Origin of the sequence: Streptomyces sp. NPDC006197, assembly GCF_040613865.1 — a bacterium.
GTDB lineage: Bacteria > Actinomycetota > Actinomycetes > Streptomycetales > Streptomycetaceae > Streptomyces.
On record NZ_JBEXSZ010000020.1, the window covers coordinates 1 to 57399 of the forward strand.

44 protein-coding genes, 1 tRNA gene and 2 pseudogenes (1 of these 47 only partly in view) are annotated in these 57399 nt (G+C 72.0%); 22 read left to right on the forward strand and 25 right to left on the reverse strand.

What is annotated here, in order from left to right; genetic code table 11:
* A pseudogene (locus ABZ318_RS08975) lies at window positions 1-93 on the reverse strand (cyclase); the annotation flags it as partial.
* Between the two features lie 388 nt (window positions 94-481).
* Here ABZ318_RS08975 and ABZ318_RS08980 point away from each other — a divergent pair.
* From ABZ318_RS08980 to ABZ318_RS08995, 4 genes are all read left to right on the forward strand, one after another.
* Window positions 482-1270, forward strand: coding sequence for an SDR family oxidoreductase (locus tag ABZ318_RS08980; RefSeq protein WP_356901798.1), 789 nt, complete (start codon window positions 482-484; stop codon window positions 1268-1270).
* A gap of 26 nt (window positions 1271-1296) precedes the next feature.
* Window positions 1297-2373, forward strand: coding sequence for a P1 family peptidase (locus tag ABZ318_RS08985; RefSeq protein WP_356901799.1), 1077 nt, complete (start codon window positions 1297-1299; stop codon window positions 2371-2373).
* A gap of 73 nt (window positions 2374-2446) precedes the next feature.
* Complete coding sequence (locus tag ABZ318_RS08990; RefSeq protein WP_356901800.1) at window positions 2447-3289, forward strand: DUF6227 family protein; 843 nt, start codon at window positions 2447-2449, stop codon at window positions 3287-3289.
* A 356-nt stretch (window positions 3290-3645) separates the two neighbouring features.
* The gene (locus tag ABZ318_RS08995; protein ID WP_356901801.1) at window positions 3646-4683 is read left to right on the forward strand and encodes a hypothetical protein; all 1038 of its coding nucleotides are present in this window, start codon (window positions 3646-3648) and stop codon (window positions 4681-4683) included.
* A gap of 65 nt (window positions 4684-4748) precedes the next feature.
* Here ABZ318_RS08995 and ABZ318_RS09000 read toward each other — a convergent pair whose 3' ends face one another.
* On the reverse strand, window positions 4749-6281 hold the full coding sequence (locus tag ABZ318_RS09000) for an MFS transporter (RefSeq protein WP_356901802.1): 1533 nt from the start codon (window positions 6279-6281) through the stop codon (window positions 4749-4751).
* A 62-nt stretch (window positions 6282-6343) separates the two neighbouring features.
* Here ABZ318_RS09000 and ABZ318_RS09005 point away from each other — a divergent pair, with 62 nt between their 5' ends.
* Window positions 6344-7303, forward strand: a complete 960-nt coding sequence (locus ABZ318_RS09005) for a YafY family protein (RefSeq protein WP_356901803.1) — start codon at window positions 6344-6346, stop codon at window positions 7301-7303.
* Window positions 7304-7370: 67 nt separating this feature from the next.
* Here ABZ318_RS09005 and ABZ318_RS09010 read toward each other — a convergent pair whose 3' ends face one another.
* Together ABZ318_RS09010 and ABZ318_RS09015 are read right to left on the reverse strand one after the other, a co-directional pair.
* The gene (locus ABZ318_RS09010; protein ID WP_356901804.1) at window positions 7371-8372 is read right to left on the reverse strand and encodes a sigma-70 family RNA polymerase sigma factor; all 1002 of its coding nucleotides are present in this window, start codon (window positions 8370-8372) and stop codon (window positions 7371-7373) included.
* 393 nt (window positions 8373-8765) lie between these two features.
* Window positions 8766-9554, reverse strand: a complete 789-nt coding sequence (locus tag ABZ318_RS09015; protein ID WP_356901805.1) for a class III extradiol ring-cleavage dioxygenase — start codon at window positions 9552-9554, stop codon at window positions 8766-8768.
* Window positions 9555-9646: 92 nt separating this feature from the next.
* On the opposite strand from ABZ318_RS09015, the gene ABZ318_RS09020 reads away from it, so the two are divergent.
* Window positions 9647-10153 (forward strand): MarR family transcriptional regulator, encoded by a 507-nt coding sequence (locus ABZ318_RS09020; RefSeq protein WP_356901806.1) that lies wholly within the window; start codon window positions 9647-9649, stop codon window positions 10151-10153.
* Between the two features lie 83 nt (window positions 10154-10236).
* On the opposite strand, the gene ABZ318_RS09025 is transcribed toward ABZ318_RS09020, so the two are convergent.
* Entirely contained in the window at window positions 10237-11772 is a 1536-nt protein-coding gene (locus ABZ318_RS09025) for an MFS transporter (RefSeq protein WP_356901807.1), read from the reverse strand.
* 90 nt (window positions 11773-11862) lie between these two features.
* Window positions 11863-12525 carry a TetR/AcrR family transcriptional regulator gene (locus ABZ318_RS09030; RefSeq protein ID WP_356901808.1) on the reverse strand — a complete coding sequence of 221 codons (663 nt, stop codon included), beginning with the start codon at window positions 12523-12525 and terminating at the stop codon, window positions 11863-11865.
* A 265-nt stretch (window positions 12526-12790) separates the two neighbouring features.
* Between ABZ318_RS09030 and ABZ318_RS09035 the strand changes: the two genes are divergently transcribed.
* On the forward strand, window positions 12791-14074 hold the full coding sequence (locus ABZ318_RS09035) for a M6 family metalloprotease domain-containing protein (protein WP_356901809.1): 1284 nt from the start codon (window positions 12791-12793) through the stop codon (window positions 14072-14074).
* Here ABZ318_RS09035 and ABZ318_RS09040 read toward each other — a convergent pair.
* The 4 genes and pseudogenes from ABZ318_RS09040 to ABZ318_RS09055 all read right to left on the reverse strand — a co-directional run.
* The gene (locus tag ABZ318_RS09040; RefSeq protein WP_356901810.1) at window positions 14061-15785 is read right to left on the reverse strand and encodes a class I adenylate-forming enzyme family protein; all 1725 of its coding nucleotides are present in this window, start codon (window positions 15783-15785) and stop codon (window positions 14061-14063) included. The genes ABZ318_RS09035 and ABZ318_RS09040 overlap by 14 nt on opposite strands.
* A gap of 65 nt (window positions 15786-15850) precedes the next feature.
* Complete coding sequence (locus tag ABZ318_RS09045; protein WP_356901811.1) at window positions 15851-17317, reverse strand: MFS transporter; 1467 nt, start codon at window positions 17315-17317, stop codon at window positions 15851-15853.
* 340 nt (window positions 17318-17657) lie between these two features.
* On the reverse strand, window positions 17658-18863 hold the full coding sequence (locus ABZ318_RS09050; RefSeq protein WP_356901812.1) for a transposase: 1206 nt from the start codon (window positions 18861-18863) through the stop codon (window positions 17658-17660).
* A gap of 175 nt (window positions 18864-19038) precedes the next feature.
* Window positions 19039-19203: pseudogene (locus tag ABZ318_RS09055) on the reverse strand (sigma-70 region 4 domain-containing protein); the annotation flags it as partial.
* A gap of 97 nt (window positions 19204-19300) precedes the next feature.
* Here ABZ318_RS09055 and ABZ318_RS09060 point away from each other — a divergent pair.
* Window positions 19301-19927 carry a ScbR family autoregulator-binding transcription factor gene (locus ABZ318_RS09060; protein ID WP_356901813.1) on the forward strand — a complete coding sequence of 209 codons (627 nt, stop codon included), beginning with the start codon at window positions 19301-19303 and terminating at the stop codon, window positions 19925-19927.
* An 88-nt stretch (window positions 19928-20015) separates the two neighbouring features.
* Here ABZ318_RS09060 and ABZ318_RS09065 read toward each other — a convergent pair whose 3' ends face one another.
* Together ABZ318_RS09065 and ABZ318_RS09070 are read right to left on the reverse strand one after the other, a co-directional pair.
* Window positions 20016-20402, reverse strand: coding sequence for a hypothetical protein (locus ABZ318_RS09065; protein WP_356901814.1), 387 nt, complete (start codon window positions 20400-20402; stop codon window positions 20016-20018).
* Window positions 20399-22831, reverse strand: a complete 2433-nt coding sequence (locus ABZ318_RS09070; RefSeq protein ID WP_356901815.1) for an AAA family ATPase — start codon at window positions 22829-22831, stop codon at window positions 20399-20401. Before ABZ318_RS09070 ends, ABZ318_RS09065 begins: the two co-directional genes overlap by 4 nt.
* Window positions 22832-23185: 354 nt before the next feature.
* Between ABZ318_RS09070 and ABZ318_RS09075 the strand changes: the two genes are divergently transcribed.
* From ABZ318_RS09075 to ABZ318_RS09095, 5 genes are all read left to right on the forward strand, one after another.
* Window positions 23186-25321: a hypothetical protein gene (locus ABZ318_RS09075; RefSeq protein ID WP_356901816.1), complete on the forward strand. Its 2136-nt coding sequence runs from the start codon at window positions 23186-23188 to the stop codon at window positions 25319-25321.
* A gap of 17 nt (window positions 25322-25338) precedes the next feature.
* Window positions 25339-26964 carry a class I SAM-dependent DNA methyltransferase gene (locus tag ABZ318_RS09080; RefSeq protein WP_356901817.1) on the forward strand — a complete coding sequence of 542 codons (1626 nt, stop codon included), beginning with the start codon at window positions 25339-25341 and terminating at the stop codon, window positions 26962-26964.
* Entirely contained in the window at window positions 26957-28009 is a 1053-nt protein-coding gene (locus tag ABZ318_RS09085; RefSeq protein WP_356901818.1) for a restriction endonuclease subunit S, read from the forward strand. Before ABZ318_RS09080 ends, ABZ318_RS09085 begins: the two co-directional genes overlap by 8 nt.
* Window positions 28006-31266 carry a type I restriction endonuclease subunit R gene (locus ABZ318_RS09090; protein ID WP_356901819.1) on the forward strand — a complete coding sequence of 1087 codons (3261 nt, stop codon included), beginning with the start codon at window positions 28006-28008 and terminating at the stop codon, window positions 31264-31266. The genes ABZ318_RS09085 and ABZ318_RS09090 overlap by 4 nt, the downstream gene beginning before the upstream one ends.
* Before the next feature lie 379 nt (window positions 31267-31645).
* Window positions 31646-31718, forward strand: a tRNA-Arg gene (locus ABZ318_RS09095).
* Between the two features lie 79 nt (window positions 31719-31797).
* Here the strand turns inward: ABZ318_RS09095 and ABZ318_RS09100 are convergent.
* The 3 genes from ABZ318_RS09100 to ABZ318_RS09110 all read right to left on the reverse strand — a co-directional run bounded on the left by ABZ318_RS09100 (window position 31798) and on the right by ABZ318_RS09110 (window position 36539).
* On the reverse strand, window positions 31798-32091 hold the full coding sequence (locus ABZ318_RS09100; RefSeq protein WP_356901820.1) for a hypothetical protein: 294 nt from the start codon (window positions 32089-32091) through the stop codon (window positions 31798-31800).
* Window positions 32092-32193: 102 nt separating this feature from the next.
* The gene (locus ABZ318_RS09105; protein WP_356901855.1) at window positions 32194-33879 is read right to left on the reverse strand and encodes an MFS transporter; all 1686 of its coding nucleotides are present in this window, start codon (window positions 33877-33879) and stop codon (window positions 32194-32196) included.
* A 374-nt stretch (window positions 33880-34253) separates the two neighbouring features.
* Entirely contained in the window at window positions 34254-36539 is a 2286-nt protein-coding gene (locus ABZ318_RS09110) for a serine hydrolase (protein ID WP_356901821.1), read from the reverse strand.
* Between the two features lie 183 nt (window positions 36540-36722).
* On the opposite strand from ABZ318_RS09110, the gene ABZ318_RS09115 reads away from it, so the two are divergent.
* The 3 genes from ABZ318_RS09115 (at window position 36723) to ABZ318_RS09125 (ending at window position 38926) form a co-directional block, all read left to right on the forward strand.
* A complete protein-coding gene (locus tag ABZ318_RS09115; protein WP_329853152.1) occupies window positions 36723-37421 on the forward strand; it encodes a GPP34 family phosphoprotein in 699 nt (232 codons plus the stop codon).
* A gap of 264 nt (window positions 37422-37685) precedes the next feature.
* Entirely contained in the window at window positions 37686-38546 is an 861-nt protein-coding gene (locus ABZ318_RS09120) for a helix-turn-helix transcriptional regulator (RefSeq protein WP_356901822.1), read from the forward strand.
* 179 nt (window positions 38547-38725) lie between these two features.
* On the forward strand, window positions 38726-38926 hold the full coding sequence (locus ABZ318_RS09125) for a DUF397 domain-containing protein (RefSeq protein WP_190158955.1): 201 nt from the start codon (window positions 38726-38728) through the stop codon (window positions 38924-38926).
* Between the two features lie 97 nt (window positions 38927-39023).
* Here the strand turns inward: ABZ318_RS09125 and ABZ318_RS09130 are convergent, their stop codons facing one another.
* A complete protein-coding gene (locus ABZ318_RS09130) occupies window positions 39024-39857 on the reverse strand; it encodes a hypothetical protein (RefSeq protein WP_356901823.1) in 834 nt (277 codons plus the stop codon).
* Window positions 39858-39939: 82 nt separating this feature from the next.
* On the opposite strand from ABZ318_RS09130, the gene ABZ318_RS09135 reads away from it, so the two are divergent.
* The gene (locus ABZ318_RS09135) at window positions 39940-40722 is read left to right on the forward strand and encodes an SDR family oxidoreductase (RefSeq protein ID WP_356901824.1); all 783 of its coding nucleotides are present in this window, start codon (window positions 39940-39942) and stop codon (window positions 40720-40722) included.
* A gap of 173 nt (window positions 40723-40895) precedes the next feature.
* Window positions 40896-42425 carry a sodium:solute symporter family protein gene (locus ABZ318_RS09140; protein ID WP_356901825.1) on the forward strand — a complete coding sequence of 510 codons (1530 nt, stop codon included), beginning with the start codon at window positions 40896-40898 and terminating at the stop codon, window positions 42423-42425.
* Here the strand turns inward: ABZ318_RS09140 and ABZ318_RS09145 are convergent.
* The 4 genes from ABZ318_RS09145 to ABZ318_RS09160 all read right to left on the reverse strand — a co-directional run bounded on the left by ABZ318_RS09145 (window position 42410) and on the right by ABZ318_RS09160 (window position 48016).
* A complete protein-coding gene (locus ABZ318_RS09145) occupies window positions 42410-43528 on the reverse strand; it encodes an ADP-ribosylglycohydrolase family protein (protein WP_356901826.1) in 1119 nt (372 codons plus the stop codon). The two genes, ABZ318_RS09140 and ABZ318_RS09145, sit on opposite strands and share 16 nt — an antisense overlap.
* Before the next feature lie 144 nt (window positions 43529-43672).
* Window positions 43673-46258 carry a bifunctional FO biosynthesis protein CofGH gene (locus ABZ318_RS09150; RefSeq protein WP_356901827.1) on the reverse strand — a complete coding sequence of 862 codons (2586 nt, stop codon included), beginning with the start codon at window positions 46256-46258 and terminating at the stop codon, window positions 43673-43675.
* 70 nt (window positions 46259-46328) lie between these two features.
* Window positions 46329-47159, reverse strand: coding sequence for an LLM class F420-dependent oxidoreductase (locus tag ABZ318_RS09155; RefSeq protein ID WP_356901828.1), 831 nt, complete (start codon window positions 47157-47159; stop codon window positions 46329-46331).
* Between the two features lie 149 nt (window positions 47160-47308).
* Window positions 47309-48016 carry a hypothetical protein gene (locus tag ABZ318_RS09160; RefSeq protein ID WP_356901829.1) on the reverse strand — a complete coding sequence of 236 codons (708 nt, stop codon included), beginning with the start codon at window positions 48014-48016 and terminating at the stop codon, window positions 47309-47311.
* 116 nt (window positions 48017-48132) lie between these two features.
* On the opposite strand from ABZ318_RS09160, the gene ABZ318_RS09165 reads away from it, so the two are divergent.
* The 4 genes from ABZ318_RS09165 to ABZ318_RS09180 all read left to right on the forward strand — a co-directional run bounded on the left by ABZ318_RS09165 (window position 48133) and on the right by ABZ318_RS09180 (window position 50376).
* A complete protein-coding gene (locus ABZ318_RS09165) occupies window positions 48133-48873 on the forward strand; it encodes a GNAT family N-acetyltransferase (protein WP_356901830.1) in 741 nt (246 codons plus the stop codon).
* A gap of 167 nt (window positions 48874-49040) precedes the next feature.
* Window positions 49041-49508: a carboxymuconolactone decarboxylase family protein gene (locus tag ABZ318_RS09170; protein WP_356901831.1), complete on the forward strand. Its 468-nt coding sequence runs from the start codon at window positions 49041-49043 to the stop codon at window positions 49506-49508.
* A gap of 84 nt (window positions 49509-49592) precedes the next feature.
* A complete protein-coding gene (locus ABZ318_RS09175) occupies window positions 49593-50051 on the forward strand; it encodes a carboxymuconolactone decarboxylase family protein (RefSeq protein ID WP_356901832.1) in 459 nt (152 codons plus the stop codon).
* A gap of 106 nt (window positions 50052-50157) precedes the next feature.
* Window positions 50158-50376, forward strand: a complete 219-nt coding sequence (locus ABZ318_RS09180; protein WP_356901833.1) for a hypothetical protein — start codon at window positions 50158-50160, stop codon at window positions 50374-50376.
* An 82-nt stretch (window positions 50377-50458) separates the two neighbouring features.
* Here the strand turns inward: ABZ318_RS09180 and ABZ318_RS09185 are convergent, their stop codons facing one another.
* From ABZ318_RS09185 to ABZ318_RS09205, 5 genes are all read right to left on the reverse strand, one after another.
* Window positions 50459-52030 carry an APC family permease gene (locus ABZ318_RS09185; RefSeq protein ID WP_356901834.1) on the reverse strand — a complete coding sequence of 524 codons (1572 nt, stop codon included), beginning with the start codon at window positions 52028-52030 and terminating at the stop codon, window positions 50459-50461.
* 283 nt (window positions 52031-52313) lie between these two features.
* Window positions 52314-53771 (reverse strand): aldehyde dehydrogenase family protein, encoded by a 1458-nt coding sequence (locus ABZ318_RS09190; RefSeq protein ID WP_356901835.1) that lies wholly within the window; start codon window positions 53769-53771, stop codon window positions 52314-52316.
* On the reverse strand, window positions 53768-55495 hold the full coding sequence (locus ABZ318_RS09195) for a D-aminoacylase (protein ID WP_356901836.1): 1728 nt from the start codon (window positions 55493-55495) through the stop codon (window positions 53768-53770). Before ABZ318_RS09195 ends, ABZ318_RS09190 begins: the two co-directional genes overlap by 4 nt.
* A gap of 453 nt (window positions 55496-55948) precedes the next feature.
* Window positions 55949-57073 (reverse strand): LLM class flavin-dependent oxidoreductase, encoded by a 1125-nt coding sequence (locus tag ABZ318_RS09200; protein ID WP_356901837.1) that lies wholly within the window; start codon window positions 57071-57073, stop codon window positions 55949-55951.
* A gap of 99 nt (window positions 57074-57172) precedes the next feature.
* Window positions 57173-57399, reverse strand: partial view of a glucose 1-dehydrogenase gene (locus tag ABZ318_RS09205; protein WP_356901838.1) — the 3' portion only. 535 nt of this gene lie beyond the right edge of the window; the window shows 227 of its 762 coding nt (coding positions 536-762); its start codon lies beyond the right edge, outside the window; it ends in the stop codon at window positions 57173-57175.

Genomic DNA, 57399 nt, shown 5'->3' on the forward strand with positions numbered 1-57399 from the left:
GTGGAACGTGACCACGCCGGCCTGTCGCACCTCGCCCTCGACCGTCGTCCAGGCGACGCGTTCGTCCGGGATCTGCTCGGTGATGACGGCGTCGACGCCTGAACCCGCACCCCAGCGGCGGCGCACACGAGGTGCGGGTCAGGGCGCGGGAGCCTAGGCCCGGCAAGGGGCGCCGTCCGTTGTGCCCACCCGTTCCGCCCCAGCGGAACAGTTGCCCACAACGGAGGGCGCGAGGGTGGGCGCCGCCCCGGCGGAACGGGCGCCCACAACGGGATGGGCGGGGTGGGTGGGCGCCACCCCGGCGGAACGATTGCCCACAACGGGGTGGGCGGGGGCACCGCACCGGCGGAGCTACTGCCCACAACGGGGCCGTCAGGGGGCGTCAGGGGGCTGTCAGTGGTTTGTCAGCGGGCCCCGCGAGTGTTCTTCCCGTGCCCCGGGGAAACGCCCCGGGCCGCAGGGGAAACCCGAGGAGATCGCCTTGAAGCAGCACATCGCCACCACCCGCACCGCCCTCGTCACCGGTTCCTCCCGGGGGATCGGGCGGGCGATCGCCCGGCGGCTCGCCGCCGACGGGATGCTCGTCGCCGTGCACTACGGGCAGGACGCCGCCGCCGCGCAGGAGACCGTGGACCTGATCGTCCGGGACGGCGGGCGGGCCTTCTCCGTCGGGGCCGATCTGGCCGCGCACGACGGGGTGCCCGCCCTGGTCGAGGGCGTCCGGGCCGGGCTCGCCGCCCACACCGGGGAGGCCGTCCTCGACGTCCTGGTCAACAACGCCGCCGCGGCCACCTCGGGCGGCCACCTCGCGGACGAGACGCCCGAGCAGTTCGACCGCGTCTTCGCGGTCAACGTCCGGGCGCCGTACTTCCTCGTGCAGGGGCTGCTGCCGATGCTGCGCGACGGCGGGCGGATCATCAACATCGGTTCGGCCGTCACCCGGATCGCACTCGCCGACGAGCTGGCGTACGCGATGACGAAGGGGGCGATGGAGACCTTCACGCGCACGCTCGCCAACGTGGTCGGGGAGCGCCGGATCACCGTCAACACGGTCGCCCCCGGCCCGACGCAGACCGCCGGCCTCACCGCCGCCATGGCGGCGATGCCCCAGCTGGAGAGCATGCTGATCGGCGGTCAGGCGCTCCCGTGGGTCGGGCAGCCGGAGGACATCGCCGACCCGGTGGCCTTCCTGGCCTCGGAGGACGGCCGCTGGATCACCGGCACCGTGCTCGACGCCTCGGGCGGCACCTACCTCGGCCCCAAGCGCTGAGCCAAGCCTCGTGGTAGGCAGGGCACATGACACTTCCCGAACGGGTGAACGGTCAGGACTCGATCACCGACGTCAGCGGGCTGCGCGTGGGGCACGCGCGCGTGGCCGGTCCCGGGGCGCTGAGCGGCACCACGGTGGTCCTGGCCCCGGAGGGCGGGGTCGTGGCCGCCGTGGACGTCCGGGGCGGCGGGCCGGGCACGCGGGAGACGGACGCCCTGGACCCGCGGAACGTGGTCCGGCGGATCGACGCGGTCGTCCTGACGGGCGGCAGCGCGTACGGCCTGGACGCGGCCGCCGGGGTGATGGCCTGGCTGGCGGAGCGGAACCGGGGCGTGCGGGTGGGCCCCGATCCGTCCCACGTGGTGCCGGTGGTGCCCGCCGCGTGCGTCTTCGACCTGGGCCGGGGCGGGGACTTCACGGTCCGCCCGGACGCGGCGACGGGTCGGGCGGCGGCGGAGGCGGCCGCCGCGAGCGGGGACCACGCGCGCGTGGAGACGGGCGCGGTCGGGGCGGGCACCGGGGCCGTGGTCGGCGGTCTGCGGGGCGGTGTGGGGACGGCGAGCACCGTCCTGGGGTCGGGGATCACGGTCGGCGCGTTGGTCGTGGTGAACGCGGTGGGCTCGGCCGTCGACCCGACGAGCGGCGTCCCGTACGGCAGCTACTTCGAGGCCGGCCGGCCCGCCTTCCCGGACCCGGCGGTCCACGAGGCGGCCCGGCGGCGGCTGGCGGAGGCCCGGAAGGCGTCCGTTCCTCCCCCGCTGAACACCACGCTCGCCGTCGTCGCGACGGACGCGGCGCTGACCCGGGCCCAGGCGCAGAAGCTCGCGGGCACCGCCCACGACGGCATCGCGCGCGCGGTGCGTCCGGTGCACCTGATGAACGACGGGGACACGGTCTTCGCGCTCGCCACCGGGGTGCGGGAACTGCCGGAGGGGGCGGGTCCGCTCGCCCTGAACGAGATCCTGGCGGCGGGCGCGGACCTGGTGACCCGGGCGATCGTCCGCGCGGTCCTCGCGGCCCCGGGCGGCCTGCGCGGCCCTGGCGGCGACTTCCCCTCGTACGGCGAGCTGTACGGACCGGAGGCGGACGCGTACTCGCGGTGAGGCGAGGGGAGTTGGGGAGAATCCGCGGGAACTTCCCGAGAGGACCCTTCGTTTTGCCGGAACCCCGGACACGATGTCAGACCCAGGGACTACGTTAAGCAAGCACCAAGTGACATGCGGCGACGGCCTGGAGACCCTCTTGAACGATCCGCAGGATCCTCACGATCCGTACGAGACGACCGAGACGCACCTTGAGCGGCTCCTCGGCCGGGCGCTCAACTCCTTCGACCTGCCCGACTCGACCGTCGAGCGCCTCGGCACGGCGCTCGCCCACTCCAGCGCGCTGCACTCCTCGCACCACAGCGCGTCGCTGCACCGCACGACCCACCGCCACACCTATCTGCTCGCCGACGGCAGCGCGCTCAGCCTCTGGGAGCTCGTGCACAACGCCGGCCGGGACGGCACCGAGCAGCGCGAGCTGTACACGGAGGAGTCGGAGGCGCGGCTCGCCGCCTCCCGTCTCCCGACCGGGCCGCTGCAGGGCTGGACGGCGGAGCGCTCCGACGGCCACGTCCTCGACGAGGACGACGACCTGGGGCTGCTGAGCGCCCTGCTCGCCCGCCCGATACCCGCCCAGCCCCGGATGTACGTGCCGGACAACTCCGCCGACCACGCGCGCCGCGTCCTGCGCCGCGCGGAGAACGCGGACCGGCCGGGCGAGCGGACGGCCCGCCGTCTCCGACTGGCCTTCGCGCACCACATCACGCAGGCCTTCGGACGCCACTGCGCGGTGGAGGGCGGCCGGGACGCCGGCTTCACCCTCTACGAGCACCAGTTCCTGCTGCTCGACGGCAGCGAGGTCAGCCTCTGGGAGGTCGAGCACACGGCGACGCCGGACGGCCGGCACATGTGCGAGGTGTACGAGGACGAGCACGCGGCCCGCGGCGCGATGGAGTCCCGCTCCCGCGTCCGCTGACGGCCGGCCCACCGGTGGAGGGCACCGGCCCCGTTCCGTCCGTTCAGGGGACCGAGCGGGGCCGGTCGGCCGTCGGGTACCGAGGGGCGGCGCCCTCGTACCGCCCCGGCAGGTCGGTCCAGGTGACCGCAGGACCGGGGGACCCTACGGACAGACCCCCGTTCATTCGCGTACGGCACGCCGGACGACGACTCCGGGTTCGCTCCCGCGTACGCACCCATTCGACGTCACCCGTAAGCCGTGGAGTTGATTGCTCCGCGGGATGCTCAAGACGTCGCGGCGGCGATCCGATGACCTGAGGGAAGCCGAACAGGCTTACGTCACATCCCTCGATCAGGTTGTTGAAGGAGTAATGAATGCGTCCTGATCTCAGGACCAGGTCCTCCCTGGGTCCGCTCGCCCGGCGTCGCGCCTGGCTCTCCGGCGGGGCCGTCGCCTCGCTCGCCCTCGTCCTGACGGGCATGGCGGGCCCGGCCGCCCTGGCGGAGACCCCCGGCCGGTCCACCGCCCTGAGCGCGGCCGTCCCGACGACCGACGACTGTCCGGACGGCCCTCCGCACCACGAGGGCGGCCGTCCTCCGCACGACGTGAACGAGATCGGGGCGTACGTCGACGGGCAGATGCAGCACGCGGTGGACCGCGGGCGGCACAGCCGGGCCGCCCTGGCCGACGACGGCTACGGCGGCTGCGAGGACCACGGCGGCCAGGTCGGCCCGCCCGGGCCTCCTGGTCCGCCCGGACCGGCCGGACCCCAGGGCCCCAAGGGCGACACCGGCGCGACCGGCCCGGCAGGACCCAAGGGCGACACCGGCGCGACCGGCCCGGCAGGTCCCCAGGGACCTCAGGGCATCCAGGGACCGCCAGGACCGGCCGGCGGCCCCCAGGGACCCCAGGGACCAGCCGGCCCCCAGGGACCTCAGGGACCCCAGGGCCCTCAGGGACCTCAGGGCATCCAGGGGCCGAAGGGTGACACGGGCGAGCAGGGCCCGCCCGGACCGGCCACGTGCAACGACGTCGACGCCTACGAGCCCAACTCGAGCAACGAGGTCAAGGGGGTGATCTCCAACGGGATCGCCTACGCCGGCATCAGGCGGAACAGGCCCACCGTGGGCACCTTCACCTGGTACGACCTCACCGACGGCGATCCGAACAACAGCTACCCGACGAACGCCTGCTCCGTCTCGGTCTCCTCGCACGCCAACGACGTCTCGATCCAGGTGCTGACCACGGACGGCGATGTGTACGAGACCGTGTGCTCCGTGAACAACAGCACGGACACGCTCACGTGCAACGAGGTCTGGACGCCGCTCGCCAGCCCCGCGCCGGGCGACCTGAAGCGGCTGAAGCAGAAGGACGCCGCGCCCCGCGTCCCGGCGGAACTGAAGAACCGCTGACCGCGCAGTGACGAAGGGCCCTGCCCGGGACGAATCCCAGGCAGGGCCCTTCCACGGCCTGCGTCTCAGTGCGTGAGCGCCGGCTCCTTCTCGATCTCCGGGGCGACGTCCTCGACGTCGTCGCCGCCGCCCTCCAGGTGCTGCTTCGGCTTCGCCGGCAGCGCGAACATCACCAGGAAGATCGCGGCGAGCACGCCGGCCGCCCAGCCCAGCGAGTTCTGGAAGGCGTCCGTGAACGCCCTCCCCACCTCGGCCGGGGCCTTGGCGAGCCGCTCGTCGTCGATCTGGCCGAAGAAGACCACCGACACCAGGCCGAGGCCCAGCGCGTTGCCCATCTGCCCGGTCGTGTTGATCAGGCCCGAGGCCGAACCGGCGTGCTCCTTCGGCACCTCCGAGAGCACCGCGTCCGTCAGCGGCGCCACGATCAGGCCCATGCCGAGGCCCATGACCACCAGCGGCGGGATCATCTGCCAGGGGTGGATCCCGGTGCCGTACCGCCCGGCCTCGAAGGAGTAGAGCAGGATGCCCGCGATCATCGTCAGCGCGCCCGCCTGGAGCACCTTCCGGCCGAAGCGCGGCACCAGCTTCTGCACGGACATGCCGGCGGCCACCGAGACCGAGATCGAGAACGGCACCCCGGTCAGGCCCGCCTTCAGCGGGGTCCAGCCGAGCCCGATCTGCATGTAGAGCGTCCAGACCAGGAAGAAGATGCCGAGCACGACGCCGAAGGTCAGCTGCACCGCGATGCCGCCCGCGAAGCTCTTCACCTTGAACAGCGACAGCTCGACGAGCGGCGAACCGTCCTTCTTCGTCTTGTACTTCTCGTACGCCACGAGCGCGCCGAAGACGAGCAGGCTGCCGGCCATCATCAGGTGGCCCCACAGCGGCCAGTCCAGCTCGCGGCCACGCGTCAGCGGGTAGACCAGCATCAGCAGCGCGGCCGTCACCAGCAGCACGCCGACCATGTCGAGCCTGAGCGCCTTCGGCGCCTTCGACTCGATGATGAACTTCCGGCCCAGGAACAGGGCCGCGACGCCGACCGGCAGGTTGATCAGGAAGATCGGGCGCCACTCCAGGCCCGCGATGTTCCACTGGGTGAGCAGCGCGCCCAGCAGCGGGCCGGAGACCGCGCCGAGGCCGATGATCGCGCCGAACATCCCGAAGACCTTGCCGCGCTCGTGCGCCGGGAAGGTGACGTGGATGATCGACAGGACCTGCGGCACCATCATCGCGGCCGCCGCGCCCTGGAGCAGGCGGGAGCCGACCAGCATCTCCTGGTTGGCCGCGAAGCCGCAGAGCGCCGAGGCGAGGGTGAAGCCGGCGGTGCCGAGGAGGAAGAGGCGCTTGCGGCCGTAGATGTCCCCGAGCCGCCCGCCCGTGATCAGACCGGCGGCGAACGCGAGCGCGTACCCGGCGGTGATCCACTGGATGGCCCCGAACGAGGCCCCCAGGTCCTTCTCGATGCTGGGGATCGCGATGTTGACGATCGTGGCGTCGACCAGGTCCATGAAGGCGGCGGTCATGACGATGGCGAGGGCGATCCAGCGCCGTCTGTCGCCTGTCGCGGCCGCTTCGGTGGCGGCGTCGTGTGAACTCATACGAAGAAGATAGAAGTCATGTAGGTCAGTCAATGTCCTAGATGGACCGCATCCTGGAAGACATGACGGACACTCCGGCACGACTCCTGAATCTGCTCTCGCTCCTCCAGACCCCGCGCGAGTGGCCCGGAAGCGAGCTCGCCGAACGGCTCTCGGTCTCCCCGCGCACCATCCGCCGGGACATCGACCGGCTCCGCGACCTCGGCTACCCCGTCGAGGCGACCATGGGCGCCGTCGGCGGCTACCGCCTCGTCGCCGGTACGGCCATGCCGCCGCTGCTCCTCGACGACGAGGAGGCCGTCGCGATCGCCGTCGGTCTGCGCGCCGGGGCCGGGCACGCCATCGAGGGCGTCGAGGAGGCGTCCGTACGGGCTCTGGCGAAGCTGGAACAGGTGCTGCCCGGGCGGCTGCGGCACCGGGTCTCCGTCCTCCAGAACGCGACGATCCCGCTGACCCGCGGCGACGGGGCCACCGTCACCCCCGCCACCCTGACCACGCTCGCGAGCACGGTCACGGGGCACGAGCGGCTGCGGTTCGGCTACCGGGCGGGGGACGGCACGGAGACGAAACGGCTCGTGGAACCGTACCGGCTGGTGTCGACCGGGTGGCGCTGGTACCTCGTCGCGTACGACCTGGGGCGCGAGGACTGGCGGACCTTCCGGGTGGACCGGGTGAGCGAACCGCTCGCGACGGGGGCGCGCTTCGCCCCGCGCGAACTGCCCTCGGGCGACGCCGCGACCTATATGGCCCGCTCCATGGCGCGGGCCCAGGGCGAGGTCGACCTCGACGTGACGTTCGCCGCGCCGGCCGAGTTCGTCGCGGCGCGCCTCCCGTCCCACCTCGTGCCGGTGGCGACGGGACCGGACCGCTGCCGGCTGCGGGCGCGCGTCGCGGACTCGGTGGAATGGCTGGCGCTGCGGCTCGCGCTGATGGACGTCGACTTCACCGTCCATGGGCCGGGGGCGCTGATCGCGTACATGCGGGACCTGTCGACGAGGCTGGCCTCGGCGGCGGGCGGGTGAGCCCACGGCCCCCGTCGTGGGCGATCGCCCCTCTGGGGCGATCGCCCACGACGGGGGCGGGCCGGGGTCAGGCCACCGCGTCGAAGCCCGTGTCGCGGGCCATCTTCTTCAGTTCCAGGAGCGCGTGCTTCTCGATCTGGCGGATTCGCTCGCGGGTCAGCCCGTGCTCCTTGCCGACCTCCGTCAGCGTCCGCTCGCGGCCGTCCTCGATGCCGTACCGCATGCGGATGATCGACGCCGTCCGGTGGTCGAGCTTGTCGATGAGGTCGTCGAGCTCCTCGCTGCGCAGCAGCGTGAGCACCGACTGCTCGGGCGAGATCGCCGACGTGTCCTCCAGCAGGTCGCCGAACTGGGTCTCGCCCTCGTCGTCCACGGACATGTTCAGCGAGACGGGGTCCCGCGCCCAGTCCAGGACGTCGGTGACGCGCTCGGGCGTCGAGCCGAGTTCGGCGGCGATCTCTGCGGGCTCGGGCTCCCGGCCGTTCTCCCTGTTGAACTCGCGCTGCACCCGCCGGATGCGACCGAGCTCCTCCACCAGGTGGACGGGGAGCCGGATGGTCCGGGACTGGTCGGCGATGGACCGGGTGATGGCCTGGCGGATCCACCACGTGGCGTACGTGGAGAACTTGAAGCCCTTCGCGTAGTCGAACTTCTCGACCGCGCGCACCAGGCCCGCGTTCCCCTCCTGGATCAGGTCGAGCAGCGGCAGCCCGCTGCGCGGGTAGCGCCGGGCGACGGCCACCACGAGCCGCAGGTTGGACTTGATGAAGAGGTCCTTGGCCCGCTCGCCCTCGGCGACCAGCGCTTCGAGCTCCTCGCGGGTCGCCCCGCCGGCCTCGCTCTCCACCTCTCCGTCGAGTATCTCCTGGGCGTAGACGCCCGCCTCGATCGTCTGGGAGAGCTCGACCTCCTTGGCGGCGTCGAGCAGGGGCGTGCGCGCGATCTCGTCGAGGTACATGCCGACCAGGTCGCGGTCGGCGATCTCCCCGCCCACGGCGCGAACGCTGCTTGCCCGTGCGGCCCCGCTCTGGGCGGAGGTCTGACGACGGGCGACGGCACGGGTTGCCATGCGTGCTCCCTTGCTGAGTAGGTCGCGACACCTTTACGGGTGCCCTGCATCCGACGGAAACAACGACCGGAATCAGGACAGAATTCCCACCCGGCACATGGATTTTCGCGATCATGCAGTATCCTGCGGCGCCGCTGCCCCTGCGGGCACCCCGCAGGCACCCACGGAGGTGCAGGTCAGACCGGCACGGAGGGTGGAGCGGTGCCCCTCGCGGGGTCTCCGACCACACTGTCGGTGAGACCGCGATCACATGCGGCGCCACCCCTTCAGACGCCGTGGCCCGGTCCACGGTTGCCTCCGCACCCGGGGCTCCGGACGGGCCCCGGACCCCGGGACCGTTCCGCCGCCGGCCGCTCCCGCCGCCCGTCCCGCGGCGGTTCGGCCGACAGCGGGTCAGCCGAACTGGACGGACCGCTTGGCGAGTCCCATCCAGAAGCCGTCGATCACCGAGCGCTCCGCGTCGAGGTCGCCGGCCGCGTCCGCCGCGCCCATGGTGACGAAGAGCGGGGCGAAGTGCTCCGTACGGGGATGGGCGAGGCGGCCGGCGGGCGACTTGTGCTCGAAGTCCAGGAGGGAGTCGACGTCGTGCGCGGCGAGCGCCTCGCCGCCCCAGGCGTCGAACTCGGCGGACCAGCCGGGGACGCCGGGTCCGGTGTGGCGGAGGGCGGCGAGGTTGTGGGTGAAGAAGCCGCTGCCGACGATCAGGACGCCCTCGTCGCGCAGCGGGGCGAGCTTGCGCCCGATGTCCATGAGCCGGCGCGGGTCGAGGGTGGGCATGGAGATCTGGAGGACGGGGATGTCGGCGCCGGGGAACATCTCCACGAGCGGCACGTACGCACCGTGGTCGAGGCCCCGGTCCGGGATGTCCTGCACCGGTGTGCCGGGGGCCCGCAGCAGCTTGCGGACGGACTCGGCGAGTCCGGGCGCGCCGGGGGCGGCGTACCGGACGCGGTAGTAGTGCTCGGGGAAGCCCCAGAAGTCGTGGACGAGGGGGACGGTCTCGGTGGCGCCGAGCGCGAGCGGGGCCTCCTCCCAGTGGGCGGAGACCATGAGGATCGCCTTGGGGCGCGGCAGGTCGGCGGACCAGGCGGCGAGTTCGCCGGGCCAGACGGGGTCGTCGGCGAGCGGCGGGGCGCCGTGGGACAGGTAGAGGGCGGGCATCCGTGCGGGCGTGGCGTCCATGACGGCTCCGTTCTTGGACCCATTCTTGAAACTTCAAGCTTTCATGCGCAGCGTAAACCTACATAGTTCAACTTTCAAGGACGAGTCGTACGATGGGAATCATGGGAGACATGACCGAACCCCGCTGGCTGACCGACGAGGAGCAGCGCGTCTGGCGCGCCTACCTGCATGCCACCACGCTCCTGGAGGACCACCTCGACCGCCAGTTGCAGCGAGATGCCGGGATGCCGCACGTCTACTACGGGCTCCTCGTCCAGCTCTCCCAGGCCCCCCGCCGCCGGCTGCGGATGACCGAGCTGGCCCGGAGCGCCAAGATCACCCGCTCCCGTCTCTCCCACGCGATCGCCCGCCTGGAGAAGAACGGCTGGGTGCGGCGCGAGGACTGCCCCTCCGACAAGCGCGGGCAGTTCGCCCAGCTGACGGACGAGGGCGCGGAGGTCCTCCGGCGGAACGCGCCCGGCCATGTGGCGGCCGTCCGTCAGGCCATGTTCGACCGGCTCTCCCCCGAGCAGGTGGAGCAGCTCGGCGTGATCATGCGCGTCATGGCCGAGGGCCTCGAACCGACGGACGCGGACGCGGACCTGCCCTGGCTCCGCTGAGCCGCCCCACCGGGAACGGGTCCGCCCCGGCTCCGCCGTGAAGCGGAACCGGGGCGGACCCGTGCCCGAAGGCGGGGAGGCCGTCAGTGCGCGATGACCGGCACCTTCACCTCGTCGGCCACGTCCGCGCCCTCGCCGGACCGGGCGACCACGCCGGTCCCCGGCTTGCCGGTGTTGATGAACACGAAGGCGATCGTGGCCGAGACGGCCAGGATGCCGACCGCCCACCAGATGGCCGCCGCGTATCCCTCGACCATGCCCTGGAGCTGGAGCAGCTTCTGCGCGGCCGGGGTGGTCGCGCCGGCGGCGTGGGCGGTCAGGTAGGCGGTGGTCGCCGAGGCGGCGATCGTGTTCAGCAGGGCCGTGCCGATGGCGCCGCCGACCTGCTGCGAGGTGTTGACCATCGCGGAGGCCACACCGGCGTCCCGCGGGTCCACGCCCAGCGTCGCGAGCGACATGGCCGGCATGAACGCCGTGCCCATGCCCAGGCCGAGGAGCAGCTGCGCGGGCAGGATCAGCCCGGCGTACGAGGTGCCGACCTCCAGCTGGGTGAGCAGCAGCATGCCGACGCCGGCGGTCAGGAAGCCCGGGGCCATCAGGAACCGCGGCGGGACGCGGGTCATCAGGCGCGTGCCGATCTGGGTCGAGCCCGTGATCATGCCCACGATCATCGGCAGGAACGCGAAGCCCGTCTTGACCGGCGTGTACCCCTTCACGACCTGGAGGTAGTACGTCAGGAAGAGGAACAGGCCGAACATCGCGATGACGGCGAGACCCAGCGACAGGTAGACACCGCCGCGGTTGCGGTCGGCCACGACGCGCAGCGGCAGCAGCGGGGACTTCACCCGCGACTCGGTGAGCGCGAAGGCGAGGAGCAGCACGCCGGAGGCGACGAAGAGGCCGATCGTGCCGGCGTCGCTCCAGCCGGCGGACTCGGCGCGCGTGAAGCCGTACACCAGCGAGACGAGGCCGAGGGTGGAGAGGATCACGCCGGGGATGTCGAGCGGCGAGCGGTTGCGGCCGCCCGCGGGCTCGCGGACGACGAGGTACGCGCCGACGGCGGCGACCACGGCGAACGGGATGTTGACGAAGAAGGTCCAGCGCCAGTTCAGGTACTCGGTGAGGAAGCCGCCGAGGATCAGGCCCACGGCGCCGCCGCCACCGGCGATCGCGCCGTAGATGCCGAAGGCCTTCGCGCGCTCCTTGGCGTCGGTGAAGGTCACGGCGAGCAGCGAGAGCGCGGCGGGCGCGAGGAGCGCGCCGAAGGCGCCCTGGAGCGCGCGGGCACCGAGCATCATCGCCTCGCCGGTCGCGGCCCCGCCCAGGGCGGAGGCGGCGGCGAAGCCGATCAGACCGGTGACGAAGGTCCGCTTGCGGCCCCACAGGTCGGCTATGCGGCCGCCGAAGAGGAGCAGGCCGCCGAAGGCGAGGGCGTAGGCGGTGATGACCCACTGCCGGTTGCCGTCCGAGATCCCGAGGTCCTGCTGGGCGGAGGGCAGGGCGATGTTCACGATCGTCGCGTCGAGCACGACCATCAGCTGGGCGAGGGCGATGAAGATCAGGGCTTTCCAGCGGCCGGGGTCGGCCTGGACCGCGGTCGTCTCGGGGATTTTCGGCATGGGGGTAGCCACCTCTTGGCGCGTACTGGTGAAAAAAGGACGTAAAGGGGGGGTGCGGGTCGCGTAAGGCGTAGGTCAGGTCAGGTCAGGTCAGGACGAACAGGAGTCGCGCCTCAGGTCCTCCAGGGTCGCGGCCTTCCCGGGCAGCTCGGAGCGGGCGGGCGTCTCCAGGCCGTCGAGGAACAGCTGCAGATGGCGGTGGACGAACCGGTCGAAGGCCCCGCAGCCCGTTCCGGGCAGCGGGCGGGTCAGCTGGGAGAGGGCCACCATCAGGTCCCCGACACCGACGTCGGTGCGGAGGCGGCCGGCCCGCTGCGCCCGGCCGACGAGGCCCTCGACGGCCTCCTCCAGGCGGTCGCGCTCGGCGATCAGGTCGGGGTGGTCCTTGTCGAAGGCGCCGTCGAGCATGGGGCACAGGGCCCCGACGCGCTCGTCGGCGGCGCCGTGGGTGAAGCGGCGCAGCGCGGCGAAGGTGTCGCTCTCCTCCTGGGCGGCCCGCTCGGCGACTTCGGTGACGCGGGCCATGAGCGAGAGGACGACCTCGTGGACGAGGTCGGTGCGCTCGGGGAAGTTCCGGTAGAGCGTGGCGTTCCCGACGCCGGCCCGGCGCGCGATCTCGTCGTAGGGCACCTGGGAGCCGAACTCGACGAACATCTCGCGGGCCGCCGTCACGATCCGCTCGCGGTTGCGCAGGGCGTCGGCCCGCGGGCGCGGTACGCGGCGGGCGGGCGCGGTGCCGGGGGTGCTGGTCACGCCACGACCTCCTCACAGTCATCCGGGGACACATCCGGGGAGCGAGTCCCCACTTGCTTCGACACAGGCGTAAACGGGGGCCGAGTCCCCGGTTATTTCCCGGGCTTCCTGTGACCTGCCTCACAGGCCCCCCGGTCCCGCGGAATACCCACGATCGGGCCACCCGGCGCGCGCACCCCGACCCCGCGGCCCAGGCTGAATCGCACAGCGCGGACCCGCGGAAGGGGGTCGCGGCGCCGACCTGCCCCCACCGGAGAGGCGACGCATGGAGCACCCCCGGCAGCACCCCCACCGACGGATACGCAGACCCGTCGCCCTGGCGGCGGCCACGGCGCTCTCCCTCACCCTGCTCGCCTCGGCGAGCACCACCCTCCCCGGGCCCGCCCCCGCCTCGGCGGGCCCCGTGGCCGCCGCGCCGACCGGCGCCCAGCTGGGACCGTGCCGCATCGCCACCACGATGGGCGTGCAGATGTCGGAGGGGCTGCCCACCGCCCCCGGGTACGTCCGCTCCACGGGCCGCGTCAAGGCCCTCAACCTGATGGTCGACTTCCCGGACGCCCCCGGGGACGGCACGGCGATGGGCCGCTTCCGGGAGTTCTTCCCGCAGACCGCCGACTGGTTCCGCACCAGCTCGTACGGGCGGCTGCACTACCAGCCCGAGGCGCCGATACCCGACTGGCTGCGGATGCCCCGGCCGTTCTCCTCGTACGGCATCGAGCGCGGCGCACCGTACGAACCGGGCTACCGCTCCCTCGTCGAGGACATCGTGAAGGCCGCCGACCCGCGGGTGGACTTCAGCGCCTACGACCTGGTCAACGTCCTCGTCACCCCGAACGCCGGGCCCTCCGCCCTCGACACCGTCCTGTCCGTGACCTTCTCCGGCAACGACGACGCCCCCTACGCCGACGGCGTGCCGCTCGCCAACACGTCCTTCGTCTACAGCCGCCAGGACGACGGCTCCGGCAGCTTCGCCGAGACCGGCTACCGCGTCCTGCCCCACGAGAACGGCCACGTCTTCGGCCTGCCCGACCTCTACACCTCGGACGGCGGCGGGACCGTCGGGCACTGGGACATCATGTCCGAGGACTGGGGCGCCAACAACGACCTCCTCGGCTGGCACAAGTGGAAGCTGGGCTGGCTCGACAACGACCAGGTCAGCTGTGCCTCAAGGCCCGGAACCGGGGACTACAGCCTCACCCCGCTCTCGGTCCCCGGAGGCCCCAAGCTCGCCTTCGTCCCGCTCTCCGGCACCTCCGGATACGCCGTCGAGGTCCGCAGCAGGGGCGGCAACGACGAGGCCGTCTGCGAGCAGGGGGTCCTCGTCTACCGGGTGGAGTCCGACGTGGACACCGGACACGGCCCGGTGACCGTGGCCGACAGCGACCGGGCCAGCGGCGGCTGCACCCGCCGGGCCAACGTCCACGCGGAGCTGTCGGACGCCCCGTACAACCCCGGCGAGACCTTCGCGGACCACGCCAACGGCATCCGGATCACCGTCCTCGACGAGGACGAGAACGGCACGTACCGGGTTCGGATCACCCGACGGTGACCAGCTCCCGCAGCTCCCGCTTGAGGATCTTCCCCGTCGGGTTCCGGGGCAGCTCCTCCGTCCGTACGAGGATCCGGGCGGGCACCTTGAAGGCGGCGAGGCGCGTCCCCACGTGCGCCCGCAGCGCCTCGGTCGCCCCGGCTCCCGCGTCCGCGCCGGGACGCAGCCGCACGACGGCCACGACCTCCTCCCCGAGCAGCGGGTGCGGCATCCCCAGCACGGCGGCGTCGACGACGTCCGGGTGCTCGTGCAGCACGCCCTCGACCTCGACGCAGTACACGTTCTCGCCGCCGCGGATCACCATGTCGGTGAGCCGGTCGACGATCTCGACCCGTCCGTCCGCGTCGACGCGGGCGAGGTCGCCGGTCCGGAACCAGCCGTCCTCGGTGAAGGCGGCGCGGGTGGCGGCCTCGTTCCCCCAGTAGCCGCGGACCAGGCACTGCCCGCGCAACCACAGCTCCCCCACGCCCTCGGCGTCGGGCCGCTCGATCCGCACCTCGGTGACGGGCGAGGGCCGGCCGACGCTCCCGGGCCGGGCCCGGTACTCGGCGCCGACGTTCGACAGGACCCCGCCGCAGGTCTCGGTCAGCCCGTACCCGTTCCGGGGCTCGATCCGCTCCCCGTACCCCTCGGTGAGCCCCGCGACGATCCCGGGCGGAGCGGCGGCGCCCCCGGTGCTGAGGAGCATGAGGCTCGTCAGCGGGTCCCCGGTGCTCCGGGCGAGGTCGAGCAGCTGGAGCGCGGTGGTGGGGACGCCGGCGAAGTGGGTGACGCCCTCGTCCCGGATCAGTTCGAGCGCCTTCCCGGCGTCCCACTTCCGCATCATCACCAGGGTCCCGCCGGCCGCCATGACGGCGTAGAAGGACGTGAACGCGGCGACGTGGAAGAACGGGAACGCGGTCAGGGACACCATCGCCGGCCCCGTCCCCGGCACCTCCCCGCGCGCGAGGGCCGCGGCGGCGGCGAAGTACCGCGGGTTCATGGCGGCCCCGGCCTGCGCGCGGTGCGTGGCGACGGCCCCCTTGGGCCGCCCGGTGGTGCCGGAGGTGTAGATGATGGTGGCGTCGTGCTCGGGCAGGACGTCGACGGGCGGCGGCCCGAGCACCGGATCGGCGTCGGCGACGTACGCGACGAACCCCTCCTCGGCCTCCCCCCGGAAGACGATCCCCGGCACGCCGTGCCGGACGGCCCACGCCCGCACCCGCCCGACCCGCTCCCCGTCGACGAGCAGCACACCCGGCGAGCAGTCGTCGAGCGCGTACGCGAACTCGTCCTCGGTCCACCAGGCGTTGAGCGGTACGGCGACGAGCCCGGCGAGCTGCGCGGCCCAGAAGGCGACCTGCCACTCGGGCAGGTTCCGCATGGCCACGACGGCCCGGTCCCCCGGCCGCAGCCCGTACTCCCCGACGAGCCGGCGCGCGAGGCCGCAGGCGGCGTCGAAGAACTCCCGGTAGGTCATCCGCACGCCCTCGGCCACGAGGAACGTCCGGTCCCCGTATCCCCAGGTCACCTCGGCGAACTCCCGCAGCGTCCGCGGGCCGCCGGCGTACGCCCCGTCCTCGACCGCGAAAGGCGCTCCGGGTGCGCAGAGCCGCTCCACTCCACCTGCCGTCGCCACCAGGACCTCCTGTCCGGACCGGAGAACACGATCGGCCGCCGGCTGGGCCGGCGGCCGCTCGTCATCCTTCCCGGATCGGTGGTCGATGTCCATGACGAGCCGGTGGGGAGCGGTCGGCCCGAAGACCTCGTTCGGGGCGGCGGGCGGCGCGACCCCGCTCAGCCGTTCACCCGCTGCGGCGCCCTCTCGGACTCGGACAGGTCGCTGCCCTCGACCTTGACGGTGGCCGACGGCGGGTCCTTCTTCAGGGCCAGGGCGAGGACGCCGCCCAGGACCAGGAGGCCGGCGCCGATGGAGCCGGCCAGGTGCAGGCCCGACAGGACGTCCTCCTTCGCGGCCTCCGCGTAGGTGCCGGAGAAGGTGGAGTTGGCGATCGCGACCAGGAACGCGAGGCCCACCGCGCCGCCGACCTGCTGCGCGGTCGAGGCCATCGCGCTCGCCACGCCCTGCTCCTGCGGGCCGACGCCCGAGCCGGCGGAGGCGAAGACGGAGACGAAGACGAGACCGCCGCCGACGCCCCAGATGACGGAGCCGGGCAGCAGGGCGTAGAAGGAGCCGCCGACGGACATGCCGAGGACGGTCACCGCGATGCCGGCGGCGTTGACGATCATGCCGGTCGACAGCGTGGCGCGCATGCCGTACCGCTCCATGAACCTCGGCGCGAGCTTGCCCGAGCCGATGATCGAGACCAGCGTGAGCGGCAGGAAGGCGAGGCCCGCCTGGATCGCGGTGTAGCCGAGGATCGGCTGCACGTAGGTGGTGAAGGCGTAGTACGCGCCGGCCAGCGCCGTCTGGAAGACGAAGAGGACGGCCATGGCGACGACCAGCGGCCTGTTCTTCAGGAGCCGGAGCGGCATGAGCGGGTTGGCGGTCTTCGCCTCGGTGACGAAGAAGGCGGCGAGCAGGACGGCACCGAGGATCAGGGAACCGAGGGTGAGGCGGGAGGTCCAGCCCTCGTCGGGGCCGGTCACCAGGCCGGTGACGATCGCGGAGACGCCGATCGTGGAGAGCAGCGCGGCCGGGACGTCGAAGCCCTTGGAGAGGTTCGCCGGTCCGTCCGGGCGGATCGCCTTCGGGGCCGGGAGCAGGGCGATCAGCGCCAGCGGGATGTTGATGAAGAAGATCCAGCGCCAGGAGGCCAGGTCGGTCAGCACACCGCCGAGCAGCGCGCCGGCCGCGAGGCCGAGCGATCCGGCGGCGCCCCAGGCGGCGAACGCCTTGGTGACCTGGGCGCCCTCGAAGGAGGTGGCGATCAGGGCGAGCACCGCCGGGAAGAGCAGCGCGCCGCCGACGCCCTGGAGGAGACGGGCGCCGATGAGGACGCCCTGGGTGGTGGCGAGACCGCCGGCGAGCGAGGCGACCGCGTAGAAGGCGAGGCCGGTCATGAAGAGCCGGCGGGCGCCGATGCGGTCGACGGCGCGGCCGCCGAAGAGCAGCAGCCCGCCGAAGGCCACCGCGTAGGCGGAGACGACCCATTGCAGTGACTGGGCCGAGAAGCCGAGGGCGGCGCCGATGTCGGGCAGCGCGACGTAGACGATGTTGAGGTCGACGCTGATGATGAACTGGGAGAAGGCCAGCAGGAACAGGACGAGTCCCGTCCTCCTTGCCGGTGTCGACGTGGTCACAGGACCTCCATGGTCTTCGTGGACTTTCTTCTTCGGGGGGTTCGTGCGCGGCGGGCGGGGCGCCGATGACGTCACCAGCGGCCTTCGGGGCACGGAGGCGGCGAGATGAGGACCTGGGTCGGAGCTCGTAACCCGGATCTCGCAGCTCGCTCATCGCGAGATTACATAGCTACCGTTCGGTAATCTTTGTCGAGCGCGGCGCCCGGGGGCGGCTTTGGCAACTTGCCAAACCTGCCCCGAATCCGCCGACTTGGCTTGTGCCGGCCGGGCGCGGACGACGACGTGCTCCACCCGGGCCCGCTCGGTTTCCGGCAGGCGGCCGGTGCCGGCCCCGGGAATGTCAGGCGCTCCGCGGCAGCCTTTCGCCGAGCGCCCCCGCGTGGAGGAGCCGCTCATAGACGTGAGCGGCGGAGACCAGGGTCATGTGGTGGTGCCAGCCGGGGAAGGAGCGGCCCTCGAAGTCGAGGAGTCCGTAGTCCCGTTCGAGCGCGGACACCGTCAGACAGGTCCCGGCCTGCGCCTGGGCGAGGGTCGTCAGCTGCTCCACCCGCCGCCCGGTCAGGCTGGTGATCCACACCCGGAGGGCGCGGGAGTCCGCCGGACACCACTCGGTGAAGAGCCGGTACGTCCGGCAGGAGCCCGGCAGCCGCACCAGCTCGGAGACCACCCGCGGCCGCCGGCCCCGGGCGCCCGACGCGGCCGGGGTGACCGCACGCGGCGACAGGACGCACTGGTGCTGGAGGAACTGCCGGGCGCCGACCGGGCCGAGCGGTGCGTCGGCGGCGGCGGGGACGGCCCGGGAGACGCGCGGGTCGGCGGGGAGCACCGGCAGGGCGGCGGGCACCGCCACCACGAAGTCGTGGCCGCGCCGGTCGAGGCCCGCGAGGAGCCGTCCGACGTCGAGGTGCTCGCTCAGGTCGGCCACCACCGGCACGTGGGCCGGCAGCCGGTGGGGCAGGGCGTCCGAGACGGAGTCCACCAGGTCGAGGACGTGCTCCCACACGGGCCGGTGCCGGGCCGAGTCGGGGACCCTGGCGCGCTCGCGCAGCCTCGCGTCCTCGTTCCACTGCTCGGGCAGCAGCAGCCGCCACTCCACCGGCAGGTCCTCCTCGCCGGTGGTGACGAAGGCCCCGAGACCGACCTGACAGCTGATGGTCCGCCCGGCGGCGGGGACGAACCGGCGGTGCACCCCGCAGGTGTGCTCGCCCCGCTTGGGCAGGACGACGGCGCCGATGGTCAGCGCCCGTAAGGGGAAGTGGTCTCCCGTCAGTCGGATCAGCTCCCGCCGGGCGGGCACCCAGTCCCAGGGGCTGGCGCTGATGAACTGGTGCAGCGACTGGGAGGCGGTGGCCGGGGCGGCGGAGACCGCGGCGGCGAGCCGGCGGATGGACTTCCGGCCCGGCGTGGTCAGCAGCCCCTGCAGGTAGAGCTGGGCCCAGCGGCGCTGGTCGGCCCTGGGCAGGTGGGCGAAGACCGAGTCCGCGAAGCGGAAGACCCGCGTGTCGTGGCCCGGATCCGCCGCTCCGGCCATGCGGTGTTCCGCCATGCTGCGTTCCCTCCCCGTCAGGCGACAGCAGAAGAATAACGAACACTCTGTTTTTTTCGCGAGAGGGGGAGCGGTCCCGCCCGAGAGGACGGCGAGCGCGGCGGCCGCCGGCGCCATGAGCAGCAGCCGCTCTCGGCCCGTCCGGGCTCGGGTGTCGTGGGGTGGGGGGTGGGCTTCAGGACCCGGCGGCGGAACGGGCGTCCGCCCGGCAGTTGAACCGTCCGTCCAGGAGCGACCGCAGCCGCCTGCGGCCGCGGTGCAGACGGGAGTTGACGGTGCCGCAGGGGACTCCGACGAGCGAGGCGATCTCCTCGTACGGCAGCCCCTCGACGTCGGCGAGGCCGCGCGGGCGAGCCGCCGGTCCTCGATGCCCGAGCCGGCTACCTGCCTGTAAAATGAGGGCGTTCGTTTTTTTGTCGAGGGAAACCCGGGCTTCCATGGATGAGCCGAAGCAGGAACGGGCGGTGAGGACGCGGGACACCATCCTCCACGCGGCCGCCGAGGTGTTCGACGAGTGCGGCTTCAGCGGAGCCAGCATCAGCAAGATCATGAGCCGGGCCGGGGTGACCCAGGGCGGCATGTACTTCCACTTCAAGTCGAAGCACGGCCTCGCCATGGCCGTCATGGCGAGCCAGCAGGACTTCGTGGAGCCCCCCGAGCGCTCGACGGGCCTCCAGGCGCTGATCGACCTCACCTTCCACCTGGCCCGCGAGCTCCAGCGGAACGTACTGTTCCGGGCGAGCGTGCGACTCGCGGTCGAGCAGGGCGAGTTCGGCGTCCGGAGCGACACGGCCTACCAGGAGTGGGTGGACCACTTCCTGAAGCACCTGCGCGTGGCACGCGAGCTGGGCGAGCTCCTGCCGGACGTCGACGAGGCCGACTTCGCCATGACCCTCGTGGGCGCCTACACCGGGACCCAGCTCTACTCGAACATCGCGAGCGAGCGGAAGGACCTTCCGCAGCGCATCTCCCTGCTGTGGCGCTTCATGCTGCCGGCCGTCGCGACCCCCGAGGTCCGCGAGCTGCTCCGCACCCGCCCGGGCAAGGGCGGCCTCCCCGTCTGACGCCACCCCGCCGCCGGGCCTGACGCCACCCCGCCGCCGGCCGGGACGACGGCCGCTGCGCCGGCGCCTCCCGAGCGGTGACGATCAGTCAGCCACCTGACCGAGGGGTCAGCTCCCGGGCGAGGTCGCCAGCTTCGGCCCGCCAGGCCCGTACCTGGTCGTACGCGGGACCGAGCTCGTACAGGTGGTAGTGGCATCCCAGACTCAGCTGGGACCAGAGGGCCTTCGCCCGTCGGGCCGTCTCCGCCGGCGCGACGGAGTGCAGGAGGAGCAGCTTGGCGCGCCCCGTGGTGCGGGACCGGCCGGGCCCCGCGGCTTCCAGCGCCCGGTCGACGCAGAGTTCCAGCGCGGTCCGCAGCGCGAGGCAGGCGCCGCGGTGCCGGCCGGCGGTGGTGACGCCGGCGAGTTCGCCGTGGAGCAGGTGGTCGGCGGTCAGCAGCAGGCCCTCGACGGAAGCGGGGTGGTGGGTGGTCATGCGGTCGCCTCCGGCCTGCGGATCTTCTTCGTCAGGTTCTCGACGTCCGTGACGAAGCGGTGGGGGTCACGGATCGAGGTGCCGCCGGGATGGGCTCCCCGCTGGCACTTCCGGATGAGGGACCACGCCTGGTCTCCGTGACGACGGCGCACCTCGAACTCGACGTCGTTCCCGCGCCTCACGTCGCCGAAGAGGGCGAAGGCAGCGACCTCCCGGAACCGCTCCGCGCCGTCGATCGCGTCCTGGAGGTCGCGTTCCGATCCGCCGGTGCGGTGGTGGCGGACCCACGCGGCCTCCAGGAAGGCGTTCTCCAGGGCGATGCGGCACAGGCCGGGCAGCACGTGGCTGTACGTCTCGGGGGCGAGCCCCGGGGTGGAGGCGATGGCCCGGGCGTCGGCGACGGCCTGGGCGACCGGGTCGTCGACGCGGTCGACCCTCACCCGGGACCCCTCGCCCCGCGTCACCCGGAAGACCGTGACCGGCAGCTCCTGGTCGGTGAACGCCTTCTGCAGACGGGGATCGTGCGTGAAGACGACGATCTGCCGGTGCCTGCCCAACTCGTGCAGCACCTGGGCGAGTCCGTGCACCTTGGTCGGGTCCATGGACTGCACGGGGTCGTCGATGACGAGGAAGCCGAACGGGCTGTCCGCCGTCGTGGCCCTCGGCAGGAAGAGGGAGAGCGCGAGGGAGTGCAGCTCTCCCTGGCTCATGACGTCGAGCGCCGGGGCGTCCCGGCCGTCGACGGAGGCCGCCATGACGAGCTTGCGGACGCTCGCCCTCTCGCCGCCCTTCAGGCTCACGGCCGTGAGGTCGACGTTGCTCTCCTGCCGCAGGCGCTCCCAGATGGCCTGCGTGGCGTCGGTGAAGCGCTCCATGCGCTGCTCCCTCAGCTCGGCGGAGAGGTCCCTGAGCCACTTCACGGCCTTGCGGAGGCTGCTCAGCAGCGGCTTGTCCCGTTCGGCCGCACGCGCCTCGTCCGCCCAGGCGGCAAGCCGGACGACGAGCGCGCGCCACCGCTCGTCGCGCTCCTCCAGCTCGCGGACCGCGTGCCTCCTGACGGTGTCGCAGGCGTCGGCGAGGACCGTGGCGGCCTCCTCGGCGCTCCTGGCGAGCTCGACGGGGTCGGCGATCTGCCGGCAGTCGGTCCACGCCCTCCACGGGCCGGCCAGCGCCGTGGGGATCCGCGCGGGGGTCTCGATGAGGTCCTGGAGCTTCCGCGCGCCCGTCCGCACGGCGGCACGCGCGTCCTCGGCGGTCTTCGCCTCGCGGCGCAGCTCCGCGACCTGCCGGGCGGCACGGTCGTGCCACTCCCGCCCGAGGACCCGTTCCGTTCCGCACGCCGGGCAGACGTCGTCGTCGGGATGCCGGTCGGCGTGGGCCATGGCCTTCTCCAGCAGGTCGGCGCGCAGTCGGGCGTTCTCGGCGTCGGTGCCGTGCAGGTCCTCCACGTCGGCGAGGGCGATCCGCAGCCGCTGGACGGCCTCTCCGACCTCCGCCAGGTCGGGGCCGTGCGCCCCGGCCTCGACGCGGAGCTCGGCGAGCCGGCCGTCGTCGGCCGGGGGGAGACCGGCGACGAGCGCGTCGACGGTGTCGAGGTCCGGGGTGCCCGGGGTGTCCACGGCGAGCAGGGCCTGCACGGCACGGTCGTCGTCCTCCAGCGCGTAGAGGGCCTCCTTCAGGCCGGGCAGGGCGTCCCTCGCCTCCTTCGCGGCGGTGGCGAGTTCCTTCTCCCGCGCACTCAGCCTGCCCGTCGCGGTGGAGAGCGGTTCCATGCCGAGGATGGTGGCGATCGCGTCGTACCGCTCGGACGGCTTGCCGGTGAGCATGAGGTCGAGGTCGGTGTACGAGAGGAACGGCCGGTGGTCGGCGAGGGCCGTGTCCCAGCCGGTGTCGGCCAGGGGCACGGTTCCGTGGCCCGGGCGCCTGAAGGTGGCCTCGGAGCCGCCGAACTCCGCGCTCGTCCAGGTGCGGACGAGGGTGCTGTTGCCGGTGTCGCCCTCGATCGCGAGCTTGAGCTCGATCCTGGGGCTTTCGGCGTCGTGGAGGTTGGCCCAGTGCCCGCCTCGCGTGGCGTCCTGGCCCGGCCGACGGGCCCGGGTACCGGTGAAGCCGACCTCGATGGCGTCGGCGAGGCTGGACTTGCCGGAGCCGTTGCGGCCCACGACGAGGTTGACGCCCGGGCGGGGGCTGAGGCCCAGCCGGGCACGGGGGCCGATGCCGCGGAAGCCGTTGACGGCGAGGGAGTCGAGGTAGACGCGCCCGGCGGCGGCGGACGACGTGGTGGCGGTGCCGGCGTCGGCGGCGTCGCTGCCGAGCGCGTCGCGGACGAGGGCCTTGACGGTCTCGGGGAGAGCCGACCCGGCCAGGCGGGCCGCCACCGTCTCGGCGAGGGGAAGCGCGGTCTGCCGGTGCTGTTCCGTCTCGGTCACGAAGGGCCTCCTGCACGGTGTGGCGGGGACGAGGCGGTGTCGTGCACCGCCTGCTGACAGGACGGAACGTTAGGGAGAAAGCGAGACGGACCCTCTGCGGTTCACTGGTAACCAGGGTTATCAATTTTCTCTTGCGGCTTTGGAGTTGAGCTTGTCGCCGACCTCACGCCGTGGGTCAGCCATGCCTCCACGCGGGACGATCCGCGGGATTTCGTCAGAGAGGAAGCTCCGATAAGGGGGGTTATCAAGCGAACAACCGATCTTTTCATGATCGGTTGTAGGCTTCTTCCACCCGCTGTCGACGCCGACCGGAGATCTGCGGACGCCCGCGACGACCCATGGGAGAGGAGACCGATGAGCAACCCGATGCCGACCGCCGGCTCCCCCCTCGTACCCGGCCCGCTGTCCTCACGCATCGGTTACGCCGAGATCGCCGCCCTCGCCCAGGTGAAGCGGCCCGTCCCCACCACCTGGGCCCGCCGGCACCCGGACTTCCCCGAACCGGTGACCCGTGAGGGCGGCAGCCCGCTCTTCGACGCCCGGGAGGTCGTGGAGTGGCTGGCCCGGACCGGCCGCGGCAACGCCGAGCCCCGCCGCCTGCGGGTCGAGGCGGCCCTGCACACCCTCTCCGCCTGGCGGTCCTCCGGCCTCCCCGCCCCCGTTCTGGTGGGCGCGCTGACGGCCCTGATCTGCCTGCGCCAGCAGTACGACGCACCCGTCGGGGCGCACGCCTGGGGTGAGCTCCTCGCCCGGGCCGGCGACCTCGACGCGGAGGACGCCTTCCTCCTCTCCGAGCTGCGTGCCGTCCCCGACCCGGACCGCCTGGGCCCGGCCCTGGCCGCGCTCGCCGACGAGCTGACCGAGGCCGCCTACACCCCCGCCGAAGCCTTCGACTGGGTCCTGGAGGCCCGCCGCCGACTCGGCTCCCACGACCTGGCCGCCGACGAACCCACCCCGGCGGTGGCCCGCGCCCTCGCCGCCCTGGCCGGCATCGGCACCCTGCCCGACGAGTCCGTCCTCGCCACCCCGTACGCCCGCAGCGGCGACCTGCTCGCCGCCCTGCACACGGCGGCGCCCGAGGACTCCGGCCACACCTACCTCGCGGCCGAGCCCGACCCGGCACTCGCCCGTCTCGTCCGGCGCCGGATGCTCGTCCGGGGCGTGTTCGAGTTCTCCCTCGACGTCACCGAGGGCGAGGGGCTGCCCACGGACGACTGGGGCGACCCCCACGCACTGGTCTGCGCCCTCCCGTACGAGGCGGGCGAGACCCGCAGCGCACGCCAGGTCCTGGAACGGATCCAGGACCTCGCCGACTACCTCGGCGACGGCTCGACGGCGGTCGTCCTCGGCCCGGCCGACGCGCTGGTCCAGCCCCTGCCCCGGCACGGCGACGCGGACCGGCTGCGCCGCTCCTTCCTCGACGAGGGCCTCCTCAAGGCGGCGATCAGCCTGCCCGACGGCGCCTTCGCCTACCGCCCCGGCTACCGCACCGCCGTCTGGATCCTCGCCCGCACGCCCGAGGACGAGCGCGCGGGCCGTGTCCTCCTCGCCGACTACTCCGCCCAGCCGCTCACCGAGCCGGTCCTCGACGTGCTCGCCGAGGACATCGCCATCTGGCGGGCCTCGGAATGGCGCGGGGACCGCCGCCACGAGCCCCGCCACGCGGCCGTCGTCCCCGCGAAGGACCTCGACGACCGGCCGGGCTCCCCCTTCACCCCCCAGCACCGCTCCCCCGAGGCCCGGCACACACGGGCCGTCGTGGAACGCCCCGCCCGCATCGCCGACGTGGAGCGGCACCTCGCCGAACTCGACGAGCGGGCGGCGCGCCGGGCCGACGGCCCCGTGAAGACCGGGGCCGTACTCCGCCCCGAGGACCAGCAGGTCCGCCGCACGACCGTCCGCCGCCTCCTCAAGGACCGCCGGCTGCGCCGCCGCCCCGGCCACCGCATCGCCCCCGAGCACCTCTCGCCCGACGGCCACTACACGGTGATCGGACCGGAGGAGATCCTCGGCACCGCGCGGTTCGGCAGCCGCCGCATCGACCGGGGCCTGGTCCTCACGGCGTACGAGCACGTCCAGTTCACCGAGCCGGGCGACCTCGTCGTCACCACCAGCCCGCGCTTCGGCGTCCACGTCGACGCCGAGGGCCTGTCGGTGGTCGTCGCCCCCGCCCGCGTCCTGCGCGTCCACCCCGACGCGGACCCGCCGGTCCGGCCCCGGGTCCTGGCGGCACTGCTGCGGGCCGCCGCCTGCGACCACGGCCGCACCAGCGGAGCCGTACGCGCCCCACGCGGCATCGAGGACCTGAGCGTCCCCGACCTCGGGCGCGAGGAGCTGGAGCGGTACGAGGCCGTGCTCGCCGAGATCGGACGCCGGACGGAGCTGCTGCGGCAGCAGTCCGAGGCGCTCGACGACCTGGCCCGCATCACCGCCGCCGGCATGGCCGACGGCACCCTGACGATCCCGTACCTCCCCGAAACCGCCAGCTGAAGGAGACGACGCACTCCATGCCACCGCGCAAGAAGAAGCCCACCGAGCAGGAGGAGCTGTTCAGCGCCTCCACGCCCAAGGAGATCCAGGCCATCCTCTGGAAGGCCGCCGACAAGCTGCGCGGCTCCATCGACGCCGCGCAGTACAAGGAGTTCGTCCTCGGCCTGATCTTCCTGAAGTACGTCTCCGACGCCTTCGAGGAGCGCCGCGGCGAACTGGCGAAGGAGCTCGCCGAGGACGGCATCTCCGAGGAGCAGATCGGCGACTTCCTGGAGGACCGCGACGAGTACACCGGCGCCCACGTCTTCTGGGTGCCGGAGACGGCCCGCTGGTCCTGGATCGCGGCCAACGCGAAGAGCCAGGGCGTGGGCAAGCTCCTCGACGACGCGATGGACGCGGTCATGCGCGAGAACGCGGCCCTGACCGGCGTCCTCCCGAAGATCTTCAACCGCGACAACGTCGACCAGAAGCGTCTGGCGGAACTCGTCGACCTCATCAGCGACGCGCGCTTCGGCGGCACGGAGGACAAGCCGGCGCAGGACGTGCTGGGTGAGGTGTACGAGTACTTCCTCGGCAACTTCGCGCGCGCGGAGGGCAAGCGGGGCGGCGAGTTCTACACCCCGCAGTCGGTGGTCCGGCTGCTCGTGGAGATCCTGGAGCCGTACCACGGCCGGGTGTACGACCCGGCGTGCGGCTCGGGCGGCATGTTCGTCCAGGCGAGCAAGTTCATCGAGGCGCACCGGGGCCGCGGCCACAAGGCGGACATCGCCGTCTACGGCCAGGAGCTCAACGAGCGCACCTGGCGCCTCGCGAAGATGAACCTCGCGATCCACGGCATCGACGGCAACCTGGCCGGGCGCTGGGGCGACACCTTCGCTGACGACAAGCACCCGGACCTCAAGGCCGACTTCGTGATGGCCAACCCGCCGTTCAACATCAAGGACTGGGCGAGGGACGAGGGCGACCCCCGGTGGAAGTACGGGGTCCCCCCGAGGAACAACGCGAACTACGCGTGGCTCCAGCACATGGTCTCGAAGCTGGGCGAGCGGGGGACGGCCGGCATCGTCCTGGCGAACGGCTCGATGAGCTCCCGGTCGAGCGGCGAGGGCGAGATCCGCCAGTCGATGGTGGAGGCGGACCTGGTGGCGTGCATGGTCGCGCTGCCGGCGCAGCTGTTCCGTACGACGCAGATCCCGGCGTGCCTGTGGTTCCTGGCCAAGGACAAGTCGCCGCAGGGGGCGAAGGGCCTGGCGGACCGGCGCGGGGAGATCCTGTTCATCGACGCCCGCGAGATGGGCACGATGGTCGACCGCACGGAGCGCGTCCTCACGAAGACGGACCTCGCGAAGATCGCGGGCGTGTACCACGCGTGGCGCGGTACGGAATCGGCGAAGGCGGAGGGCCTGACCTACGAGGACGTGCCGGGCTTCTGCTGCTCGGCCGGTCTGGAGACGGTCCGAGAGCACGGGTACGTCCTGACGCCGGGGCGGTACGTGGGTGCCGTCGAGGCGGAGGAAGAAGACGCGGAAGTGGTGGCCGCACGGATCGCCGCCCTGACGGACGAGCTGCTCGGTCTGTTCGCCAGGTCGGCGGAGCTGGAGAAGACGGTGCGCGAGCAGCTGGGGAAGGTGACCGATGTCTGAGTGGTCGCGTACGACCGTGGGCGACGTCATGACGCTGCAGCGCGGCTTCGACATCACGAAGGCCCAGCAGGCTCCGGGCGACGTTCCCGTGGTGTCGTCCGGTGGGATCGGCAGCTACCACGACACCGCCATGGTCAAGGGTCCCGGCGTGGTCATGGGACGCAAGGGGACCCTGGGGAAGGTCTACTACCTCGAAGGCGACTACTGGCCGCACGACACCACGCTCTGGGTCAAGGACTTCAAGGGAAACGATCCCCGGTTCGTCTACTACTTCCTGGGGACCCTGGACTTCCTTTCCATGGACGTCGGCTCGTCGAACCCGACGTTGAACCGGAACCACGTCCACCCTGTTCCCGTTCAATGGCCCCCTCTGGCGGAGCAGCGGGCGATCTCCGCCCTGCTCGGGGCGCTCGACGAGAAGATCTCCAACAACGAGTCCATCGCGGCACGGGCGCTCGACCTGGGCACGGAGGAGTTCCGACTGCTGTCCGCCTCCGCGCAGGAGAGGTTCACCCTCGGCGACGTGGTGGAACTCCGGTACGGAAAGGCCCTGGCCGCCCATGTGCGCACTCCGGGCGACGTTCCCGTGTTCGGCAGCGGGGGCGTCGGCGGGTACCACGCGGAGGCGCTGGTGCGGGGCCCCGGAATCATCGTCGGCCGCAAGGGGACGGTCGGTTCCGTGTACTGGTCCGACGCGGACTTCTTCCCCATCGACACCACCTTCTACGTCGCCCGCCGGACCGACCGGGTGTCCCTGGAGTACATGTACTTCGCGCTCAGGAGCCTGGGCCTCGAGCACATGAACGCCGACTCGGCCGTGCCCGGGCTCAACCGCGACCGTGCCCACTCCCTCGGGCTGAGCGTTCCCGCGGAGAACGCGATGCGGGAGTTCACCTCGAAGGTGAACGACCTCTTCTCGTTGCGCCGGAGCCGCTTCGCGGAGAGCGCCGTCCTCGCGACCCTCCGCGACACCCTCCTCCCCCAGCTCATGTCCGGCCGCCTCCGGATCAAGGACGCCGAGAAGATTGTCGAGGACAACGCGTGACGCTCCCCGGTGACGAGAACCGGAACCACCGCCCCCACGAATCCGACTGGGAGTCCCTCGCCCTCGAAGAGCTCGCCGCGCTCGCCTGGCAGCCCGCCCCCGGCAACGAGTTCGCGCCCGGCTCCGGCCACCGGAAGTCCTGGGACGACCTGATCCTGTACCCGGACCTCCGCGACGCGGTCGAGCGGCTCAACCCGGACCTTCCCCCGGACGCCGTCCGGGACGCCGTCGGCATCGCGTCGACCCCGTCCTCCCAGGACGCGTACGAGGAGAACCGCACCGCTCACGGCCACCTGACCGCCGGCATCCGGTCCGTCACGTACACCGACGCCTTCGGGGCCGAGCACAACCCCACCATCCGGCTCGTCGACCTCGACGACCCGGACGGGAACGTGTACCGCGCCCTCAGGCAGGTCACCGTCGTCGACGGCGAGAAGCGGCGCCGCTTCGACGTCGTGCTGTACGTCAACGGACTGCCGCTCGCCGTCCTGGAGCTGAAGCGCGCCGGCGACGAGGACGCCACCCTCCGGGACGCGCACACCCAGGTCACCCGCTACGTCGCGGAGTTCCCGACCGCCTTCCGGCACAACGCGGTCGTCCTCGTCTCGGACGGCATCACCGCCAAGTACGGCACGCCGTTCACGCCGTACGAGCACTTCGCGCCGTGGAACACGGACGAACTCGGCGAGCGCGTCGACCCGCTCGCCGCCGAGGACATAGGGGACTCGGGCCAGAACCTGGCCCTGCACGGGCTGTTCACCAGGGACCGGTTCCTCGCCCTCGTCAGGTCCTTCGTCAACTTCGTCCCGTCGAAGCGGATGAAGCGCATCGCCAAGCCGCACCAGTACCACGCCGTCACCCGCGCCGCCGAGGCCGTACGGGTGGCCGCCGCGAGCAACGGGAAGGCCGGCGTCGTCTGGCACACGCAGGGTTCGGGCAAGTCCGAGGAGATGGTCCTCACCACCACCATGGTGATGAAGGACCCGGCGCTGTTGAACCCGACCGTCGTCGTCATCACGGACCGCACCGACCTCGACGACCAGCTGTACTCGACGTTCCTGGAGAGCGAGATCCTCCCGGAGGCGCCGAAGCAGGTCCTCACCCGGGCCGAGCTCCGCGAGGAGCTCGCGGCCAAGCGGGTGGGCGGCATCCTCTTCACGACGCTGCAGAAGTTCGGACGCACCAAGGAGGAGAAGGAGTCCGGCGCGGACCACCCGCTCCTCTCCGACCGCCGGAACATCGTCGTCATCGTCGACGAGGCGCACCGCAGCCACTACGACAACCTCGACGGCTACGCCCGCCACCTGCGCGACGCGCTCCCGCACGCCACCCTCCTGGCCTTCACCGGCACGCCGATCTCCGAGGCCGACCGCAACACCCGCGAGGTGTTCGGCGACTACATCGACGTCTACGACCTGAAGCGGGCCGCCGACGACGGGGCGACGGTCAAGGTCTTCCACGAGAGCCGGGTCATCCAGCTCGTCATGGACCGGGACGTCGACCCGACGGCCATCGACGAGGAGGCCGACCGGATCACCGACGGCCTCGACGACGTCGAGCGCACCCGTGTCGAGCAGGCCGTCGCCACGATGAACGCGATGTACGGCGCGCCCGCCCGCATCCGGGAGCTCGCCGCCGACCTCGTACGGCACTGGGAGACGCGGCGTGCGGCGATGCAGCCGTTCGTCGGCGTCTCCGGGACGGGCGGCGCGCCCGGCAAGGCGATGATCGTGTGCGCCACCCGCGAGATCTGCGTCAGCGTGTACGAAGCCCTGCGCGAGCTGCGGGAAGAGTGGCACAGCGACGAGTTCGACAAGGGCGTCATGAAGATCGTGTTCTCGTCGAACACGCGCAAGGACAAGGACGCGCTCCTCGCCCACGCCCTGAGCGACAGCCGCCGCAAGGCCGTCATCAACCGGGCCAAGGACCCGGAGGACGAGCTCCAGCTCCTCATCGTCAACAACATGCTGCTGACCGGCTTCGACGCACCGCCCGTCCACACCATGTACCTGGACCGGCCCCTCAAGGGTGCCGGCCTGATGCAGGCCCTGGCCCGCGTCAACCGCCGCTTCCGGGGCAAGGAGGACGGCCTCCTCGTCGGGTACGCGCCGCTCACCGAGAACCTCCAGCGGGCGATCGCCGAGTACACGGACGCCGACCGGCGGGACCGCACGCTCGGCCAGGACCTCGACCGGGCGCTGGACGAGCTGCGCAACGAGTACGACGTCCTGAACGACATCCTGCGGGGCTTCGACTGGCGGGCCCGGCTGGACACGCCCTCCAAGACGGCGTTCATCGACGCCGCGAGGCGGGCCGCGAGCCACCTCCTGGACCCCGCCACCCCCGGCAACAACCCGGAGAAGCTCGACGACCCCCGGCAGACGCTCGGCCGGCGCTACCGCGAGCACTCCCACCGGCTGGAGCGCTTCCACGCACTCTGCGGCAGCTCCACCGCCATCTGCGAACGCTTCCCGGACCACCCGGCCTGGCGCCGGGACATCCAGTTCTTCGTCGAGGTCCGCGCCTACATGGCGAAGATCGACGCGATGAACCGCGAGGCCCGCGGCCTCCCCGTCGCCCGCGACGTCGAGCTGTACCTGGCGCAGCTCACCTCCTCGGTCGTCGAGACCAGCGGGGTGACCGACCTGCTCGCCGAGGCCGGCCTGGGGACCGTCGACCTGACGCACCTCAACGACGCGCTCGTCGCGAAACTGCAGAACAGCGAGACCCCGCACCTGGCGGCGGAGGCCCTGCGGCAGCTCGTCGAGCGGAAGATGCGCGAGGTCACCCGGCACAACGTGGTCCGCCGGACGACCTTCTCCGAGCGGCTGCAGGACCTCATGGTCCGGTACATGCGGCAGCAGTGCACGGGAGCGGAGTACATCGCCGGCCTCGTGGAACTGGCCAAGTCGGTCATGGAGGACGTCCGCCGCGGCGAGAAGTTCGAGCCGCCGCTGGACTGGCGCGAGCTCGCCTTCTACGACGCGGTCGCCGACCACGGCACGGCCCTGGCGGTCATGGGAGACGACGTACTGGCCGCCATCGCCCGCGAACTGGTCACGGAGGTCCGCAGCAAGCTCGCCCCGGACTGGCTCTCCCGCCCCCCGGTCCGCGCCCGCCTCCGCAGCTCCATCAAACGACTCCTGGCCCGCCGCAACTACCCGCCGGACCAGGCACCCGAGGCCATCGAGCTGGTCCTGAAGCAGATGGAGTACTTCGCCAACGAGTGGTCCACGAAGGGCGACGAGGACGACTGAGAAACCGGCCCGGGTTCCTCCCGACGGGTGACCACGCCCCCATCCCGTCGGCCAGGCTCGTCGCCCGCTGCTTCGCATCGCGACCCGCACCAGGATCGGCGGCGGCTGGAAGGCGTACGCCCCCCGTTCCGACCACCGCCCACGCCCCGGGGCATCCGTGCCCCGGGGCTCGTCCGCCGGGCAGGCGGCAATGGGGGCGACCTCAGTAACCCCCATCCGCTAGGCTGTCAGCGGTCAGTCGGCCTTCAGGGCGCCTGCCCGGGAAAACGTCCCTCGGGACCCCACCCGGCACCGCCCCGACGCAAGCCTGACCAGGGCGCTTGCTCCACCCCGCCCGGCATCCCCACTGGGGTTTCCGGCAGGGTCCCCGGCAGGCCCCGCCTTCGTAGCTCAGGGGATAGAGCACCGCTCTCCTAAAGCGGGTGTCGCAGGTTCGAATCCTGCCGGGGGCACAGGAAGAAGGGGCGGGTACTGGGATCAGTACCCGCCCCTTTGCCGTGAGGGTGCTCGCGGGAGGGGGCCGGAGCGTTCCTATCGGACGACGACGTTGTGCGCCGGGATGATCGTGGGCTGCAGGTCGGCGTGGCCGAGGTCGGCCAGGATCGGGCCGAAGGTCTTCGCGTGGGTTTCGAGGGCCTCCGCGCTCTCCCAGACCTCGGTCACGCGGAACCCTCCCTCGACCGGTCCCGCCGCGTGGGAGATGAGGCCCGGGTTCCCCACGTCCGCGAACTTCGTGAAGCCCCGCCCCTCGGTCACCCGTTCGATGACCGTGTCGTAGAGGTCCTGCCCGGCGCCGGGCAGGTCGAAGGTGACGATGATGGCCATTCGGATGCCCCTGTCTCGGTCCGCCGCGCGGTCGCGGCAGCGTCCGTGGATCCTAGCGGTAAGTGACCGGTTGGTTTCAAAGAGCGACGCGGGAGGGGGCGGTCAGCGGAGTTCTTCCGGGCAGGCCGTGCCGCGCGAGAGCTTGTAGGGGGCTCCCAGGCGGTAGACGCCCGCCTTCGGGGCGAGGAGTTCCGTCCATTCGTCGCCCTCGGCGTCCGCCTCGGCCTTGAAGAGGCAGCCCTCCTCGTTGGCGAAGGCCTTGGGGAGTTCGGTCTCCGACGCCTCGCGGGCCAGCTTCGAGGCCTCCGTCTCCTTCGGCGGTTCGATCTTGCCGCCGTTCTCGTCCACGAGGGCGAGCCAGGGCGAGTACGGGACGCGGATCAGGACCCGGCCGGGGCTGTCGACCCGGATCACGACCTCGTTCTCCTCCGCGCTCTGCACCTCGGCCGGCGGGTCGGCGAGAGGGGTCGGGTTCTGCACCTCGTACAGCCGCCAGTTCTCGTCCGACCAGACCTGCCTCAGGTACGGCAGGCCCTCGCCGACCAGCTCCGCCTCCTGCTCGGCGCCCGAGTCGGGGGCTCCGGTGGGCAGGACGACGTAGTGGACGGCCCAGCGGTGGAGCCAGTCCCGGTAGTTCGCGGCGTTCAGCGTGTCGTCGTAGAAGAGGGGGTTGCGCTCCATGTCCGCCTGGCGGTTCCAGCCCCGCGCCAGGTTGATGTACGGGCTGAGCGCGGAGGACTCGCGGTGGCTGGACGCCGGCACGACCTCGACCCGCGCCTTGCCCGCGTCCCGGACCTGGAGCTGGTTGACGAGCGGCGCGAGCTCGCGCGCCCAGGACGCGTCCGGGGCGGTGCGGATGACGTCGTCGACGCCCTTGAAGCCGACCCAGAAGTTCAGTCCCGCGACGGCGAGCAGCAGCGCGTACCAGCGGCGTGAGCGCGGGGTCGTGTACGGCAGGGCCGCGAGCAGCACGACGCCCGCGAAGAGCATCGGCAGCCGGGAGATGTTCGAGCCGATCTGGGAGTCGATCAGCCAGGTCAGGAGGGTGCCGATGGTGTAGACGGCTGCTGCTGTGCGGACCGTCCGCCAGGTCTTCGGGACGAGGAAGAAGGTCAGCATGCCGAAGAGGAGCGGGAGTGCCGTCGAGCCGAAGGCCATCGGCTGCGTGCCCGAGAAGGGGAAGAGCCAGGAGGAGAGGGCCACCACGGCCACCGGGGCGAGACCCAGGGCGTACGCGCCCGGGCGCCGTTTGTTCAGGAACAGCGCCGCCGCCGCGATGCCGAGGAACAGGCCCGCGACCGGGCTGCACGCCGTCGCCAGACCGGCCAGCGGGGCGGCGACCGCCGCCTTCGCCCAGCGTTTGCGGCGCCAGCGGTACGGCCAGCAGAAGACGGCGGCGACCGCGCCGAGCGCGAACATCATGCCGAGGCCGAAGGTCACCCGGCCCGAGAGCGCGTTGCAGAGGAAGGCGAAGACGCCCGCGACCGAGCAGACCAGGGGGTTGCGGACCGCCCGCACCCGCACCAGGATCAGCGCGGTCAGGCCGGCCGACAGCGTCCCCGCGACCATCATCGTGCTGCGGACGCCGAGCACCGACATCAGGTAGGGCGAGACCACGCTGTACGAGACGGGGTGCATCCCGCCGTACCAGGCCAGGTTGTACGCGGAGTCCGGGTGCCGCCCGACGAACTCGGCCCAGGCGTCCTGCGCGGCCAGGTCCCCGCCGCTGTTCGCGAAGAGGAAGAACCACAGGACGTGGGTGAGGGCGGCGAGCCCGGTGGCCGCCATGACCGTGTAGCGGCGCTTGCGCCGCGGGGCACGGGTGGGGGTGGGGGTCGGGGCGGGCGTCGCCGGGACCGGTGCCGGTGCCGGGGCGGGCCGCTGCGTCGGGAGCACTATTCGCGGGAGCGAAGAGGGTCCGATATCCGTGGTCGAGCCGCCGTCGGTGTCACGAGCTTCATGGGCATCACGGTAGACGTCGGGGTCGGAGTCCGCGCGGTCGGCGCGTGTCGGCTCGGCGGTGGTCACTGCGGCCCTTTCCCGTGCTGCTGCCCGTCTCGCTGCTCGCTTCTCGCGTGGGTCACGCGTGGGTCTCGTCCCCCCGGAGACGCTAACAGCCGGGCGTCCCGGAAAATCCGGGACGCCCGGCCGAGCGGGTGGCCTCAGCCCAGGTGGGTCAGCTTCTTGTCGAAGCCGGGCTCCACCAGATCGGCCTTCAGGGCGACCGGGGAGCTGACCTTGCCGGCGCCGGTGCCGATGGACACCTGGCCGACGATGTCGCCCGCCTTGCCGGAGTGCGGGAGGGGCTTTCCGCCATCCGTGAGCTCCAGCTTCACCTCGAGGCCCGGCCAGCCGACCGCCTTGAGCTCCTTGGTGGCCACGACCTGCGTCCGGCCGCCGAGACCGTCGTCCACGTAGCCGAGGACCTGGCCCTTCCTGACCACGGTGGCCGAGGTGACGTCCTTCTGGGCCTGCTGGATCAGCTTGAGGCTGTTGTCGATGGCCAGCTGCAGCTTGTCGATGAGCATCTTGGCGTTCTTCGCCCCCATGACGATGCCGAGGATGCGGCGGTTCTGGCCGTCGACGACGGTGTTCGCCGACCAGAGCAGGTTGCCGCCGGCCGGGGTGGAGGAGCCGGTCTTGATGCCGTTCACACCGTCGTGGAGCAGGATGTTGTTGTTGTTCTCGATCCGGCCGGGGATGCCGTCGACCGTCACGTTCGGCATGTTCACGATCTCGCGGAACACGTCGTACTGCATGACCGCCTTCGCCAGCTTCAGCTGGTCCTGCGGGGTCGACATGGTGCTGTCGAGCAGGCCGGACGGGTCCGTGTACGTCGACTGGGTCATGCCCAGGTCCTTCGCGGCGGCGTTCATCTTCTCGACGAACGCGGCCTCCGAACCGGCGTCCCAGCGCGCGAGCAGCCGGGCCACGTTGTTCGCGGAGGGGATCATCAGGAGCTCCAGGAGCTCCTTCTCCGTGTAGGTCTGGCCCTCCTGGACCGGCGCCGTCGACTCCGAAGCGTGCTTCCCCTGGTCGGCGGCCTTCTTGTCGATCGTGATCTCGGGACCGGGCTGCTTCCCCTTGATCGGGTGGTCGCGCAGGATCACGTACGCCGTCATCGTCTTGGTCACGGACGCGATCGGGGCCGGCTTCTGCGCTCCGTACCGGCCCATGGAACCGACGCCCTCGACCTCGACGGCGCCCTGTCCCTCGTCGGGCCACGGCATCTGCAGCTTGCCGCCGCCGAAGGTGAACGTCGGCGCGGCCGTCAGCGTCAGCGCGGGCGCGGGCAGCGGGCGGACCATCTGCACGATCGCAAAGACGATCAGGAGGAGCAGGACCAGCGGGGTCCAGATCCGCAGCCGGCGCAGGGTCGTCCGCAGCGCGCTCGGCGGCGGGGGCGGCGTGTTCGTCAGCTCCGCGAGCAGGTCGAGCGGGGGCAGCGGCGGCAGCGGCTGCTGCCGGGTCCGCTCCGGCTCGGCGAGCGACGCCGGCGACGGTACGGGGGCGGGCGCGGGGGCCTTGGGGGTCTTGGGAGCCTCAGGGGCCTTGGGGGCGGCTGCCGGGGCGGCGGAGGCCTTGGGGGCCTCCTGTGCCGCCTTCTCGGCCTTCTCGGCCTTCTGCTCGGCCGGGATGTCGGGACGCAGCGCACGGAAGACACTGGTGCGCTCGCTGTCGGAGTCCGCGGTCAGACCGGACGGGAGCTTCAGGGCGGTCGTCGGCTGGTCCACGACGGGCGGACGGACCATCTTGAACATGGTCGTCGGCTGGTCGACGGGCTCCTCGTCCTCGGAGGAACCAGAGGAATCGGAAGAGTCGGAAGAACCGGAAGAGTCGGTCGTGTCCGAGGAATCGGTGGAATCGGTGGAGTCGGTCGCGTCCGAGAGCTCCGCCGGCTTCTCGTCGGTGGCCGGCTTCTTCGCGGCGAACCAGGAAGCGGAGGGCGCCTTGTCCTCGGCGTCCTCCTCGTCCGTCTCGTCGTCGGACTCGCCGTCAGTCTCCTCGACCTCGTCGGCCGGCTCGTCGGCCTCGGTCTCGTCCTCCGGCTCGGGCTCGTCGGCCTCCTCCGGCTCGGGCTCGGGCTCCTCGACCGACGCCTTCGCCTCCGAAGCCTCCGGCTCCTTCGACCCCGGCTTCTCCGGCTCCTCCTCCGTCGCGACCCACGCCGCCACGGCCGCCTTCAGACGGTCGCCCTCCGCGCCGGACTCAGCGCCCGACTCCGACTCCGACCCCGACTCCGGCTCCGCCTTCGGCTCGTCGTCCTCGGGCGTGCGCGGGGTCAGGGTCTTGAAGACGGCCGTCGGCTGGTCGACCCGAACCGCCGAGGACGACGAGGCGTCTGACTCACGGAGCACGGAAAGCCGAGGATCCCGGCCGCCGCCCGAGGCCGTCGTCTCCTGCGACGACCCCTGCTGCTCCGCCTTGTCGGGGGACTCGCCCGCCACCGTGCCTCCTCCATGCGTCATACGTACGTCCGAACCGTCTACCAGTGTCCTGTGTGAACCCCTTGGCTCCCGTGCTAGACGAGAACGACATACCTGCCGGTTCCCGGATGAACCACCCAGGCACTCTCGACAGATGAATGTGAGAGGGGTCACCCTGTCATTCATCCACGCGGGGAGGCATGGATGGGCAGGAGCCGCAGAACTATTCCGGAAGAGCTTCTGCTGCTCGCTCTGGACCCGACCACGGGTACCACAGCGCAGCCGCAGTCGCTCGACCTCGGTCTGGCCGGAGCACAGCTAGTGGAGCTGGCTCTGGCAGGCCGGATAGCCCCTGACGGGGATCGTATCGCCGTGGTGATGCCACGGCCGACCGGAGATCCGACACTGGACTCCGCACTGGAGCTGCTGCGCAGGCGCGGCAGCCCGGTTCGGGCCGTCCACTGGATCGGCGGGCCCCGGCTGGGGCTCCGTCAGACGTATCTCTCGCATCTGGAGCGATGCGGCATGGTGCATGCCGTGGAGGGCCAGATGTGCGGGGTGTTGCCGACGACTCGCTACCAGGCGACGGACACGGCGATCAGTCGGGAGATCCGTACCCGGCTGGACAGTGCGATCCGCACCGGCGTACCGCCGGACCCGCGGACCGCGGCGCTTGCCGCGCTGGCCCACGCGGTCGGTCTCGGGAAGCACCTCTACCCCGGCAACGAAGGACGGTCGTCGCGGTCCCGGCTGCGCGATCTGATCCGGCACGACCCCATGGGCGGACTCGTGGCGCACGCCGTGATGGACGTCCAGAACGGCGCGGCGGCACAGCCGCGCCGGAGCGCCGCGGGCGTCCCGGCGCAGCCTCGCGGCAGCATGGCCCGCGCGGCCGCGCACTGAAGCACGACAGCACGACAGCACGACCGCGCGACGAACAGCACCAGTACCCGCATCAGTACCCGCACCACGAACCGGTACGACGAACCGGTACACGAACCACCTGGAACCATTCCGGGAGCCGCACAGGTGTGCGGGGCGGTCTGCGCGACCGTCCCGCACACGTGCGTTGTCCTGTTTTCCCAGCGCGCACCCGGCCATTGGTGGCAGTCTGCCAAGCGGTAGATACTCACAGCTACGCAGCAGACAGCCGGAGGTGCAGTTTCCGTGGCGTCCAACGTCAACCCCACCGTCAGGCGACGCCGATTGGGCCAGGAGCTGCGCAAGCTCCGCGAGGCGAAGAACATGACGGCCGAGCAGGTCGCCGAGCGTCTCCTCGTCTCCCAGTCCAAGATCAGCCGGCTGGAGAACGGCCGTCGCTCCATCAGCCAGCGTGACGTCCGCGACCTGTGCGGCGTGTACGAGGTCGAGGACGAGCGCATGGTCGACTCCCTCATGCAGATGGCCAAGGACTCGCGCCAGCAGGGCTGGTGGCACGCCTTCGGCGACATCCCGTACAGCGTCTACATCGGTCTGGAGACGGACGCGGAGAGCCTGCGGATGTACGAGTCGCAGATCATCCCGGGCCTGCTCCAGACTCCCGCGTACGCGGAGGCCGTGATCTCCGGCGCGATGCCGGAGTCGACGCCGGTGGAGATCGAGAAGCGGGTCACGGTCCGGACCCGCCGTCAGGACCGGATCCGGGACGAGGAGCGTCCGCTGCGCCTGTGGGCGGTGATCGACGAGGGCGCGCTGCACCGGATCGTGGGCAGCCGGCAGCTGATGGTCGAGCAGCTGGAGCACCTGATCGAGCAGTCGCACCTGCCGCACGTCACCGTGCAGGTGATCCCGTTCGAGATGGGCGCGCATCCGGGGATCAGCGGGCAGTACTCGATCCTGGAGTTCCCGGACACCTCGGACTCCAGCGTCGTCTACATCGAGGGCGTGACGAGCGATCTGTACCTGGAGAAGGCGCAGGACGTCGGCAAGTACTCCGTCATGTACGAGCACCTCAGGGCGCAGGCGCTGAACGTGGAGCAGACGCGGGAGTTCATCTCGAAGATGGCGAAGAAGCACGCCGAGGGGTGATCGCCGACGGGTGGGGCAGGCACCGTACACCCCGTGATCGCTTGCACGGAAGCTCAGTTGGAATATGCCACTCGGACGTGTGAACGCCGGTCCCGCCGGACGGGACCGGCGAGTAGCGTCGATCACGCCATCAAGAACGTTGGCGCGACACACTACTCGGCAGAACCGGAGTGAGCAGCATGGCGATTATTCAGGGCGGCACGGACACCTGGACGAAGTCCTCGTACTCGGGTGGGAACGGGGCCTGCGTCGAAGTGAAGTCCCCCGTCATGGCCGCGATCGCGGTGCGGGACTCCAAGGCGCCCGAGGGCCCGTCCCTCTCCTTCGGTCCGGGATCGTGGAACGCCTTCGTCGGCCAGGTGAGCAACGGGGCCCTCTGAGCCCCGGTGCGCGCACGCCGTCACCAGCAGTACGAATGAGCCCTCTCGACCGGTCCGCCGTCCTGGCCGAGGGGGCTCGGCCTTTGCCCGCGACAGGTCAGCGCAGCTCGTCCACGTAGCGGTCCGTGCCCGGGACCGTCGGGATGAAGGGTGCCACCAGCTCCACCCGGCCCGCGTCCCCTCCGAGGGACTCCAGGTCCGTGAAGTGCTCCGTCCAGCACGTGCGGGGGTCCTGCTCCAGGAACCAGAGCAGGGTGAGCCGGGTGTCGACGCCCTCGACCTGCTTCACGTACGTCATGCGGTCGCCGGGCAGCGGGGTCGGGCGGAAGGCCGTCACCAGCGCCGCCGGTGAGCCGGTGAGACGGCGGGGCAGGTCGCGGGTGCGGAGGCGGTCGAGCAGGGCCGCCCGCTCCTCCGGGCCCGACGCGTCGATCACCTGGAGGATCAGCCCGGCGTAGGGGTGGTCGAGGGCGTGGAAGTCGCGCGGGCCGGCCGTCCCGTCGCGGTAGACGGTCGCCTCGTGGTCCTGGAACGAGGTGAAGACGTGGGTGCGCTCCTGGTGGACGCGGGCGTCGCGGTTGAGCCGCTTGTTGATGCCGACGGTCCACTTCATGTGGTCGTCGTAGCGGCCCTCGGTGATCCAGTACGTCGAGAGGTAGCAGCCGGCGGTGACCGGCTGGGCGACGGCGGACTTCTCCGGGCGCCGCAGCTCCTGGAGTTCGCGGGTGGCGACCCAGCGTCGGCCGGCGTACATCCAGGGCATGGCCATGGCGCCCGCGTAGTAGTGGTCGTCCTCGTACCAGCGGTTGTAGGCGTACTCGTGGCCCGGGTGCGGTTCGACCATGGTGATCAGCGCGTGGCCGGGGCGGACCCCGTACGGGCCGACGGCCGCCAGTTCCGCGTACGTCTCGCTGCGGGTCTCCTCGCTCACTTCCGTACCCCTTCCCATGTCGGTGCCGGACTCCTACTCTGACGGACCGTCAGATACTTGGCCAGGGTCGAGGAGGGTCCGGATGCTGCTCCAGGGGAAGACGGTCGTCGTGTCGGGGGTCGGTGCCGGGCTCGGGCACCGGATCGCGGAGACGGTGGTACGGGACGGGGGCAACGCGGTGCTCGGCGCCCGCACCGAGGCCAACCTCGCCAAGTCCGCGGCGGAGATCGACCCGGAGGGCCGCCGCACCGCGTACCGGGTCACGGACATCACCGACGAGGAGCAGTGCGAGGCCCTCGCCGCGCTCGCCGTCGAGCGCTTCGGCGGGATCGACGCGGTCGTCCACGTCGCCGCCTGGGACTCCTACTTCGGGGGCCTGGAGGACGCGGACTTCGGGACCTGGCAGGGGGTGCTCGACGTCAACCTGCTCGGCACGCTGCGGATGACCCGGGCCTGCCTGCCGGCGCTGAAGGAGGGCGGCGGTTCGGTGGTCCTGATCGGGACGCAGTCGGCCGTGGCGGCGCCCTCGCAGGTGCGGCAGGCGGCGTACGCGGCCTCGAAGGGGGCGCTGACCTCGGCCATGTACTCGCTCGCGCACGAGCTGGGGCCGCACCGGATCCGGGTCAACACCGTGCTGCCCGGCTGGATGTGGGGGCCGCCGGTCCAGGCGTACGTCCAGTTCGCCGCGCACACCGAGGGGGTGCCGGAGGCCGAGGTGCTCGCCCGCCTCACCGAGCGGATGGCGCTGCCCGAGCTCGCGACGGACGGGGACGTGGCGGAGGCGGCGGCCTTCCTCGCCTCGGACCGGGCGCGGGCCATCACGGGGCAGTCGCTGCTGGTCAACGCGGGGGAGCTGATGCGCTGAGCCGCTTCCCCAAGCAACACCAGGCGACGCCACAAGTTCATGGACGTGAACGAGGGTCAGTAAAGCGAACGATTTTACTGTCCCTTGACTCACCCCTGCATTGTCGGAGCCTTCCAACTCCCCACACCATGAACCGCGTTCACAAGGCGGACCGGACCTCATGGAGGGGCGCAATGAACAGTCTCGACTGGGCCGTGCTCATCGGCTACTTCGGCGTCATGGTCGCGATCGGCGTCTGGTCCCACAAGCGCGTGGACACCGTCTCCGACTTCTTCACCGCCGGCGGCCGGATGCCCTGGTGGCTCTCCGGCATCTCCCACCACATGTCGGGCTACAGCGCCGTGATGTTCACCGGATACGCGGGCATCGCCTACACCTACGGCGTCACCTCCTACGTCACCTGGTCCTTCCCCATCGCCATCGGCATCGCCATCGGCGCCCACCTCTTCGCGCCCCGACTCAACCGGCTCCGCTCCCGCCTGCGCGTGGCCTCCCCGCTCGAGTACCTCAAGGACCGCTACGACCTCCCCACCCAACAGGCCCTCGCCTGGTCCGGGGTGCTGTTGAAGATCGTGGACGTCGGCGCCAAGTGGGCCGCCATCGCGACCCTGCTCTCCGTCTTCACCGGGATCTCCCTCCATCAGGGCATCCTCATCACCGGCGTCGTCACCGGGATCTACTGCACGGTCGGCGGCCTCTGGGCCGACGCCCTCACCGAACTCGGCCAGTTCGTCATCCAGCTCCTCGCCGGCGTCGCGATGCTCGTCGCGGTCCTCGGCGAGCTCGGCGGCTTCAGCGCCCTGTGGACCGTGTGGGACCGGCCCGAACTCCAGGGCCACACCGCGCCCACGGCCGGCCCGTACACGCTGACGTTCCTCCTCGCGTACCTCTTCATCAAGACCTTCGAGTACAGCGGCGGCATGTGGAACCAGGCCCAGCGCTACATGGCCACCCCGTCCGCCCGCGAGGCCACCCGCTCCGGCCGCCTCTCCGCCGTCCTCTGGTTCGTCTGGCCGCTCGTCCTCTTCTTCCCCATGTGGTGCGCGCCGCTGCTCGTCCACCCGAAGAAGCCCGACGGCTCCGACGCGTACGCCCTCATGACCGAGCAACTCCTCCCGCACGGTCTCCTCGGGCTCGTCGTTGTCGGCTTCTTCTCGCACACCATGGCCATGTGCTCCTCCGACGCCAACGCCATCGCGGCCGTCTTCACCCGGGACATCGCGCCCGTCCTCAGCAAGGCGGCGAGGAGCTGGACCCAGCGGGCCGGGCTCGTCGCCGCCCGCTGGTCGACGATCGCCTTCCTCGGCCTGTCGATGGCCGTCGCCACCCAGGTGAACTCCCCCACCTTCAAGGACATCATCACCGTCGTCATCAAGTGGGTCGCCGGACTCATGGGACCGATCGCGATCCCCTTCATGCTCGGCCTGCTGCGCCCCTTCCGGAAGTCGGGCCCCACGGCCGCGCTCGGCTCCTGGGCTGCCGGACTCCTCGTCTTCTGGCTCACCAACTACGGCCTCGACGGCGTCGAGCTCCAGATCCAGATCGTCTCGCCGCTCGCGACCTCGCTCGTCCTGTACGTCCTCATCGGATACGTGAAGCCGGAGGACACCCCGGAACGCGACGCGCTCCTCGACCGGCTCGGCTCCGACGGGGACGCGGTCCCCGCGCAGCCGGGGGCACGGACCGATCAGCCCCTGGGATAGCGGGCCAGCCAGCCCGGGGAGGACTCCGTCGCGCTGTGCAGGGCGGCGCCCTGGGTCATCTCCATCGCGAAGTCGTCCGCGAGCTCCAGGACCGTCGGGCGGCCCTCCAGTTCGGCCAGCCAGGCCGGCGGGAGGGCCGTCTCGCCGTGTAGGGCACCCAGCAGCGCGCCCGTGAGCGCGCCCGTCACCGACGAGGGGCCGTCGTGGTTCACCGCGAGCCGCAGCCCGTGCCGTACGTCCTCGCCGACCAGGGCGCAGTAGACCGCCGCGGCCAGCTGCCCCTCGGCCCGGTCCTCGCCGGCCCCGAGAGCCGTCACCCGGTCCGCGTCCGGCGCCCCCTCCCGTACGGCGGTCAGCGCGGCCTTCAGCGCCTCGGTCACCGGCTCGTGGCCGGGGCGCACCGCGAGCTGCCCACACGCCCCGGCCACCGCCGCCTCCACCGAGCCGCCGCGGGCGAGACCGTGGACGACGACCGCGAAGGCGCCCGCCGCGAGGCCCGCCTCCGGGGCGCCGTGCGTCTGCGCCGCGCACTCCACCGCCAGCTGGCAGACGAGCTGCGGCTCCCAGCCGACGAGCAGCCCGAAGGGGGCGGAGCGGGCGAGCGCGCCGGAGTCGGCGGCGTCGGGGTTCTTGGGTCTGTCGAGGGTCCCGAGGACGTCGTCGCCGAGGCCGGTGAGGCAGGCGCGGGGCGGGTTGCGGCGGGCGTAGAGCCACTCCTCACGGGCCAGCCAGCCGTTGTCCTTGCGGCGCTCGTCCGGGCCCCAGTCGCGCTGGGTGGCCGCCCAGCGCAGATGGGCCCGGTGCACGTCGGTGGGCGGATGCCAGGCGCCCGTGTCCCGGCGGACCTGGGCCCTGATGAGGCCGTCCACGGTGAACAGGGCCATCTGGGTCGAGGCGGTGACGGCGCCGCGGCGGCCGAACGCGGGCACCGGGTCCGTGAGTCCGTCAGGTCCGTGGGCCTCGCGGAGCCCGGCGAGGGTGTGTCCGTCGGCGGGCGCGCCGAGCGCGTCGCCGAGGGCACCGCCGAGCAGACAGCCCCGCACGCGGGCCCGGAAGTCCTGCTGCTCGGCGCGGCCCCACACGGCTGCGGCTGTCGTGGCCACGACGTGCCCTCCCCCCGTAGACCGGTCTGCGCAGCACTGTAATCGACCGGGTACGCGCGTTCGGGGTGCGGAACGTTATGCGTTCGGACGCCCTTCAGGCCACGTTTGACCGCGTTGCGCCGACCCCCTTCCGTTGTGGGCGGGCTACTCCTGGGGCAGGACCGGAAGGAGTTCCGGGAGGTGGCCGTCCGAAGCGCGGGCCGTGCGCTGTCGCTCCTCCGGGACCTCGCCGTACAGCGTCGTCCGGGGCCGGGACGGACGCCCCGCCGCCTCCGCGATCGCCTCCAGGTCGCGGATCGAGCGGTACGAGCCGTAACCGGAGCCCGCCATCCGGGAGATGGTCTCCTCCATCAGCGTCCCGCCGAGGTCGTTGGCCCCCGAGCGGAGCATCTCGGCCGCGCCCTCCGTGCCCAGCTTCACCCAGCTGGTCTGGATGTGGGGGATCCAGGGGTGCAGCAGCAGACGGGCCATGGCCGTCACCGCGCGGTTGTCGCGGGCGGTCGGGCCGGGGCGGGCGATGCCGGCGAGGTAGACGGGTGCGTTGGTGTGGATGAAGGGGAGGGTCACGAACTCGGTGAAGCCTCCGGTCTCCTGCTGGATGCGGGCGAGGGTGCGGAAGTGGCCGAGCCAGTGCCGGGGCTGGTCCACGTGTCCGTACATCATGGTCGAGCTGGAGCGGATGCCCAGCTCATGGGCCGTGGTGATGACCTCGATCCACGTCGCCGTGGGCAGTTTGCCCTTGGTCAGCACCCAGCGGACCTCGTCGTCGAGGATCTCCGCCGCCGTGCCGGGGATCGAGTCGAGGCCCGCCTCCTTCGCCGCCGTGAGCCATTCACGGATGGAGAGGCCCGTGCGGGACGCGCCGTTGACGACCTCCATCGGCGAGAAGGCGTGCACGTGCATCCCGGGGACCCGTTCCTTCACCGCGCGCGCGATGTCGAAGTAGGCCGTGCCGGGCAGGTCGGGGTGGATGCCGCCCTGCATGCAGACCTCGACGGCGCCGACGTCCCAGGCCTGCTGGGCGCGGTCCGCGACCTGGTCGAGGGAGAGCGTGTACGCGTCGGCGTCGGTGCGCCGCTGGGCGAAGGCGCAGAAACGGCAGCCGGTGTAGCAGACGTTGGTGAAGTTGATGTTGCGGGTGACGATGTACGTGACCTCGTCGCCGATCACGGACCTGCGGACGTCGTCCGCGATCCGCGTGAGGGCGTCGAGCGCGGGGCCGTCCGCGTGCAGCAGGGCGAGGGCCTGGGCGTCGGTGAGCCTCGTCGGGTCGTCGGCGGCCGTGCTCAGCGCCTCGCGGACGTCGGCGTCGACGCGCTCGGGGACCATGCCGGGCGCGGCGGCCTCGCGAAGGGCCTCCCAGTCGCCGTACACGTCGTCGAAGTCCTCGCGCCGGTCGGACGTCCGGCCCTCGGTGTCGATGGTGGTGTGCAGGTCCGTGCGGCCGGTGGCGGTGAAGGCCTCGTCGGGCTCCTGCCAGGGCAGGCCACGCACGGGCGCGTCGGGGTTCGCGAGGCCGGTCTCGGGGTCGGCGAGGGCGCGGACGTGCGGGAGGAGCCGGGGGTCGAGCCAGGGCTCTCCGCGCCGGACGAACTCCGGGTACACGCAGAGGCGTTCGCGCAGCTCGAAGCCGGCGGCCCGCGACCGGGCGGCCAGCTCCTCGATCCGCGGCCAGGGGCGCTCGGGGTTGACGTGGTCGATGGTGAGCGGGGAGACGCCGCCCCAGTCGTCGATGCCGGCGGCGATCAGCCGCTCGTACTCGGAGTCGACGAGGTTCGGCGGGGCCTGGAGGCAGGCGGAGGGGCCCATGATGAGCCGGGCGACGGCGACGGTGGCGACGAGGTCGTCGAGCTCGGCGTCCGGCATCCCGCGCATCGCCGTGTCCGGCTTGGCGCGGAAGTTCTGGATGATCAGTTCCTGGATCGAGTGGTACGCGCGCGCGATCCGGCGCAGCGCGAAGAGGGACTCGGCCCGCTCCTCCAGGGTCTCCCCGATGCCGAGCAGCAGCCCCGAGGTGAAGGGGACGGAGGAGCGTCCGGCGTCCTCAAGGACCCGGAGGCGCACGGCGGGTTCCTTGTCGGGCGACCCGTAGTGGGGGCCGCCGGGTTCGCTCCACAACCGGGTGGCGGTCGTCTCCAGCATCATGCCCATGGAGGGGGCGACAGGCTTGAGGCGCTGGAAGTCGGTCCAGGACAGGACGCCGGGGTTGAGGTGGGGCAGGAGCCCCGTCTCCTCCAGGATGCGGATCGCCATGGCCCGTACGTACGCGACGGTGTCGTCGTACCCGTGGGCGTCGAGCCACTCCCGGGCCTCGGGCCAGCGGTCCTCGGGCTTGTCGCCGAGGGTGATCAGGGCTTCCTTGCAGCCCGCCTCGGCGCCGCGGCGGGCGACGTCGAGGACCTCGTCCGGCGACATGAACATCCCGTGCCCGTCCCGGCGCAGCCTGCCGGGGACGGTGACGAACGTGCAGTAGTGGCACTTGTCCCGGCAGAGCCGGGTGAGCGGTATGAAGACGCTCTTCGAGTACGTGACGACCCCCGGCCGCCCGGCCGCCTCCAGACCGGCGTCCCGCACGCGCCCCGCGGACGCCACCAGGTCCGCCAGGTCCTCCCCCCGCGCCCGCAGCAGCACGGCGGCCTCGGCGACGTCGAGCGCGACCCCGTCCCTGGCCCGCCTGAGGGCGCGGCGCATGGCGTTCTCGGTGGGCCGTCCTGCCTGGTGATCCGTCATGGACCGAGCATACGAGCGCTCCCCGGCACAGCGGTTCGGGTCCCCGCAGGAACCCGGACCCGGCCGCTCCTCAGAGGTACCGCGCGTACTCGTCCAGGACGGCCATGACCTCCGGCTCGTCGCCCGGCGGGAGCTGGAGAACGACCTCGTCGCAACCCAGTTCCTCGTAGTGGGCGAGCTTGCCGGGGCTCGGGAGGACCGCGTACGGGACGAGCCGGAGGGCCTCCGAATCACGGCCGGCCTTCTCCCAGGCCTCGCGGAGGACGGGGAGGGACTCCGTCAGGCCCCGGCCGCCGATCGGCATCCAGCCGTCGGCCTGCGCGGCGATCTGCGCGAAGAGCTTCGGGCCCGCCGCGCCGCCCAGGAGGACGCGCGGGGCGCCGCCGGCCGGCTTGGGCCAGACCTCCGAGGCGCGTACGGAGTCGCCGGACTTCCCCGCGTACGCCGTCGGTTCGGGCGCCCACAGGGCCCGCATCAGGTCCAGCCGGTCGCGGCCGAGCTCGCGGCGGGTGGCCCAGTCGACGCCGTGGTCGGCGGCCTCCTCCCGGTTCCAGCCGACGCCGACGCCCAGGGTGAACCGGCCCCCGGAGAGGTGGTCGAGGGTGGCGACCTGCTTGGCGAGCACGATCGGGTCGTGCTGGGTGATCAGGGTGATGCCGGTGCCGAGGCCGAGGCGTTCGGTGACGGCCGCGGCCTGCCCCAGGGCCACGAGCGGGTCGAGCGTCCGGGCGTACTCCCGGGGCAGCTCCCCGCCCGCCGGGTAGGGGGTCTCGCGGGAGACGGGGATGTGGGTGTGCTCGGGGAGGTAGAGCCCCGCGAAGCCGCGCTGCTCCAGCTCGCGCGCGAGCCGTACGGGGCCGATGGTCTCGTCGGTCAGGAAGATCGTGGTCGAGATCCGCATAGCGGCACGGTAGGGGGTGGGGCGCGGATTTCCGAGGGGTACGACGAGGAGTACGGCGAGAGGTACGGCCTGGGGTACGACGAGGAGGGCGGCGAGAGGTACGGCGAGGAGTACGGCGTGGGTACGGCGTGGGTACGCCGAACGGGCCGTCAGGAGCGGGTGGCGTCCACCGCCCGCTGCTCCGCCGCCAGGTCCCCGTACCCGCCGTGCTCCCAGACCCTCTCGCGGAAGCGCTGGAGCGTGAGCGGGGTGCGGTCCTCGCCGGGCACGCCCTCGAAGTGGACCGTGCCGCAGCGGTGGCAGTACCAGCCGTGCGACCAGAGCTCCTCGGCGCGGTGCCGTCCGCGCGTCAGGCGCGCGAAGGCGGTCCGGCGGCGGTGGATCACGACGGCCACGAGGACGACGGCGAGCAGTGCCGCCGCCGAGATGAAGCCGAGGTACGCGAAGTCCGGCGGGGGCTCGGCCCCGGTCGTTCCCAGCGGCTGCGAGTAGTCCGGCGTGGTCGAGCCGTCCGGTACGAGGTACACACCGCCCACGCGCGGCACCCCGTCGCCGTCCGCTCCCGCGGGCTCGTCCTCGAACCAGTGGCCGGCCTGGGCGCCGCTGATGAAGGTGGCGACCGAGACAAGGGCGGCGAAGATGCCGAGGACGACGATGCCGTACGTCGGCGGCTGCGGCACCGGCGCGAGCGCGTCGGAGAGTCCCGTCGTCACCGTCCGCGTCACGGTCCGCATGTCGCCGTCGCGGTTCCGTTCCCGGCTGGTGAGGGCGTCCCGGCCCGCGAGGTACACGGCGGGCACGGCCTGCACCCGGTCGTCGCGGTCACAGCCCGGGCAGGTGGTTCTCGTGCGGCTCATGGACCCCCCTTTTTTTCCATGGTCGCGCTGTGGGACGGGACCGTGCCCCGCGCGGTTCCCTCCGGTCCGTTCGAAAATCGCCTGCGTCCTCCCCCGCCGCCCCCTACCGTGACCGGGTGCTGAACCGAATCGAGACGTACTACGACGCCGTCCCCCGCCCCGCCGCCCGCACCGAGGACTTCGGGGCGCTGACCCTCTTCGTACGGAAGGGGCCGGGCTGGCCCTACTACGCCCGCCCGGCGCTCGGGCACGAGGGCGAGGTGTCCCCCGAGGACGTGGAGAAGGTGCGGGCCCGGCAGCGGGAGCTGGGGGTGCCCGAGGCCTTCGAGTGGGTCGCGGAGACGACCCCGGGGCTGCGGGCCGCCGTAGAGGCGACCGGCCTCACCGTGCACGAGCACCCGCTGATGGTCCTGGAGGGCGAGCCGCTCGCCGTGCCGGAGCCCGAGGACGTCACCGTACGGATGGTGGGCGCGGACGACCCCGCCCTGGAGAGCGCCGCCGCCGCCCCGTACGCCGCCTTCGGGGTGGAGCCGCAGCCCGGCAGCACCGCCCAGGTCGCGCAGCGCCTCGCGGCGGGTCTGACCCGGCTCGCCGCGGCCCTGGACGCCACCGGGAGCGCCCTCGCGGCCGGCCAGCACCAGCCCGTCGGGGGCGTCTCCGAGGTCGTCGGCGTCGGCACCGTCCCGGCGGCGCGGCGGCGGGGCCTCGGGCTCGCGGTCACGGCCGCGCTCGTCGCGGACGCCCGCGCCCACGGCACGGAGCTCGTGTTCCTCACGGCCTCGGACGCGGACGTGGCCCGGCTCTACGGCCGGCTCGGCTTCCGCACGGTGGCGACCGCCCTGATCGCCGAAGCCTGATCGTGAAGGTCTGAGGGCGGAGGTCCGATCGCGAAGGTCCGATCGCGGAGGTCTGAAAAAGAATCTCGGAAAACTTCTCCGGTCGTGTCACATCCTCGGCGCGCGGTCCGTCAGTGCAGTGAAAGCGACGCACGAACGACACCGAGACACGCTGAGGAGCCGTCACCATGGCGCACACGCCCCAGGCCCGCATGACCAACCCCGCCTACGTCCTGGCCGACGCCGGTCCGGCGATCCAGAACCTGCTCAAGGCCACCCGTCAGGGCGGGGTCGACGAGTCGATCCTGGAGCTGGTGCACCTGCGGGCCAGCCAGATCAACAACTGCGGCTTCTGCGTCGACTACGGCGCCAAGAGCGCCAGGAAGAGCGGCGTCAGCGACGAGAAGCTGTTCGCGGTCGCGGCCTGGCGCGAGGCGCCGTACTTCTCCGACGAGGAGCGGGCGGCCCTCGCGCTCGCCGAGGCCGCGACCCGGCTCGCCGACGTCTCGGACGCGGTGCCGGACGAGGTGTGGGACGCCGCCGCCGACCACTTCGACGAGAAGCAGCTCGCCGCGATCGTGCTGATGGTCGCCGTCACCAACCTGTTCAACCGGCTCAACGTCACCGTCCGGCAGCCGGCGGGTGCGGGGTTCTGACCCCCGGCTCGACGTCCTTCGCACGGCCCGGGCGCAGCACCCGGTTCGCTTCCCGATACCCGTACGCATCCCGAGGAGCCCTCCATGTCCGCACGCATGCCCAACCCCGCCACCGTCCTGCCCGAGGCCATGCCGGCGGTCCTCCAGCTCGTCAAGGCGGTCCAGTCGGGCGGTGACGTGCCCGCCACCACCCTCGACCTGGTCCACCTCCGGGCGAGCCAGATCAACGGCTGCGGGTACTGCGTGGTCGGCGGGGCCCTGAAGTCGCAGAAGGAGGGCGAGACGGACGAGCGGCTGCACGCCGTCGCGGCCTGGCGGGAGACGCCGTACTTCACGGAGGAGGAGCGGGCGGCGCTGGCCCTCGCCGAGTACGCGACCCGGCTCGCGGACCGCCCGGACGCCGTGCCGGACGCGGTGTGGGACGAGGCGGCCCGGCACTACGACGAGAAGCAGCTGGCCCAGATCGTGCTGTGGCTCGGGCTCACCAACCTCTTCAACCGGATCAACGCGACGACCCGGCAGCCGGCCGGCGCGACCTGGTAGCCGTCGCGGCGGCCGGCCCGCGGCCGTCGCCGGATCCGCACCGGGGCCGGCCCGCCCGTGCCGGGCCGGTCGTAACCGGATCCGCGTCGTCCGCGTTGGAGCGGGCATGAAGAGGATCCTCACCGCAGCCGCCCTGACCGTCTTCGCCGCCGCCGGTGCCGCCGGCGCGGCCGCCGGGACCGCGGCCGCCGACACCGGCGGCCTGAACCTTCCCTCGGTCGTCCCGCTCAGCGGCGTCCTGACCCCCAAGGCGAAGCCGGCCGGCACGCCCGACCTGCCGCCCGCCAACACGGCGGTGGAGCACCTGCTGCCCGGGCACCACTGACCGGCCGGTACGGAGAACGACGAAGGAGGCGGGCCCCCCACGGGCCCGCCTCCTTCGCGCTTCCGGACGCCTCGGGAGGGCGTCAGTCCGCGACCACCAGCGCCGGGGTCTCCTTCGTGAGGACCTCGCCGCGGAAGAACGCGGGGCTCCTGCGCTGCATGACCAGCATGATCACCACGCCGAGGAGCAGCAGGCCGACGCCGATCACGAAGACCGAGCCGACGCCGAGGACCGAGGAGCCGGAGCCGTAGGCCGGGTCCCACATGTCGTAGAGCGTCTTGCCGAAGACGGCGGTGAGCATCAGGCCGCCGAGGAGCGGGATCACGCCCTTGAAGGCGAGGTCGCGGGCGGAGGCGAAGAGCTCCTTGCGGAAGAACCAGACGCAGGCGAAGGCCGTCAGCGCGTAGTAGAAGCAGATCATCAGGCCGAGCGCGTAGATGGTGTCGACCAGGACGTTCTCGCTGACCAGGGTCATCACGGTGTAGAAGACGCCGGTGGCGACGCCGGCCACGATCGTGGCCTTGCCGGGGACCTTGAAGACGGGGTGGACCCGGGCGAAGGACGGCGGCAGCGCCTCGTAGCTGGACATGGCGAGGACCGTGCGGGCGACCGGGATGAAGGTGGTCTGCAGGCTCGCGGCGGCGGAGGCGAGGACGGCGACGAAGAGCGCGATGCCGAGGACGGGGCCCATGACGGGGCCCGCGAGGGCGGCGAAGACGTTGTCGGAGGTCTCCGGGTTGGCGAGGCCGAGGCCCTTGTCGCCGGAGCCGACGACCATCTGGGCGGCGACGCCGGTGGCCAGGTAGGAGCCGACCAGGACGACCATCGAGATGAGCGCGGCGCGGCCCGGGGTCCTGTCGCTGTCGGTGGTCTCCTCGTTGGCCGTGAGGCAGGTGTCCCAGCCCCAGTACATGAAGATCGACAGCGAGAGTCCGGCGGTGAAGGCCGCGAAGGAGCCGACGGAGAAGGGGTTCAGCCAGGACCAGGAGAAGCTCGCCCCGGTCGGGAAGTCGACCGAGCCGGCCTTGGAGAAGGCCATGACGACGAAGACCGCGAGGACGGCCAGCTGGAGGCCGACGAGGGTGTACTGCACGCCCTTGGTGGCGGTCATGCCCCGGTAGCTGATCGCGGTCGCGGCGGCGATCAGGGTGAGGCAGGTGAGGATGTGGACGGCCTTGTTGTCGTCCAGGGCGGCGATCGAGGGGTTGCCCGTGATCTCTCCGGCGAGCAGCCAGAAGTACGAGGTCGCGACGCCGGCCAGGTTGGACAGCACGATGATCGTCGCGATGACCAGGCCCCAGCCGCACATCCAGCCGACCTTGGGGCCGAAGGCCTTCACGGTCCAGGTGAAGGAGGTGCCGCAGTCCGGCATGCGCTTGTTGAGCTCGCGGTACGCGAACGCGACGAGCAGCATCGGCAGGAAGCCCGCGAGGAAGACGGCGGGCATCTGCAGTCCGACCTCGCCGGCGGTGGAGCCGAGCGTGGAGGTCAGGCAGTAGACGGGGGCGACGGTCGAGATGCCGATGACGGCGCTGCCGAGGAGGCCCACGGAGTTGCCGCCGAGGCCCTTGGTGCGCACGCCGGGGGTGCCGTCCGGGGCGTCGGCGCCCCCTACCGTCTCTCCGGCCTGCGGCCGCACGTCCACCTGAGTCATGAACTCGACGTTAAATGCTGCGGTTTCCATATCCGGAGGGTCGGACTCCGCTCGATTGATCGATCATCGCCTTGCATTGTCGGGGTCGAATCGGACACTCGCCATTGATTGAAAGATCGACCAACCGCGCGGGCCGACCAACCGGTAGGTCCGGCGGCGAGTGTCCGATATGCGGGAACCGCAGCAGTGCCCCAAATGTCCGTTTCAAAATTTTCCCGAGAATTTTTCGAGACGGTTCTCCCCCGGTCACCCGCCGACCCTCACCCCGGTCACCCGCCTGCCCTCACCCCGGCCAGACGACCGCCTGCAGCTCGCTGTACGCGTGCAGCGCGTACGAGCCCACGTCCCGCCCGACACCGCTCTTCTTGAAGCCTCCGAACGGCGCCTCCATGTTCCGGCCGATCGTGTTCACGCCCACCCCGCCGGCCCGCAGCCGGGCCGCGACACGGAACGCGCGGGCCACGTCGCCCGACCACACGTAGTCGATCAGCCCGTAGTCGCTGTCGTTGGCGAGCGCGATCCCCTCCTCCTCGTCGTCGAAGGGGACGACCACGACGACCGGGCCGAAGATCTCCTCCCGCACCACCCGCATCCCGTTGGTGCAGTCGACCAGCAGCGTCGGGGCCACGTAGAAGCCCCGGGCGAAGTCCGGACGCTCGCCGCCCGCGACGACCCGCGCCCCTTCCTTCCTCCCGAGCTCCACGTACGACTCCACCCGGTCGCGGTGCGCCGCCGAGATCACCGGGCCGACCACCGTCCCCTTCTCCGCCGGATCCCCCACCTTCATGAAGGCGAGGTAGCCGGTCAGCTTCTCGATCAGCCGCTCGTGGATCCCGCGCTGGGCGAGGACCCGGGTCGGGGCGGTGCAGATCTGCCCGCTGTAGAAGGCGAAGGTCGTCCCGATCCCCATCACCGCCGAGTCCAGGTCGGCGTCGTCGAAGACGAGCGCGGCCCCCTTCCCGCCCAGCTCCATCAGCTGCCGCTTGAGCGAGCGGCCGCAGACCTCGCCGATCGCCTGCCCGACGGCCGTGGAGCCGGTGAAGGAGACCATGTCGACGTCCGGGGAGTCGACGGCGGCCTCGCCGACCGCCCGCGCGGAGCCGGTGACGACGTTCACCACGCCGGCCGGGACGCCGGCCTCCTCCAGGGCCCGGGTCATCGCGTAGACGGAGAGCGGGTCCTGCGGGGCGGGCTTCACCACGACCGTGTTGCCCATCGCCAGCGCGGGGGCGATCTTGCCGGCCGGGTTGGCCCAGGGGTTGTTGTACGAGGTGATGCAGGTGACGACACCGACCGGGCGCCGCACCGCCACCGCGCCGAACACCCCGGCCCTCCCCATCGGACCGGCCTCGTTGATCTGCGGGGGCAGCGCCTGCTCGACCGGCTCCATCGCCCCGCGCGCGTACCGGCGGAACCGGGAGGCGCCGACGGCGACCTGCATCCCGCGCGCGGTGCCGGTGGTGGCGCCGGTCTCGGCCCGGGCGAGGAGCGTGTTCGCCTCGGCGTCCCGGTCCATCAGGTCCGCGGCCCGGTCGAGGATCGCCGCCCGCTCCTCCGGTCTCGTGCGGGACCAGGTCGCGAAGGCCTCGCGGGCGGCGGCGGCCGCCTCGTACACCTGCTGTCTGCTCGCCTCCGGCGCGAGCCCGACGACCTCCTCGCTCGCCGGGTCGATCACCTCGTAGTGGCCGCCGTCGGGCTCGACCCACTCTCCCCCTATATAGAGGCGCTCGATCCGGGTCATCGCGTGCTCACCGTCCTCGTGTCACGGCCCGAGCGCAGCACCTTTCCGGGGATCGCGCCGGTCACCCGGTCGTCCCGTACCGTCTCCACGCCGTTGACCCGCACCGACACGATCCCGACCGCCCGCGAGTCGAGGCGCGGGCTGTCCCCCGGCAGGTCGTGCACCAGGGTCGCCGGGCCGGCGTCGATCCGCTCCGGGTCGAAGAGGACCAGGTCCGCGTGGAAGCCCTCCGCGATCCGGCCCCGCTCCCGGAGCCCGAAGAGCCGGGCCGGGTCGTCGCTCAGCATCTTCACCGCCCGCTCCAGCGGAACCAGCTTCCGGCCGCGCAGACAGTCGCCGAGGAAGCGGGTCGTGTACGGGGCGCCGCACATCCGGTCCAGGTGCGCGCCCGCGTCCGAGCCGCCGAGCAGCACGTCCTCGTGCTCCCAGGTCTCCCGGCGCAGGGCCCAGGAGGCCGGGTCGTTGTCGCTGGGCATCGGCCACAGCACGGTCCTCAGGTCGTCGTTGGCGCAGATCTCGACGAGGGCCTGGAAGGGGTCCTGGCCGCGCTCGGCCGCGATGTCCCGCACGACCCGCCCGGTGAGGCCCTCGTTCTCCCTGCTGTACGTGTCCCCTATGACGTACCGGCCGAAGTGCGCGAGCCGCCGGAAGACCCCGGCCTCCTTCGAGTCCGCGCGCCGCAGCATCTCGGCGCGCACCTCCGGGTCGCGGAGCTTCGCGATCCGCTCGGGGAGGGGGAGTCCGAGGATCTCCCCCCACCCGGGGATGAGGTTGAGCGCGCAGAAGGTGCCGAGGGACATGTTCATGGGCGTGAGGATCGGCATGGTCAGGGCGACGATCCGGCCGCCGGACTTCCGGGCCCGCTCGGAGGCGGTGAGCTGACGCGGGACGCGCTCGGGGACGGCGGCGTCGATGGTGAGGACGTTCCAGTTGAGGGGCCGCCCGGCGGCGGCGGTCATCTCGACGAACAGCTCGATCTCGTCGTCGGAGAACTGGTCCAGGCACCCGGCGAGGATCGCCTCGATCTGCGTCCCCTCGTGCTCGCCGACGGCCTTCGACAGGGCGATCAGCTCGGCGGGCGCGGCGTGCCGGGAGGCGACGGGGGCGCCGTCGCCGTCCGAGTGGGTCGAGGACTGGGTGGTGGAGAGCCCCCAGGCGCCGGCGTCCATGGCCTCCTTGAGGAGGGCCACCATCCGCGCGAGCTGTTCGGGGGTGGGCTGCCCGCCGACCGCGTCCGCGCCCATCACGTACCGGCGCAGGGCGCAGTGGCCGACCATGAAGCCGGCATTGACGGCGATCCGTCCTTCGAGGGCGTCGAGGTACTCGGCGAAGGACGACCAGCTCCAGTCGACGCCCTCCTCCAGGGCCTTGAGGGCCATGCCCTCGACCTTCGACATCATCCGGCGCGTGTAGTCGGCGTCCTCGGGGCGGTCGGGGTGGAGCGGCGCGAGGGTGAAGCCGCAGTTGCCGCCGGCGACGGTGGTGACGCCGTGGTTCATGGACGGGGTGGCGTACGGGTCCCAGAAGAGCTGGGCGTCGTAGTGGGTGTGCGGGTCGACGAAACCGGGGGCGAGGACGAGGCCGGTGGCGTCCTCGGTGGTGCGCGCCGTGGCCCCCTGCCCGGGGAAGACGATCCGGCCGTCACGTATGCCGACGTCGGCGACGCGGGCGGGGGCGCCGGTGCCGTCCACGACGGTGGCGCCCTTGATCAGGTGGTCGAGCATGACGGTTCCTTTCTGCGTGTGGACGCGGGTGTGCCCCGGACCGGGGCCGCCGCGGAACGGCCTCCGGCCGGGGCCGGTACGGGGCGGCGATCCGGGAAGACACCACCCCGCGCTTCTGGACCTCCCCGTTGCGCGCGCGCCCACCGGGGCGGTGCCCACCCCGCACCCCGTTGTGGGCAGTCGCTTCCGCCGGGGCGGCGCCCCCGCCCACCCCCGTTGTGGGCAACTGTTCCGCTGGGGCGGAACGGGTGGGCACAACGGACGGCGCCCCTTGCCGGGCCTGGGCTCCTGCGCCCTGACCCGCACCGGCAGGTACGGCACACACGTGGTGCGGGTCCAGGCGCGGAACGCGGAGGCGCCGCTCAGGGCGCCGTCCCGTGTGCCCACCCGTCCCGCCCCAGCGGGACGACTGCCCACACGGGCGGGGCGGCGCCCACACGGGCGGGACGTGCGTCAGGTGCCTGCGGACTGCCGCATGCGGGTCGTGCGGTGGATCGGGTCCGTGTCGATCTTCGGGATCACGTGCTCCCCGATCAGCTTGATCGAGTTCATCGTGTCCTCGTAGGAGATGCCGATGGGAAGACCGAAGGACAGCTGGTCGGCGCCCGCCTGCTCCCAGCGCTTGCACTGCGCGAGGACCTCGCTCGGGTCGCCGCAGATCATCAGTTCCTCCTGGATGAGGAGTTCGATGATCTCGGCCGAATACTCGGGGAGGAGTTCGGGCCACTCGGGGATGCCCTCGGGGCGGGGGAAGGTGTCGTGGTAGCGGAACAACAGGGACTGGAGGTAGTTCAGTCCGCCGCCCACCGCGATCTCGACCGCCTTCTCGTGCGTCTCGGCGCAGATCGCCGTCGACGTCACCATGACGTTGTCGTTGACGAAGTCGCCGACCGCGCGCGCCTCCTTGATCGCGTTCTTGTAGGACTCGACGACCCACTCCATGTCGGAGACCTTCTGGACGCTGAAGCCGAGGACGCCGAGGCCCATCCTCCCGGCCATGGCGTACGAGGAGGGGGAGCCGGCCGCGTACCACATGGCGGGGTGGGACTTCCCGTACGGCTTGGGGAGGACCTTGCGGGGCGGCAGCGACCAGTGCTTGCCCTGGAAGCCGGCGTACTCGTCCTGGAGCCACATCTTGGGGAACTCGGCGATGGTCTCCTCCCAGATCTCCTTCGTGTGGTTCATGTCGGTGATGCCCGGCATGAACCCGAGGATCTCGTGGGAGCCCGCCCCGCGCCCGGAGCCGAACTCGAAGCGTCCGCCGGAGAGGTGGTCGAGCATCGCCACCTTCTCGGCGACCTTGACCGGGTGGTTGACGGGGGCGAGGGGGTTGAAGATGCCGGAGCCGAGGTGGATCCGTTCCGTCGCGTGGGCGAGGTAGCCCAGGTAGACGTCGTTGGCGGAGAGGTGCGAGTACTCCTCCAGGAAGTGGTGCTCGGAGGCCCAGGCGTACTTGAAGCCGGACCTGTCGGCCTGGATGACGTACTCGGTCTCCTCCATGAGGGCCTTGTGCTCGGCTTCGGGATCGGTCTCGGCGCGCTTGCCGACGTATCCCTGTACGAAGATCCCGAATTCCAAGGGGGTTCACCGTCCTCATCATTTCTGACGATGCGTCAGATTCCTTGATGTGCCCGACTCTCGCACCGGGGCGCAGGTGCGTCAATACCTGACGAGACGTCAGAAGAGACTGACGCCCGCCAGCCAGCCGCCGTCGATCACGAACGGCTGGCCCGTGATGTACGCCGAGTCCGCCCCGGTCAGGAAGAGCGCCAGGGCCGCCACCTCCTCCGGCCGGCCGATCCGCCCGAGCGGCACGAGCTTGCGGTACAGCTCGGCCGTGGCCGCCGGGTCCACGCCCTCCGGGTTGCTCATCGCGGTGTCGATCGCGCCGGGGCAGACGGCGT

What these genes read in the sequence shown, in the direction of transcription:
- ABZ318_RS09010 (WP_356901804.1), bottom strand. Translation starts at nt 8,372, where the DNA reads ATGGCAACCCGTGCCGTCGCCCGTCGTCAGACCTCCGCCCAGAGCGGG.
- ABZ318_RS09150 (WP_356901827.1), bottom strand. Translation starts at nt 46,258, where the DNA reads ATGACGGATCACCAGGCAGGACGGCCCACCGAGAACGCCATGCGCCGC.
- ABZ318_RS09190 (WP_356901835.1), bottom strand. Translation starts at nt 53,771, where the DNA reads ATGACCCGGATCGAGCGCCTCTATATAGGGGGAGAGTGGGTCGAGCCC.
- ABZ318_RS09155 (WP_356901828.1), bottom strand. Translation starts at nt 47,159, where the DNA reads ATGCGGATCTCGACCACGATCTTCCTGACCGACGAGACCATCGGCCCC.
- ABZ318_RS08985 (WP_356901799.1), top strand. Translation starts at nt 1,297, where the DNA reads ATGACACTTCCCGAACGGGTGAACGGTCAGGACTCGATCACCGACGTC.
- ABZ318_RS09075 (WP_356901816.1), top strand. Translation starts at nt 23,186, where the DNA reads ATGAGCAACCCGATGCCGACCGCCGGCTCCCCCCTCGTACCCGGCCCG.
- ABZ318_RS09065 (WP_356901814.1), bottom strand. Translation starts at nt 20,402, where the DNA reads ATGACCACCCACCACCCCGCTTCCGTCGAGGGCCTGCTGCTGACCGCC.
- ABZ318_RS09135 (WP_356901824.1), top strand. Translation starts at nt 39,940, where the DNA reads ATGCTGCTCCAGGGGAAGACGGTCGTCGTGTCGGGGGTCGGTGCCGGG.
- ABZ318_RS09040 (WP_356901810.1), bottom strand. Translation starts at nt 15,785, where the DNA reads ATGGACATCGACCACCGATCCGGGAAGGATGACGAGCGGCCGCCGGCC.
- ABZ318_RS08990 (WP_356901800.1), top strand. Translation starts at nt 2,447, where the DNA reads ATGTCAGACCCAGGGACTACGTTAAGCAAGCACCAAGTGACATGCGGC.
- ABZ318_RS09000 (WP_356901802.1), bottom strand. Translation starts at nt 6,281, where the DNA reads ATGAGTTCACACGACGCCGCCACCGAAGCGGCCGCGACAGGCGACAGA.
- ABZ318_RS09115 (WP_329853152.1), top strand. Translation starts at nt 36,723, where the DNA reads ATGGGCAGGAGCCGCAGAACTATTCCGGAAGAGCTTCTGCTGCTCGCT.
- ABZ318_RS09080 (WP_356901817.1), top strand. Translation starts at nt 25,339, where the DNA reads ATGCCACCGCGCAAGAAGAAGCCCACCGAGCAGGAGGAGCTGTTCAGC.
- ABZ318_RS09170 (WP_356901831.1), top strand. Translation starts at nt 49,041, where the DNA reads ATGGCGCACACGCCCCAGGCCCGCATGACCAACCCCGCCTACGTCCTG.
- ABZ318_RS09160 (WP_356901829.1), bottom strand. Translation starts at nt 48,016, where the DNA reads ATGAGCCGCACGAGAACCACCTGCCCGGGCTGTGACCGCGACGACCGG.
- ABZ318_RS09015 (WP_356901805.1), bottom strand. Translation starts at nt 9,554, where the DNA reads ATGGACGCCACGCCCGCACGGATGCCCGCCCTCTACCTGTCCCACGGC.
- ABZ318_RS09180 (WP_356901833.1), top strand. Translation starts at nt 50,158, where the DNA reads ATGAAGAGGATCCTCACCGCAGCCGCCCTGACCGTCTTCGCCGCCGCC.
- ABZ318_RS09060 (WP_356901813.1), top strand. Translation starts at nt 19,301, where the DNA reads ATGGATGAGCCGAAGCAGGAACGGGCGGTGAGGACGCGGGACACCATC.
- ABZ318_RS09175 (WP_356901832.1), top strand. Translation starts at nt 49,593, where the DNA reads ATGTCCGCACGCATGCCCAACCCCGCCACCGTCCTGCCCGAGGCCATG.
- ABZ318_RS09195 (WP_356901836.1), bottom strand. Translation starts at nt 55,495, where the DNA reads ATGCTCGACCACCTGATCAAGGGCGCCACCGTCGTGGACGGCACCGGC.
- ABZ318_RS09140 (WP_356901825.1), top strand. Translation starts at nt 40,896, where the DNA reads ATGAACAGTCTCGACTGGGCCGTGCTCATCGGCTACTTCGGCGTCATG.
- ABZ318_RS08995 (WP_356901801.1), top strand. Translation starts at nt 3,646, where the DNA reads ATGCGTCCTGATCTCAGGACCAGGTCCTCCCTGGGTCCGCTCGCCCGG.
- ABZ318_RS09035 (WP_356901809.1), top strand. Translation starts at nt 12,791, where the DNA reads ATGGAGCACCCCCGGCAGCACCCCCACCGACGGATACGCAGACCCGTC.
- ABZ318_RS09005 (WP_356901803.1), top strand. Translation starts at nt 6,344, where the DNA reads ATGACGGACACTCCGGCACGACTCCTGAATCTGCTCTCGCTCCTCCAG.
- ABZ318_RS09025 (WP_356901807.1), bottom strand. Translation starts at nt 11,772, where the DNA reads ATGCCGAAAATCCCCGAGACGACCGCGGTCCAGGCCGACCCCGGCCGC.
- ABZ318_RS09100 (WP_356901820.1), bottom strand. Translation starts at nt 32,091, where the DNA reads ATGGCCATCATCGTCACCTTCGACCTGCCCGGCGCCGGGCAGGACCTC.
- ABZ318_RS09085 (WP_356901818.1), top strand. Translation starts at nt 26,957, where the DNA reads ATGTCTGAGTGGTCGCGTACGACCGTGGGCGACGTCATGACGCTGCAG.
- ABZ318_RS09125 (WP_190158955.1), top strand. Translation starts at nt 38,726, where the DNA reads ATGGCGATTATTCAGGGCGGCACGGACACCTGGACGAAGTCCTCGTAC.
- ABZ318_RS09020 (WP_356901806.1), top strand. Translation starts at nt 9,647, where the DNA reads ATGGGAATCATGGGAGACATGACCGAACCCCGCTGGCTGACCGACGAG.
- ABZ318_RS09050 (WP_356901812.1), bottom strand. Translation starts at nt 18,863, where the DNA reads ATGGCGGAACACCGCATGGCCGGAGCGGCGGATCCGGGCCACGACACG.
- ABZ318_RS09105 (WP_356901855.1), bottom strand. Translation starts at nt 33,879, where the DNA reads ATGGCGGCCACCGGGCTCGCCGCCCTCACCCACGTCCTGTGGTTCTTC.
- ABZ318_RS09185 (WP_356901834.1), bottom strand. Translation starts at nt 52,030, where the DNA reads ATGACTCAGGTGGACGTGCGGCCGCAGGCCGGAGAGACGGTAGGGGGC.